The 54,582-nt window shown below is 69.8% G+C and carries 53 protein-coding genes and 3 rRNA genes (2 of these 56 running past the window's edge); 31 read left to right on the top strand and 25 right to left on the bottom strand.

From position 1 onward, the window contains the following. A protein-coding gene (locus tag N8N77_RS04900; RefSeq protein WP_261165091.1) for a glycosyltransferase family 9 protein crosses the window boundary here: on the bottom strand, window positions 1-399 show its 5' end (the start). 669 nt of this gene lie to the left of the window's left edge; only the first 399 of its 1,068 coding nucleotides appear in the window; it begins with the start codon at window positions 397-399; the stop codon falls past the left edge of the window. Beyond that, a complete protein-coding gene (locus N8N77_RS04895) occupies window positions 396-959 on the bottom strand; it encodes an HAD family hydrolase (RefSeq protein WP_261165090.1) in 564 nt (187 codons plus the stop codon). The genes N8N77_RS04900 and N8N77_RS04895 overlap by 4 nt, the downstream gene beginning before the upstream one ends. Before the next feature lie 86 nt (window positions 960-1,045). Between N8N77_RS04895 and N8N77_RS04890 the strand changes: the two genes are divergently transcribed. Further along, window positions 1,046-2,011 (top strand): glycosyltransferase family 9 protein, encoded by a 966-nt coding sequence (locus N8N77_RS04890; protein WP_261165089.1) that lies wholly within the window; start codon window positions 1,046-1,048, stop codon window positions 2,009-2,011. 10 nt (window positions 2,012-2,021) lie between these two features. Here N8N77_RS04890 and N8N77_RS04885 read toward each other — a convergent pair whose 3' ends face one another. The 3 genes from N8N77_RS04885 to N8N77_RS04875 all read right to left on the bottom strand — a co-directional run bounded on the left by N8N77_RS04885 (window position 2,022) and on the right by N8N77_RS04875 (window position 3,917). Beyond that, a complete protein-coding gene (locus N8N77_RS04885) occupies window positions 2,022-2,777 on the bottom strand; it encodes a sigma-70 family RNA polymerase sigma factor (protein ID WP_261165088.1) in 756 nt (251 codons plus the stop codon). Between the two features lie 90 nt (window positions 2,778-2,867). Further along, window positions 2,868-3,722, bottom strand: coding sequence for a glycosyltransferase family 2 protein (locus tag N8N77_RS04880; protein WP_261165087.1), 855 nt, complete (start codon window positions 3,720-3,722; stop codon window positions 2,868-2,870). Beyond that, a complete protein-coding gene (locus N8N77_RS04875; protein WP_261165086.1) occupies window positions 3,723-3,917 on the bottom strand; it encodes a DUF2795 domain-containing protein in 195 nt (64 codons plus the stop codon). Between the two features lie 553 nt (window positions 3,918-4,470). Here N8N77_RS04875 and N8N77_RS04870 point away from each other — a divergent pair. The 4 genes from N8N77_RS04870 (at window position 4,471) to N8N77_RS04855 (ending at window position 10,278) form a co-directional block, all read left to right on the top strand. Continuing rightward, window positions 4,471-5,995 (top strand): 16S ribosomal RNA (locus tag N8N77_RS04870). A 337-nt stretch (window positions 5,996-6,332) separates the two neighbouring features. After that, window positions 6,333-9,439 (top strand): 23S ribosomal RNA (locus N8N77_RS04865). Window positions 9,440-9,541: 102 nt separating this feature from the next. Further along, window positions 9,542-9,658 (top strand): 5S ribosomal RNA (rrf, locus tag N8N77_RS04860). Together the 16S, 23S and 5S rRNA genes form the textbook arrangement of a ribosomal RNA operon. Window positions 9,659-9,801: 143 nt before the next feature. Next, complete coding sequence (locus N8N77_RS04855) at window positions 9,802-10,278, top strand: YbaK/EbsC family protein (protein ID WP_261165085.1); 477 nt, start codon at window positions 9,802-9,804, stop codon at window positions 10,276-10,278. Between the two features lie 7 nt (window positions 10,279-10,285). Here the strand turns inward: N8N77_RS04855 and N8N77_RS04850 are convergent, their stop codons facing one another. Then, on the bottom strand, window positions 10,286-11,557 hold the full coding sequence (locus N8N77_RS04850; RefSeq protein WP_261165084.1) for a DUF445 domain-containing protein: 1,272 nt from the start codon (window positions 11,555-11,557) through the stop codon (window positions 10,286-10,288). A 97-nt stretch (window positions 11,558-11,654) separates the two neighbouring features. Here N8N77_RS04850 and N8N77_RS04845 point away from each other — a divergent pair, with 97 nt between their 5' ends. After that, window positions 11,655-11,927 (top strand): metal-sensitive transcriptional regulator, encoded by a 273-nt coding sequence (locus N8N77_RS04845; protein WP_261165083.1) that lies wholly within the window; start codon window positions 11,655-11,657, stop codon window positions 11,925-11,927. A 9-nt stretch (window positions 11,928-11,936) separates the two neighbouring features. Here the strand turns inward: N8N77_RS04845 and N8N77_RS04840 are convergent, their stop codons facing one another. Further along, window positions 11,937-13,115, bottom strand: coding sequence for an acyl-CoA dehydrogenase family protein (locus N8N77_RS04840; protein WP_261165082.1), 1,179 nt, complete (start codon window positions 13,113-13,115; stop codon window positions 11,937-11,939). A 57-nt stretch (window positions 13,116-13,172) separates the two neighbouring features. On the opposite strand from N8N77_RS04840, the gene N8N77_RS04835 reads away from it, so the two are divergent. After that, on the top strand, window positions 13,173-13,475 hold the full coding sequence (locus N8N77_RS04835) for a putative quinol monooxygenase (protein ID WP_261165080.1): 303 nt from the start codon (window positions 13,173-13,175) through the stop codon (window positions 13,473-13,475). Window positions 13,476-13,513: 38 nt separating this feature from the next. On the opposite strand, the gene N8N77_RS04830 is transcribed toward N8N77_RS04835, so the two are convergent. After that, window positions 13,514-14,149, bottom strand: coding sequence for an Atu4866 domain-containing protein (locus tag N8N77_RS04830; protein WP_261165079.1), 636 nt, complete (start codon window positions 14,147-14,149; stop codon window positions 13,514-13,516). 1 nt (window position 14,150) lies between these two features. Then, window positions 14,151-15,374: an MFS transporter gene (locus N8N77_RS04825; protein ID WP_261165077.1), complete on the bottom strand. Its 1,224-nt coding sequence runs from the start codon at window positions 15,372-15,374 to the stop codon at window positions 14,151-14,153. A gap of 379 nt (window positions 15,375-15,753) precedes the next feature. Between N8N77_RS04825 and nrdH the strand changes: the two genes are divergently transcribed. The 4 genes from nrdH to nrdF all read left to right on the top strand — a co-directional run bounded on the left by nrdH (window position 15,754) and on the right by nrdF (window position 19,640). Then, entirely contained in the window at window positions 15,754-15,987 is a 234-nt protein-coding gene (nrdH, locus tag N8N77_RS04820; RefSeq protein ID WP_261165076.1) for a glutaredoxin-like protein NrdH, read from the top strand. Between the two features lie 72 nt (window positions 15,988-16,059). Then, complete coding sequence (gene nrdI / locus N8N77_RS04815; protein WP_261165074.1) at window positions 16,060-16,488, top strand: class Ib ribonucleoside-diphosphate reductase assembly flavoprotein NrdI; 429 nt, start codon at window positions 16,060-16,062, stop codon at window positions 16,486-16,488. Beyond that, entirely contained in the window at window positions 16,467-18,629 is a 2,163-nt protein-coding gene (gene nrdE, locus N8N77_RS04810; protein WP_261165073.1) for a class 1b ribonucleoside-diphosphate reductase subunit alpha, read from the top strand. Before nrdI ends, nrdE begins: the two co-directional genes overlap by 22 nt. A 36-nt stretch (window positions 18,630-18,665) precedes the next feature. Then, window positions 18,666-19,640, top strand: coding sequence for a class 1b ribonucleoside-diphosphate reductase subunit beta (nrdF, locus tag N8N77_RS04805; protein ID WP_261165071.1), 975 nt, complete (start codon window positions 18,666-18,668; stop codon window positions 19,638-19,640). Between the two features lie 151 nt (window positions 19,641-19,791). On the opposite strand, the gene N8N77_RS04800 is transcribed toward nrdF, so the two are convergent. The 5 genes from N8N77_RS04800 to N8N77_RS04780 all read right to left on the bottom strand — a co-directional run bounded on the left by N8N77_RS04800 (window position 19,792) and on the right by N8N77_RS04780 (window position 23,178). Further along, the gene (locus N8N77_RS04800; RefSeq protein WP_261165070.1) at window positions 19,792-19,947 is read right to left on the bottom strand and encodes a hypothetical protein; all 156 of its coding nucleotides are present in this window, start codon (window positions 19,945-19,947) and stop codon (window positions 19,792-19,794) included. A 107-nt stretch (window positions 19,948-20,054) separates the two neighbouring features. Next, a complete protein-coding gene (locus N8N77_RS04795) occupies window positions 20,055-20,825 on the bottom strand; it encodes a MerR family transcriptional regulator (RefSeq protein WP_261165068.1) in 771 nt (256 codons plus the stop codon). Beyond that, window positions 20,773-22,011, bottom strand: a complete 1,239-nt coding sequence (locus N8N77_RS04790; RefSeq protein WP_261165067.1) for an MFS transporter — start codon at window positions 22,009-22,011, stop codon at window positions 20,773-20,775. The genes N8N77_RS04795 and N8N77_RS04790 overlap by 53 nt, the downstream gene beginning before the upstream one ends. Window positions 22,012-22,045: 34 nt before the next feature. Further along, on the bottom strand, window positions 22,046-22,555 hold the full coding sequence (locus N8N77_RS04785) for a GNAT family N-acetyltransferase (protein WP_261165066.1): 510 nt from the start codon (window positions 22,553-22,555) through the stop codon (window positions 22,046-22,048). Next, complete coding sequence (locus tag N8N77_RS04780; protein ID WP_261165064.1) at window positions 22,552-23,178, bottom strand: hypothetical protein; 627 nt, start codon at window positions 23,176-23,178, stop codon at window positions 22,552-22,554. The genes N8N77_RS04785 and N8N77_RS04780 overlap by 4 nt, the downstream gene beginning before the upstream one ends. 267 nt (window positions 23,179-23,445) lie before the next feature. On the opposite strand from N8N77_RS04780, the gene N8N77_RS04775 reads away from it, so the two are divergent. From N8N77_RS04775 to N8N77_RS04765, 3 genes are all read left to right on the top strand, one after another. Continuing rightward, entirely contained in the window at window positions 23,446-24,048 is a 603-nt protein-coding gene (locus tag N8N77_RS04775) for a GNAT family N-acetyltransferase (protein ID WP_261165063.1), read from the top strand. Between the two features lie 140 nt (window positions 24,049-24,188). Then, window positions 24,189-24,707 (top strand): GNAT family N-acetyltransferase, encoded by a 519-nt coding sequence (locus N8N77_RS04770; RefSeq protein WP_261165062.1) that lies wholly within the window; start codon window positions 24,189-24,191, stop codon window positions 24,705-24,707. A gap of 100 nt (window positions 24,708-24,807) precedes the next feature. Beyond that, a complete protein-coding gene (locus N8N77_RS04765) occupies window positions 24,808-25,164 on the top strand; it encodes a DUF488 domain-containing protein (protein ID WP_261165060.1) in 357 nt (118 codons plus the stop codon). A 31-nt stretch (window positions 25,165-25,195) separates the two neighbouring features. Here N8N77_RS04765 and N8N77_RS04760 read toward each other — a convergent pair whose 3' ends face one another. Further along, entirely contained in the window at window positions 25,196-25,420 is a 225-nt protein-coding gene (locus N8N77_RS04760) for a hypothetical protein (RefSeq protein ID WP_261165048.1), read from the bottom strand. A gap of 121 nt (window positions 25,421-25,541) precedes the next feature. Here N8N77_RS04760 and N8N77_RS04755 point away from each other — a divergent pair, with 121 nt between their 5' ends. Next, entirely contained in the window at window positions 25,542-26,042 is a 501-nt protein-coding gene (locus tag N8N77_RS04755) for a pyridoxamine 5'-phosphate oxidase family protein (RefSeq protein WP_261165047.1), read from the top strand. Between the two features lie 62 nt (window positions 26,043-26,104). Further along, entirely contained in the window at window positions 26,105-26,902 is a 798-nt protein-coding gene (locus tag N8N77_RS04750; protein WP_261165046.1) for an alpha/beta fold hydrolase, read from the top strand. A gap of 18 nt (window positions 26,903-26,920) precedes the next feature. Here N8N77_RS04750 and N8N77_RS04745 read toward each other — a convergent pair whose 3' ends face one another. Further along, window positions 26,921-28,384 carry a CitMHS family transporter gene (locus N8N77_RS04745; protein ID WP_261165045.1) on the bottom strand — a complete coding sequence of 488 codons (1,464 nt, stop codon included), beginning with the start codon at window positions 28,382-28,384 and terminating at the stop codon, window positions 26,921-26,923. A 138-nt stretch (window positions 28,385-28,522) separates the two neighbouring features. On the opposite strand from N8N77_RS04745, the gene N8N77_RS04740 reads away from it, so the two are divergent. From N8N77_RS04740 to N8N77_RS04730, 3 genes are all read left to right on the top strand, one after another. Next, window positions 28,523-30,166, top strand: a complete 1,644-nt coding sequence (locus tag N8N77_RS04740; protein ID WP_261165044.1) for an ATP-binding protein — start codon at window positions 28,523-28,525, stop codon at window positions 30,164-30,166. Beyond that, window positions 30,163-30,816 (top strand): response regulator, encoded by a 654-nt coding sequence (locus N8N77_RS04735; protein ID WP_261165042.1) that lies wholly within the window; start codon window positions 30,163-30,165, stop codon window positions 30,814-30,816. Before N8N77_RS04740 ends, N8N77_RS04735 begins: the two co-directional genes overlap by 4 nt. 89 nt (window positions 30,817-30,905) lie before the next feature. Continuing rightward, the gene (locus N8N77_RS04730) at window positions 30,906-31,211 is read left to right on the top strand and encodes a hypothetical protein (RefSeq protein WP_261165040.1); all 306 of its coding nucleotides are present in this window, start codon (window positions 30,906-30,908) and stop codon (window positions 31,209-31,211) included. Window positions 31,212-31,220: 9 nt separating this feature from the next. Here N8N77_RS04730 and bcp read toward each other — a convergent pair whose 3' ends face one another. The 3 genes from bcp to aroA are packed head-to-tail and all read right to left on the bottom strand — an operon-like array spanning window position 31,221 to window position 34,102. Next, window positions 31,221-31,691, bottom strand: coding sequence for a thioredoxin-dependent thiol peroxidase (gene bcp / locus N8N77_RS04725; RefSeq protein WP_261165038.1), 471 nt, complete (start codon window positions 31,689-31,691; stop codon window positions 31,221-31,223). Window positions 31,692-31,718: 27 nt separating this feature from the next. After that, window positions 31,719-32,765, bottom strand: coding sequence for a ribosome small subunit-dependent GTPase A (gene rsgA, locus N8N77_RS04720; RefSeq protein ID WP_261165037.1), 1,047 nt, complete (start codon window positions 32,763-32,765; stop codon window positions 31,719-31,721). Beyond that, window positions 32,762-34,102, bottom strand: a complete 1,341-nt coding sequence (gene aroA, locus N8N77_RS04715; protein ID WP_261165036.1) for a 3-phosphoshikimate 1-carboxyvinyltransferase — start codon at window positions 34,100-34,102, stop codon at window positions 32,762-32,764. The genes rsgA and aroA overlap by 4 nt, the downstream gene beginning before the upstream one ends. 80 nt (window positions 34,103-34,182) lie before the next feature. On the opposite strand from aroA, the gene N8N77_RS04710 reads away from it, so the two are divergent. Beyond that, the gene (locus N8N77_RS04710; protein WP_396652780.1) at window positions 34,183-34,875 is read left to right on the top strand and encodes a sigma-70 family RNA polymerase sigma factor; all 693 of its coding nucleotides are present in this window, start codon (window positions 34,183-34,185) and stop codon (window positions 34,873-34,875) included. Beyond that, complete coding sequence (locus N8N77_RS04705) at window positions 34,872-35,114, top strand: anti-sigma factor (RefSeq protein ID WP_261165032.1); 243 nt, start codon at window positions 34,872-34,874, stop codon at window positions 35,112-35,114. The genes N8N77_RS04710 and N8N77_RS04705 overlap by 4 nt, the downstream gene beginning before the upstream one ends. A 92-nt stretch (window positions 35,115-35,206) precedes the next feature. On the opposite strand, the gene N8N77_RS04700 is transcribed toward N8N77_RS04705, so the two are convergent. Together N8N77_RS04700 and N8N77_RS04695 are read right to left on the bottom strand one after the other, a co-directional pair. Then, complete coding sequence (locus N8N77_RS04700; RefSeq protein WP_261165031.1) at window positions 35,207-36,571, bottom strand: multidrug effflux MFS transporter; 1,365 nt, start codon at window positions 36,569-36,571, stop codon at window positions 35,207-35,209. A 27-nt stretch (window positions 36,572-36,598) separates the two neighbouring features. Then, a complete protein-coding gene (locus tag N8N77_RS04695; protein WP_261165030.1) occupies window positions 36,599-37,516 on the bottom strand; it encodes a DUF808 domain-containing protein in 918 nt (305 codons plus the stop codon). 65 nt (window positions 37,517-37,581) lie between these two features. On the opposite strand from N8N77_RS04695, the gene N8N77_RS04690 reads away from it, so the two are divergent. Continuing rightward, window positions 37,582-38,904 (top strand): GNAT family N-acetyltransferase, encoded by a 1,323-nt coding sequence (locus N8N77_RS04690; RefSeq protein WP_261165029.1) that lies wholly within the window; start codon window positions 37,582-37,584, stop codon window positions 38,902-38,904. Window positions 38,905-38,959: 55 nt separating this feature from the next. Here N8N77_RS04690 and N8N77_RS04685 read toward each other — a convergent pair whose 3' ends face one another. Continuing rightward, window positions 38,960-42,655: a multifunctional oxoglutarate decarboxylase/oxoglutarate dehydrogenase thiamine pyrophosphate-binding subunit/dihydrolipoyllysine-residue succinyltransferase subunit gene (locus N8N77_RS04685; protein ID WP_261165028.1), complete on the bottom strand. Its 3,696-nt coding sequence runs from the start codon at window positions 42,653-42,655 to the stop codon at window positions 38,960-38,962. A gap of 249 nt (window positions 42,656-42,904) precedes the next feature. Between N8N77_RS04685 and N8N77_RS04680 the strand changes: the two genes are divergently transcribed. Together N8N77_RS04680 and N8N77_RS04675 are read left to right on the top strand one after the other, a co-directional pair. Further along, entirely contained in the window at window positions 42,905-44,236 is a 1,332-nt protein-coding gene (locus N8N77_RS04680; RefSeq protein ID WP_261165027.1) for a hemolysin family protein, read from the top strand. Further along, window positions 44,233-45,294: a hemolysin family protein gene (locus N8N77_RS04675; RefSeq protein WP_261165026.1), complete on the top strand. Its 1,062-nt coding sequence runs from the start codon at window positions 44,233-44,235 to the stop codon at window positions 45,292-45,294. The genes N8N77_RS04680 and N8N77_RS04675 overlap by 4 nt, the downstream gene beginning before the upstream one ends. Before the next feature lie 26 nt (window positions 45,295-45,320). On the opposite strand, the gene N8N77_RS04670 is transcribed toward N8N77_RS04675, so the two are convergent. Next, window positions 45,321-46,421, bottom strand: a complete 1,101-nt coding sequence (locus N8N77_RS04670; protein ID WP_261165025.1) for an NADH:flavin oxidoreductase/NADH oxidase — start codon at window positions 46,419-46,421, stop codon at window positions 45,321-45,323. Between the two features lie 60 nt (window positions 46,422-46,481). Here N8N77_RS04670 and N8N77_RS04665 point away from each other — a divergent pair, with 60 nt between their 5' ends. The 4 genes from N8N77_RS04665 to N8N77_RS04650 all read left to right on the top strand — a co-directional run bounded on the left by N8N77_RS04665 (window position 46,482) and on the right by N8N77_RS04650 (window position 50,318). Further along, the gene (locus N8N77_RS04665; protein WP_261165024.1) at window positions 46,482-47,402 is read left to right on the top strand and encodes an ADP/ATP-dependent (S)-NAD(P)H-hydrate dehydratase; all 921 of its coding nucleotides are present in this window, start codon (window positions 46,482-46,484) and stop codon (window positions 47,400-47,402) included. Continuing rightward, entirely contained in the window at window positions 47,392-48,660 is a 1,269-nt protein-coding gene (locus N8N77_RS04660) for a hypothetical protein (RefSeq protein WP_261165023.1), read from the top strand. The genes N8N77_RS04665 and N8N77_RS04660 overlap by 11 nt, the downstream gene beginning before the upstream one ends. A gap of 81 nt (window positions 48,661-48,741) precedes the next feature. Further along, entirely contained in the window at window positions 48,742-49,062 is a 321-nt protein-coding gene (locus N8N77_RS04655; protein ID WP_261165022.1) for a thiamine-binding protein, read from the top strand. A 35-nt stretch (window positions 49,063-49,097) separates the two neighbouring features. Then, complete coding sequence (locus N8N77_RS04650; protein ID WP_261165021.1) at window positions 49,098-50,318, top strand: MFS transporter; 1,221 nt, start codon at window positions 49,098-49,100, stop codon at window positions 50,316-50,318. A gap of 10 nt (window positions 50,319-50,328) precedes the next feature. On the opposite strand, the gene N8N77_RS04645 is transcribed toward N8N77_RS04650, so the two are convergent. Then, on the bottom strand, window positions 50,329-51,534 hold the full coding sequence (locus tag N8N77_RS04645; RefSeq protein ID WP_261165019.1) for a homoserine O-acetyltransferase: 1,206 nt from the start codon (window positions 51,532-51,534) through the stop codon (window positions 50,329-50,331). A gap of 156 nt (window positions 51,535-51,690) precedes the next feature. Continuing rightward, window positions 51,691-53,007 carry a bifunctional o-acetylhomoserine/o-acetylserine sulfhydrylase gene (locus N8N77_RS04640; RefSeq protein WP_261165017.1) on the bottom strand — a complete coding sequence of 439 codons (1,317 nt, stop codon included), beginning with the start codon at window positions 53,005-53,007 and terminating at the stop codon, window positions 51,691-51,693. A gap of 134 nt (window positions 53,008-53,141) precedes the next feature. On the opposite strand from N8N77_RS04640, the gene N8N77_RS04635 reads away from it, so the two are divergent. The 3 genes in view from N8N77_RS04635 to N8N77_RS04625 are tightly spaced (at most 11 nt apart) and all read left to right on the top strand, a layout consistent with a single transcriptional unit that may run on beyond the window. Further along, entirely contained in the window at window positions 53,142-53,927 is a 786-nt protein-coding gene (locus N8N77_RS04635) for an SDR family oxidoreductase (RefSeq protein ID WP_261165016.1), read from the top strand. Further along, complete coding sequence (locus tag N8N77_RS04630; protein WP_261165014.1) at window positions 53,924-54,424, top strand: phosphoribosyltransferase; 501 nt, start codon at window positions 53,924-53,926, stop codon at window positions 54,422-54,424. The genes N8N77_RS04635 and N8N77_RS04630 overlap by 4 nt, the downstream gene beginning before the upstream one ends. Window positions 54,425-54,435: 11 nt before the next feature. Continuing rightward, on the top strand, window positions 54,436-54,582 hold the beginning of the coding sequence (locus tag N8N77_RS04625) for a uracil-DNA glycosylase (RefSeq protein WP_396652779.1). The gene runs 537 nt beyond the window's last position; only the first 147 of its 684 coding nucleotides appear in the window; its start codon is at window positions 54,436-54,438; its stop codon lies beyond the right edge, outside the window.

Genomic DNA, 54,582 nt, shown 5'->3' with positions numbered 1-54,582 from the left:
GGGGCGCACCCGAACGTCCAGCAGCGAGCCGGCGAAGTCGACGGAGGCGCCGATGATGCGCGCGACCCCCGACAGCCGCAACGGAACCGCCAGCGGCAACGGCGACTGGTGGAACGAGGTGAGGATGACCGCCACGTCGGGGCGCGCCTCCTCGAGCAGCGACGCGAGCTCGCCCATCCGCTCGGCCGTGACCGGCGGGGCGGACGCCGTGATCCAGGGGCAGTCCCACACGAGCACGCGGTCCACTCCCGGCAGATGACGTGCCGCCTCGGCGCCGATCGAGCTGCAGAGCATCCAGACCTCGTCGATGTCGGGCGACGCCGCGACCGCGCGCACCGCCGGCCCGCACAGCAGCACGTCACCCAGGCTGTCCAGCCGCGCCACGAGCGCCCGCGTCATGCCGTGGTCCCTCCGTCGACCGGCGCGGCCGCGGGCGCGAGGGCTTCGCGCACGGCGGTGTCGAGATCCGGTGCGACGCGCGGCGCCGCGTCGATCTCCTCCAGGCGGGTCACCGGTGTCGGCACGAGCACCGCCCGTGCCCCGGCGGCCGAGGCCGCCTCCACGTCGGCGCCGATGTCGCCGATCATCACGGCCTCCGCGGGCGCCACTCCGAGCCGCGCGCAGGCGTCGAGCACCAGCCCGGGGGCCGGCTTGCGGCACGCGCAGCGGTCCTCGGGGCCGTGCGGGCACCAGCACCAGGCGTCGAAGGGGCCCAGCAGCTCCTCGATCCGCGCGTTCACGGCCGCCACCTGCGCGGGAGTGATCAGGCCGCGCGCCACGCCCGACTGGTTCGAGACCACGCCGATCCGCACCCCGGCCCCGCGTGCCCGCGCGATCGCCGCCTCGGCGGTGGGCATCAGGCGCACGAGCGCGGGATCGCCGTTGTACGGCACGTCCTCCACGAGGGTGCCGTCGCGATCGAACAGCACCGCGCGGATGGGCAAGCGATCCGTGGCCATACCAGAGCACTTCCCACTTCTTCTCCTCGGCAAACGTCTCTTCCCGGGGCTCGTGCCCGCGGCCGCCGTCCTGCGATGCTGGGGTGATGCGCGCGCTGGGATGCCCCGACGGACGACCCGAACTGCTTGCCCTGCGGGCGCTCAAGCTCGGCGACCTGCTCGTGGCGGTGCCGGCGATCCGCGGGCTGCGGCGCGCCTTCCCCGACCACCGGCTGGTGCTCGCGGTGCCCGCGTGGCTGGAGCCCGTCGTCGAGCTCATCGGCGGCGTCGACGCGCTGCTGCCCACTCCCGGGCTCGACGAGCTCCTGCCCCTCGATCCCGGGAGGATCGATGTGGCGGTGAACCTGCACGGCAGCGGCCCCGAGAGCCGCCGGCTGGTCGATGCGCTCGCCGCGAGGGTGCGGATGGTGCACCGGGTGGACGAGATCGACGGCGACGTCGGCGACCCCGCGATGCCGGAGTGGCGCGACGACCTGCACGAGCGGCAGCGCTGGGTGCGCCTCGTCGGCGCCTACGGCGTGGCGGCCGATCCGAACGAGGTGGGGCTGCAGCCCGCGCCGGCGACGGACGGCCTGGAGGCCGCCACCGTGCTGCATGTCGGGGCGGCCTACGGATCGCGGCTCTGGCCGGTGGACCGATTCGCGGCGGTCGCCCGGGCTCTGGCCGACGACGGCCATCGCGTCGTCTTCACCGGCTCGGCCAAGGAGCGGGAGCGTGCCGTGGCCGTGGCCGAGGCGGCGGGCCTCGGCACCCGGGCCGTGCGGGCCGGCGATCTCGACCTGGCACGCTTCGCGGGCGTGATCCAGCGCGCCCGTCTCGTGGTCTCGGCCGACACGGGCGCCGCCCATCTGGCATCCGCCTACGGCACGCCGTCGGTGGTGCTGTTCGGCCCCGCCGCGCCGGAGCACTGGGGGCCGCCGCCCGGACCGCACACCGTGCTGACCGCCGCGCACCTGCGCCGCGGCGACACGTTCGCCGATGAGCCGGATCCGGCGATCCTGGGGGTCTCGGTCGATGACGTCCTGGCGGCCGCCCGGCGGGCGGCGCCCTAGGGGACGCGGATCACGCGGCCCGGCGACGAGCCGGGGGCGGGCCGTGCTGGATGTGGTCGCGCATCGCCGCCAGCGTGCGCGCGAGGATGCGTGACACCTGCATCTGGGTGACCCCCAGCTCGCCGGCGATATCGCTCTGCGTACGCTCCTCGAAGAACCGCAGCTGCACGACGCGCCGATCGCGCGGCGCGAGGGCGCTCATGGCGTCACGGACGACGGCGGCCGATTCGGCCCGCCCGATCTCGTCACGCTCGGAGGGGATGAGTTGCCCCATCGTGAGGTCGCGGTCGGCGCCGACCGGCACGTCGAGCGATGCGGGTTGCAGGTGGTCGCCGCACGCGAGGGCCTCGCGGACCTCGGCCCGCGATTCGCCGAGGTCTGTACACAGCTCCGACGCGGTCGGTTCGCGTCCGAAGCTCTGGGCGAGCCGCGGAGAGGCCTCGCTGATCCGCGCCCGCAGCTCCTGCACCCGGCGCGGCGGCCGGACGAACCAGCCGGCATCGCGCAGGTGGCGCTTGATCTCGCCCGTGATGGTCGGTGCCGCGAACGCCGCGAAGTCGTTGCCCCGTTCCGGGTCGAAGCGCCTGGCCGCCTTGACGAGCCCGATGTACGCCACCTGCACGAGGTCCTCGTCGCGCGAGGCGTTGCGCCGGAAGTACCGCCGCGCCACCGCGCGGGCGAGGTCCATGTGGGCGAGCACCAGCGCATCGGGCGTCGTCTCGGGCGCGATCCCGGCGGATTCCTCTCGGCGCTGGGGAGAAGTCATGCTTCGAGGATCGAAGCGAGTGCGCTTTGTGGAGAGGGGCTTGAATCGGGCGGAGAAGCGCATCATCATGACGCGCGACACGGCCGAATGTCAGACGTCGACGACGTCGAACGCGTCCACCGGGCGGTGCGGGATGGTCGTGGGTGCCTCCAGGTGCACCGCCCCGCTCGGCAGCAGCCCCGCGCCGCCGCGCCGCCGCATCACCCGCCACTGCGCCAGCACGTCCTCGCCGGAGTGTGCGCCGTCGAGCTCGCGCCAGAACTCGAACCCGCCCGCCTCGACGAGCGCCTCGCGGCGGAACATGACGCACCCGCCGATCCACGCCACCTTGTAGGCGAGCCAGCCGCGCTCCGGCAGGTCGACGTCGCGAGCGAGGTGGGCGGGGTTGGCCGCATTGTGCAGCCGCCACCGGTCGAAGGCCGGCGTTCCGCGCCGCACCTCCTCCGGCTGCACGGGGCCGACCCACGGCTCGAACGCCTCGCGCTCGCGCGGCCGATCGTCGTCGAGGTACGACAGGCCCTGCACCGCCATGCCGACGAAGCCGCACTGCAGCTCGACGAGCGCCTCGTGCATCCGCTGCAGCTGCCCCGGTTCGAGCCACACGTCGTCGTCGAGGAGGAGCACCGCATCCGCCGACGAGCGATCGAGCAGGAACTGCCGCTGTTCGGCCATCCCGCGACGCGGCAGGTGCCGGTGGACCTGGACCTCACGCCCCTGCGCCCGCAGCACGCGACGCATCGCCGCGACCGACGGGTGCGAGGGTGCCCCATGGTCCGACTGGTCGCTCACGATGACGCGGAAGGCCGGATCGTCCTGCGCCGCGAGCCCCGCCAGCGTCACGGCCAGCTCGGCCACGCGCCCGGCCGTCGGGATCAGGACGTCGAGAACGGGGTCGGCCGGCGCGGAGGGCGTCGCCCACGCGCCGGCCGTGCGGCGAGACGTCATTCAGCCGCCCGCCACGGCGCTGCTCACATCGGTGGGGGAGTCGAACGAGTCCTGCCCCGCCGACTCGAGCGCCGACACGAGGTCGTCGGGTGCGCCGTTGTCCCGCGCGCGGGCGACGAGATCCTCCTTGCTCACCGGATAGTCGACGCCACCGAGGTACTTCTGCAGCTCGATGGGCGTGGGGTTGTCGGCCATGATGGCTCCTTTCGTGGGGGACTGACGCGGCCATGCTAGGAACCGGGTCCGGCCCCCGGCGTGGGGGTTGACAGCGGTGCCGAAGCGGGCGGAACCGGCCGCGTCCCGCGATGCCACGCCGGGCGTGTCGCGCCGGGTCGAGGCCCGCCGAGGGGACCGCGACACGCCCGGGATGCGGCCCCGGTTTGCCCATCCCGCCACATCGGCGTAATGTTTTCATCTGTCGCCGCCAAGCGGTGAGGTTGAGCCGGAAGGTTCCCATCCCAAGTAGGCGACACAAAACAATCCCGACGAAGCACCTCGCAAGAGGTGGACCCGTCGTGGAGCGAATGCCCCGGAGGGCTGCAGGGGGACCTGCAGGGCTGGGTGCGTCCGATCCTTGAGAACTCAACAGCGTGCACTTGTCAAATGCCAAATAACCTCGTCGTCCCTTCGGGGGCGTGAGATTCCTTTGGATCAAGTAATTGGAAGTCAGTTTTGACATCCGTTTTTGGTCATGATTGAACTCGCTGCAGCGGTGACCGTTTTCCCGGTCTTGTTGTGGCATTCGTTTTTTACGGAGAGTTTGATCCTGGCTCAGGATGAACGCTGGCGGCGTGCTTAACACATGCAAGTCGAACGATGAAGCCGGGGCTTGCTCTGGTGGATTAGTGGCGAACGGGTGAGTAACACGTGAGCAACCTGCCCCTGACTCTGGGATAACAGCCGGAAACGGCTGCTAATACCGGATATGCACCATGAACGCATGTTCTGTGGTGGGAAAGATTTTTCGGTTGGGGATGGGCTCGCGGCCTATCAGCTTGTTGGTGAGGTAATGGCTCACCAAGGCGTCGACGGGTAGCCGGCCTGAGAGGGTGACCGGCCACACTGGGACTGAGACACGGCCCAGACTCCTACGGGAGGCAGCAGTGGGGAATATTGCACAATGGGCGAAAGCCTGATGCAGCAACGCCGCGTGAGGGATGACGGCCTTCGGGTTGTAAACCTCTTTTAGCAGGGAAGAAGCGAGAGTGACGGTACCTGCAGAAAAAGCGCCGGCTAACTACGTGCCAGCAGCCGCGGTAATACGTAGGGCGCAAGCGTTATCCGGAATTATTGGGCGTAAAGAGCTCGTAGGCGGTTTGTCGCGTCTGCTGTGAAAACTGGAGGCTCAACCTCCAGCCTGCAGTGGGTACGGGCAGACTAGAGTGCGGTAGGGGAGATTGGAATTCCTGGTGTAGCGGTGGAATGCGCAGATATCAGGAGGAACACCGATGGCGAAGGCAGATCTCTGGGCCGTAACTGACGCTGAGGAGCGAAAGGGTGGGGAGCGAACAGGCTTAGATACCCTGGTAGTCCACCCCGTAAACGTTGGGAACTAGTTGTGGGGACCTTTCCACGGTTTCCGTGACGCAGCTAACGCATTAAGTTCCCCGCCTGGGGAGTACGGCCGCAAGGCTAAAACTCAAAGGAATTGACGGGGACCCGCACAAGCGGCGGAGCATGCGGATTAATTCGATGCAACGCGAAGAACCTTACCAAGGCTTGACATATACGAGAACGGGCTAGAAATAGTCAACTCTTTGGACACTCGTATACAGGTGGTGCATGGTTGTCGTCAGCTCGTGTCGTGAGATGTTGGGTTAAGTCCCGCAACGAGCGCAACCCTCGTTCTCTGTTGCCAGCACGTAATGGTGGGAACTCAGGGGATACTGCCGGGGTCAACTCGGAGGAAGGTGGGGATGACGTCAAATCATCATGCCCCTTATGTCTTGGGCTTCACGCATGCTACAATGGCCGGTACAAAGGGCTGCAATACCGTGAGGTGGAGCGAATCCCAAAAAGCCGGTCCCAGTTCGGATTGAGGTCTGCAACTCGACCTCATGAAGTCGGAGTCGCTAGTAATCGCAGATCAGCAACGCTGCGGTGAATACGTTCCCGGGTCTTGTACACACCGCCCGTCAAGTCATGAAAGTCGGTAACACCTGAAGCCGGTGGCCTAACCCTTGTGGAGGGAGCCGTCGAAGGTGGGATCGGTAATTAGGACTAAGTCGTAACAAGGTAGCCGTACCGGAAGGTGCGGCTGGATCACCTCCTTTCTAAGGAGCATCTGGCACTCTCGGGTGTCCAGGCGCCAGGTCGAGACCGAATGTGTCTCGCTGGTTAGCTCATGGGTGGAACATTTGACATGCCATCAGCGCGGCTGACTGGTTCTAGTACGTCACTTCGGTGGCTGGAACGGATTGGTTGGGGAGCGGGGTGGCTGCACGCTGTTGGGTCCTGAAGGACCGGGAGCATTTCCTGGGACTTCTGGGCTCGTCCTGAGACCGGTTTCCGGTTGCGGATGAGTGCCGCCCGTACTTTGAGAACTACACAGTGGACGCGAGCATCTTAAAGAAGCGAACATAGAACATTTTTGTTTTATGGCTCATGTGATTTCAAGTCTTTAAGAGCAAACGGTGGATGCCTTGGCATCTGGAGCCGAAGAAGGACGTAGCAATCTGCGATAAGCCTCGGGGAGCTGATAAGCAAGCTTTGATCCGTGGATGTCCGAATGGGGAAACCCCGCCAGGCGTACTTGTGCGACCTGGTGACTCCCGCCTGAATATATAGGGCGGGTAGAGGGAACGTGGGGAAGTGAAACATCTCAGTACCCACAGGAAGAGAAAACAACAGTGATTCCGTGAGTAGTGGCGAGCGAAAGCGGAAGAGGCTAAACCGGGCGTGTGTGATAGCCGGCAGGCGTTGCACGTTCGGGGTTGTGGGACCTACTTGATTCTGCTGCCGCAGGGTCGACGTTACAGAAGCGTATAGACGAACGGTCTTGAATGGCCGGCCAGAGAAGGTGCCAGCCCTGTAGTCGAAATGCGTGTTCTGGCGTGGTGGGGATCCCAAGTAGCACGGGGCCCGAGAAATCCCGTGTGAATCTGTCAGGACCACCTGATAAGCCTAAATACTCCCAGATGACCGATAGCGGACAAGTACCGTGAGGGAAAGGTGAAAAGTACCCCGGGAGGGGAGTGAAATAGTACCTGAAACCGTTTGCTTACAAACCGTCGGAGCCTCCTTAGTAGGGGTGACGGCGTGCCTTTTGAAGAATGAGCCTGCGAGTTAGTGATACGTGGCGAGGTTAACCCGTGTGGGGGAGCCGTAGCGAAAGCGAGTCTGAATAGGGCGATTCAGTCGCGTGTCCTAGACCCGAAGCGAAGTGATCTATCCATGGCCAGGCTGAAGCGACGGTAAGACGTCGTGGAGGGCCGAACCCACTTAGGTTGAAAACTGAGGGGATGAGCTGTGGATAGGGGTGAAAGGCCAATCAAACTTCGTGATAGCTGGTTCTCTCCGAAATGCATTTAGGTGCAGCGTTGCGTGTTTCTTGCCGGAGGTAGAGCTACTGGATGGCCGATGGGCCCTACCAGGTTACTGACGTCAGCCAAACTCCGAATGCCGGTAAGTGAGAGCGCAGCAGTGAGACTGTGGGGGATAAGCTTCATAGTCGAGAGGGAAACAACCCAGATCGCCAACTAAGGTCCCAAAGCGTGTGCTAAGTGGGAAAGGATGTGGAGTTGCTTAGACAACCAGGAGGTTGGCTTAGAAGCAGCCACCCTTGAAAGAGTGCGTAATAGCTCACTGGTCAAGTGATTCCGCGCCGACAATGTAACGGGGCTCAAGCACACCACCGAAGTTGCGGCATTGACACTTTTGGCAGGCCTTCGTGGTCCAGCCGTGTTGATGGGTAGGAGAGCGTCGTGTGGGCGGTGAAGCGGCGGAGTGATCCAGCCGTGGAGGCCACACGAGTGAGAATGCAGGCATGAGTAGCGAATGACGTGTGAGAAACACGTCCTCCGAAAGACCAAGGGTTCCAGGGTCAAGCTAATCTTCCCTGGGTAAGTCGGGACCTAAGGCGAGGCCGACAGGCGTAGTCGATGGACAACGGGTTGATATTCCCGTACCGGCGAAGAACCGCCCCAACCAATCCAGTGGTGCTAAGCGCCCAAAGCCAGTCACTGTCACCTTCGGGTGACGCCGGCTGGTGGAGCGCGCGACCCCATGCTGGTGCGGTTAGCGTATTAACAGGTGTGACGCAGGAAGGTAGCCCAAGCCAGGCGATGGTTGTCCTGGTGCAAGTGCGTAGGCCGAGAGGTAGGCAAATCCGCCTCTCATTCAGGCTGAGACACGATGCGGATAAAAAGTGGGTGATCCTCAGCTGCCGAGAAAAGCATCGACGCGAGGTTCCAGCCGCCCGTACCCCAAACCGACTCAGGTGGTCAGGTAGAGAATACCAAGGAGATCGAGATAATCGTGGTTAAGGAACTCGGCAAAATGCCCCCGTAACTTCGGGAGAAGGGGGGCCCAGCGCGTATTAGGACTTGCTCCGAAAGCGTGTGTGGGCCGCAGAGACCAGTGGGTAGCGACTGTTTATTAAAAACACAGGTCCGTGCCAAGTCGCAAGACGATGTATACGGACTGACGCCTGCCCGGTGCCGGAAGGTTAAGAGGACGGGTTAGCCGCAAGGCGAAGCTCTGAATTTAAGCCCCGGTAAACGGCGGTGGTAACTATAACCATCCTAAGGTAGCGAAATTCCTTGTCGGGTAAGTTCCGACCTGCACGAATGGCGTAACGACTTCCCAACTGTCTCAACCACGAACTCGGCGAAATTGCATTACGAGTAAAGATGCTCGTTACGCGCAGCAGGACGGAAAGACCCCGTGACCTTTACTACAGCTTGGTATTGGTGTTCGGTGTGGCTTGTGTAGGATAGGTGGGAGACTTTGAAGCGGACACGCCAGTGTTCGTGGAGTCGTTGTTGAAATACCACTCTGGTCACTCTGGATGTCTAACTTCGAACCGTGATCCGGTTCAGGGACAGTGCCTGGTGGGTAGTTTAACTGGGGCGGTTGCCTCCCAAAGAGTAACGGAGGCGCCCAAAGGTTCCCTCAACCTGGTTGGCAATCAGGTGGCGAGTGTAAGTGCACAAGGGAGCTTGACTGTGAGACTGACAGGTCGAGCAGGGACGAAAGTCGGGACTAGTGATCCGGCAGTGGCTTGTGGAAGCGCTGTCGCTCAACGGATAAAAGGTACCTCGGGGATAACAGGCTGATCTTGCCCAAGAGTCCATATCGACGGCATGGTTTGGCACCTCGATGTCGGCTCGTCGCATCCTGGGGCTGGAGTAGGTCCCAAGGGTTGGGCTGTTCGCCCATTAAAGCGGTACGCGAGCTGGGTTTAGAACGTCGTGAGACAGTTCGGTCCCTATCCGCTGCGCGCGTAGGAAGTTTGAGAGGATCTGACCCTAGTACGAGAGGACCGGGTTGGACGAACCTCTGGTGTGACAGTTGTCCTGCCAAGGGCACCGCTGTTTGGCTACGTTCGGGATGGATAACCGCTGAAAGCATCTAAGCGGGAAGCCGGCCTCAAGATGAGACTTCCATGCCCCTTGTGGGTGAGAGGCTCCCAGCAGACTACTGGGTTGATAGGCCAGACGTGGAAGCACAGCAATGTGTGTAGCTGACTGGTACTAATAAGCCGACGACTTACAAATCACTCATTCTTTATGCGTGTTCGCGTCCACTATGTGGTTCCCGATGTACGGGCACCACACCAACACAATCTTCGTGTTGATGTGCTGAAACATCGAAAGAGTTTCGGCGGTCATAGCGAGAGGGAAACGCCCGGTCACATTCCGAACCCGGAAGCTAAGCCTCTCAGCGCCGATGGTACTGCAGGGGGGACCCTGTGGGAGAGTAGGACACCGCCGGACACCACTTCACCGGAAGGCCGCCCAACGCAGGGCGGCCTTCCGTCGTTCACACGACAATCCGAGCCCCTTCCGAGAACGCCTCGCGCGTTCCCGCGAGGGGCTCGAGTCGTCTCCGCGGCGCGTTTCTCCCTACACTCGGCGTCATGTCCGTCGACCTTCACCCCCGAAACGTGCTCGTCGCCGACCGCCTGCGCGCCGCAGGGATCCCCGGTGAGATCGTGATCCTGCCCGACGCCGCGTCGACGGCGCGGCTTGCCGCCGAGGCTCTCGGCGTTGACGTCGGAGCGATCGCCAACAGTCTCGTGTTCTGGTGCGACGATCGTCCGCTGCTCGTCATGACGAGCGGTGCCCACCGCGTCGACACGGCGGCGCTTGCGCAGCGGCTCGGGCGCGGCGTGATCCGGCGCGCCACGCCCGATCAGGTGCGAGAGGCCACCGGGCAGGTCATCGGCGGCGTCGCGCCCACCGGGCACCCGGCCCCGATCGAGACGCTCGTCGACGAGCACCTTGCGGCGTATCCGCGGCTGTGGGCGGCCGCGGGCACGGCGCACTCGGTGTTCCCGCTCACGTTCGACGAGCTGGTGCGCCTCACCGGGGGCGCGATCGTCACCGTGGACTGACGCGGCGTCAGCCGAGCAGGGCGTGCGCGATCGAGAAGATGACCAGGCCCGCCAGCGCGCCGACCACCGTGCCGTTGAGACGGATGTACTGAAGGTCGCGGCCCACCATCAGCTCGATCTTCTCGGACGTCTCCTCGGCGTCCCAGCGCTCCACCGTCTCGGTGATCAGCGAGGCGATGTCGTGGCGGTATCGGTCCACGAGGAAGACCGCCGCGTCGGTGATCCACGCGTCCACCCGCGCCTGCAGCGTCGGGTCCGACTGCAGGCGCCGCCCGACGTCGACGAGGGCGTCGCGAGCGCGGGCGCGTAGGGCGCTGTCGGGCTCCTCGAGGGAGCGCACGAGACCCGCCTTCGCGGTGCCCCATGCGGCCGCCGCGAGCTCACGCACCCGAGGGCTGTCGAAGACGGCCTCCTTGGCGTCGGCGAGCTTCCGCCGTGTCTCCGGATCGTGCTGCAGGTTCGTCGCCAGGCGCGTCAGATAGTCGTCGACGGCGCGCCGGGCGGGATGGGACGGGTCGGATCGCACCGCGTCCACGAAGGTGACCGCCTCGCGGTACAGGGTCTCGTCGACGAACCGTTGGGCGAGCGACGGGATCCACGACGGCAGTCGGCGTGAGATGAGGCCGTCGAACGTCGCGCGGTTGCCCGCGAGCCAACCGGCAACGCTGTCCGCGGCGAGGTCGACGGCGGCGCGGTGGGCGTCGGCCTCCACCAGGCGCTCCAGCCACGATCCGACGGGGGCGCCCCAGTCCGGGGCGATGAGGTGCTCGCGGGCGAGCGCCTCGATGACGTCCTGCACCTCGTCGTCGCTGAGCGCGTTGAGCACGCCCGCGGCCATAGCGGCACCCTCGGAGGCGACACGATCGGCATGCGGGGGCTCGGCGAGCCACGCCCCGAGCCGCGCCGAGAGGGGGGTGCCCTCGAGCTTGGTGCGCACGACCGGCGCCGAGAGGAAGTTCGTCTCGACGAACTCGCCGAGCGAGCGGCCGATCTCGTCCTTGCGCGTGCGCACGATGGCGGTGTGCGGGATCGGAAGGCCGAGCGGGCGGCGGAACAGCGCCGTCACGGCGAACCAGTCGGCCAGGGCGCCCACCATGCCGCCCTCGCCCGCGGCACGGACGTAGGCGAGTGCGGGAACGTCGTCCTGCCCGACGAACCCCACGACGAAGAGCGCGGCCGCGGCCAGCAGCGCGCCCAGGGCGACGGCCTTCATGCGGCGTAGCCCCCGGCGCCGCTCGCGATCGGCCGGGGACAGCAGCTCGGTCGGCGTGCGCGTCATGCGGTCATCCTGGCACGCCGGGGCGGGGGTGTCCCTTCTCGCGCTGCGTGTTACGGAATGGAGGCGACGCCCGGGCGTGGCGGGTACAGTGACCTGCGTGATCGAAGACATCCAGAAGCGCGCGCTGCACAGGACCCGGATCCTGGAGGGCCAGCTGCGCGGTCTCGGCCGGATGATCGAGAACGAGGACTACTGCATGGACATCATCACGCAGTCGCGCGCGATCCAGCGCTCGCTCGAGTCCCTCAACCGGTTGCTGCTGGAGAACCATCTGCGCACGCACGTCACGCACATGTTCGAGACGGGCGGCGACAACCGCGAGCAGGCCGTCGAGGAGCTGCTGCGCGCATTCGACTTCGACGGACGCTGACCCTTCGGCTCACGCCTCGAGCGGACCCAGCCAGTACGTCGCTGCGGTCGCGTGCGCCGATTCCGGATCGGACGGGTGGAAGGCGCCGGCGAGCACGTCGCGATAGAGCCGCGACAGCTCATTCGACGCGAAGTACGACGAGCCGCCCGCGACGAGCATCGCGTCGTCGACGATCCGTTTCGCGGTGGCTGTGGCGCGGTGCTTCACGCCCGACAGCAGGGTGAACCAGCGCGCCCCATGGTCGGCCAGCTCGTCCACGTCGCGGGCGAGGGCGGCGATCTGCGGAGGCAGCGCGTCGTAGGCGAGACCCATGTCGGCCACGCGCCAGCGAATGTCCGGATCCTGCGCGTGGGGACGCCCCGTCCTCTTGGAGCGCCGCTTGCCCGCCGTCTCGGCGGCGAGGTCGAGCGCGCGGCGCGCGATGCCCGTGTACACCGACGCGAGCAGCAGCTCGAAGACGGCGAAGATGCCGAAGACGAGCGGGTCGGGGGAGGGGCCGGGCGGCACGAGCCGGACGACGCGCTCGGCCGGAGCGGTCGCGCCGTGCAGCTCGGTGGTGCGGCTCTGCGTGCCGCGCATGCCGAGGGTGTCCCAGTCATCGCGGGTGACGACGGCCTCGGAACGAGGGACGAACGCGAACACGAGCTGAGGGGCGTCGGGGTCGGAGGCGTCCAGGCCATGCAGACCGAGCTGCGTCCAGACGGGCGCCAGCGACGTGAAGATCTTCGTGCCCGTGAACGTGTATCCGCCGTCCGGTCGCGGCTCGGCGACGGTGTCGCTGCCGAACAGCACCAAGTCGTTTCCCGCCTCGCTGATCCCGAAGGCGAACACCTCGCCGGCTGCGGCGCCGGACTGCACGAACGCGAGGTCGTCGATGCCGCGATCGCGCAGCACCTTCGCCACGCCCGTCCACACGAGGTGCATGTTGACCGCGAGCGCCGTGGCGGGCGCCGCCGTGGCGAGCCGCTGCTGCAGGATCGCTGCCTGCTCCAGTGTCAGTCCTGCGCCGCCGCGATCCGCGGGGACGAGGATCGACAGGTAGCCGGCCTCCCGCAACTCCGAGAGATCCTCGTCGGGGAAGACGTTGTCGGCGTCGACCCCTGCGGCGCGGCCGCGAATGCGCTCCAGCAGTGCGTCGGGAAGGTGGTCGGCGGGGTCGAAGCTCGTCACGTCACCGGATGCGGCCATGCCGCCAGCCTAGGACGGGGCGGGCCCACGTCGGCGGCCATCGTTAGGGTGGGGCGCATGACCTTCGCCAACGTGGGAACCCTCGGCGCTGCCGCCGGTAAGCGCGACGAGCTCGTCGCCCACCTCACTCGCCGCAGCGCTGCGCTCAACGAGGCGGGCTGCCTGGCCTACGAGGTGGGAATCAACGACGAATCGCCCGACACGGTCTACGTGGTGGAGATGTGGCAGAGCAGCGAGGCGCACCGGGCGTCGCTCGCCCTGCCCGAGGTGCGGGCCTCCATCGCCGCGGCGCGGCCGTTGCTGTCGGGGGAGTTCGGCGGCTTCCGCTTCGACGTCGTCGGGTCACCGCTGCGCGACTGACGCGCCGATCCTCGTCGGTGCGGCGGGCGCAGAGCCGGTCACCGCGGAGCGGCCGCGGCGCTGCGACGCAGCACGAAGCCCGCGTGGTGCAGGACGCCGTCGTGGTACTGCCCGAACGCCCAGAAACCCGTGTCGTCGAGGTACGTGATCCGATCCCCGTCCAGCCAGAACCGCCCCGTGTAGGCGTCCCGCCTGCCGCCGCGGGTCTCGCTGTAGCGGCCGTCGGGGGTCAGGAACTGGGTCATGTCGCGGTCAGCGTCCGTCCACGCGCCCAGTCGCGGGTCGTCCGCGTCCCGCGCGTCGGTGCCTGCCGGTCGCAGGGGCGCACCGTCTCGCACGACGAGCGCGCCCTCGACGACCACGGCGCGCAGCGCACGGGGAGGGACGACGAGCATGTGCCGGATCTGCTCGGCGCCCACCGTTCCGTCGATCACCGCGAACGTGGCCGCGTTGCCCGGAACGAGATCGAACGCCCCCGACTTGGCGGGCGACGGGGCGGCGAACACGGTCTCCACGTACAGCGGAACGGTGGAGGCGCCGCGCCCGTCGATCCGGGCGCCGCCGTCACCACCATCACTCGTCGCGATGACGCCTCCCGCCACGTGGAGATCTCCCGCGGTCGTCCGCGCTGCGGCGACGTGGATGCGGGTGTCGGTGACGACCAGTCGGCGCATCTCAGGGCATCCGGAACGAGCCGGTGACCGTCTGGATCATGCCCGTGTCGGGCTGGGGGCTCGCGTCCCGCCCCCGCAGGTCGGGGAAGCCGCGCACGCACGCCGCGGCGACGAGCACGCACAGCACCGCGAACGCCGTCGCGACCCAGAACGCCGCCGAAGGGCCGATGCCGTCGATCACGAAGCCGGCGACGGCCGACCCCAGCGCGGCGCCGATCAGCTGGCCGGTGTTCAACCACCCGTACGCCTCGGCGGTCTCGCTGAACTTCACGCTCGCCGAGACGATCGAGAAGGTGAGGGCGAAGACGGGTGCGATGCCCATGCCGGCCACGAGGACCGAGACGCCGAGCCACCACGCGTTCAGGGAGAAGAGGGTGAGCGCGATGCCGAACGCCATGATCGCCAGGCGTCGGGCGGCCGACCAGGGTCCCATCGGCAGGTGCCCGAAGCCGAGGCCGCCGATGAGGCTGCCCGCCGCGAACACGGCGAGGATGAGCCCGGACTCGAGCCCGCCCTCGCCGTAGGCGGCGACGACACCGGTCTCCAGCGACGAGATGGCCGCGAGCATGACGACGCCGACGACCGTCGACAGGATGACGGGCGCCTTGCGCAGCACGCGGCCGAGGGGATGGCGGCTGCGCGGGATGCGCACGCGACCGACCTCGGGGGAGAAGATGAACCACGCCCCGCCCGCGAGCAGGAACACGATGATGAGGAGCAGAGCGGCGACGGTGCTGATCTGGATCGCGACGAAAGTGGTGAGCACGGGGGCCACCACCCAGATGATCTCCTGCAGCGACGCGTCGAGCGAGAACAGCCGCGTCAGCCGCGAGGCGTTGACCATCTTGGGATAGATGGTGCGCACGGCGGGCTGCACCGGCGGGGTCGACAGACCGATCACGAGGCCGCACGCGATCATCACCGGCACGGGCAGCGGCGCGAGGGCGAGGAGCAGCAGCGAGGCCGCCTGCACGCCCGTGGTGAGCAGCAGCACGGGGCGCATGCCCCATGCCCCCATCCAGCGGCTCGTGAGCGGGCCGGCCACCGCCTGGCCGATCGACGTCGCCGCGAGCACCGTCCCCGCGGCGCCGTACGAGTGCGTGAGGTGCTCGATGTGCAGCAGCACGGCGAGGGACATCATGCCCCCGGGGAATCGTGCCGTCAGCTGCGCTGCGATGATGCGCGCGACGCCCCGCGTGCGCAGAAGATCCCGGTACCCCGCCACAGGTGTCAACGCTACCCCTCGCGCGCGGGGCGCGTGCCGCGCGGCCGGCCCGACGGCAACACGCCCACGACACGCCGACGTCGCCTCTCCACAGGAAATGCGGTGTCCGTGGCCGGCCGTATCGTCCCGGCTGTGGACAGCGGCGCCGGGCCCGTGTCGATTGCCCGCGGATCAGGCGATTCCGGGCCGCGATCGGACCGCGAGGCTGTGGAGGAATCGGTGTACAGACCTGTGGGGGACCGGTGGATGACGGTGGAAAATCACATGGATGTAACTACTACCCCTTGTGGTGCATCCGAATGTCGGTACCCATATGTAGTATTGAGCTCCCGGCAGAGGCAACGCCGGCACAGCAGAGATTTTGAGGGGAAACAGCATCATGGCGATCACGGTCTACACCAAGCCCTCCTGCGTCCAGTGCACGGCCACGTACCGCGCTCTCGACTCCAAGGGCATCGAGTACCAGGTCACGGACCTGTCGCAGGACCCTGACGCTCTCGAGCAGGTCAAGGCCCTCGGCTACATGCAGGCCCCCGTCGTCATCACCGACGAGGACCACTGGTCGGGCTTCCGTCCCGACAAGATCGACGAGCTCGCCGCCCGCCTCGCCTGAGGCGACGCGGCGGCCGAGCCGCGTTCGACGGCGCTCAGGAACCGTCCCTCCAAGCTGAGAACCGGGGAGATCATGGCAACGGCCACCGCGACAGAGGTGCCGCTCCTGGTGTTCTTCTCGAGCGTATCCGGGAACACCGCACGTTTCATCGAGAAGCTCGGGATGCGGGCCGTGCGGATCCCCCTGCACCGCTTCGACGAGCCCCTGCGCGTCGACGAGCCGTACGTGCTCGTCACCCCCACCTACGGCGGGGGAGACGGCAACGGCGCGGTGCCCAAGCAGGTCATCCGCTTCCTGAACGACGAACACAACCGACGCGGGATCCGCGGGGTCATCTCCGCGGGCAATACCAACTTCGGCGAGGGCTTCTGCATCGCCGGTGACATCATCAGCCGCAAGTGCGACGTGCCCCACTTGTATCGGCTCGAACTGTTCGGCACGGCCGACGACGTGGATCGCGTCAGCGAAGGATTGGAACGATGGTGGAAGCAGCAGCAGTGACCTCAGACGTGGACTTCAAGCACAACGTCAAGTTCGAGGGCATGGACTACCACGCCCTCAACGCGATGCTGAACCTGTACGACGAGAACGGGAAGATCCAGTTCGACGCCGACAAGCGCGCGGCCCGCGAGTACTTCCTGCAGCACGTCAACCAGAACACGGTCTTCTTCCACTCCCTCAAGGAGCGGCTCGATTACCTCGTCGAGAAGGAGTACTACGAGGCCGCGGTCATCGAGAAGTACCCGTTCGAGTTCGTCCAGAAGCTCAACGACTTCACCTACGCGCAGAAGTTCCGCTTCGAGACGTTCCTCGGCGCGTTCAAGTACTACACGAGCTACACGCTCAAGACCTTCGACGGAAAGCGCTACCTCGAGCGCTTCGAGGACCGCGTCGTCATGACTGCGCTCGCGCTCGCCGACGGCGACCAGGACCTCGCCATGAAGCTCGCCGCGGAGATCATCTCCGGCCGCTTCCAGCCCGCCACGCCCACGTTCCTCAACGCCGGCAAGGCGCAGCGCGGCGAGCTCGTCAGCTGCTTCCTGCTGCGCATCGAGGACAACATGGAGTCCATCGCGCGCGGCATCAACTCGGCGCTGCAGCTGTCCAAGCGCGGCGGCGGCGTGGCGCTGCTGCTGTCGAACATCCGCGAGGCGGGCGCCCCGATCAAGCAGATCGAGAACCAGTCCAGCGGCATCATCCCCGTCATGAAGCTGCTCGAGGACTCGTTCAGCTACGCCAACCAGCTCGGCGCGCGTCAGGGTGCGGGCGCGGTGTACCTCTCGGCACATCACCCCGACATCATGCGCTTCCTCGACACCAAGCGCGAGAACGCCGACGAGAAGATCCGCATCAAGACCCTCTCGCTCGGCGTCGTGATCCCCGACATCACGTTCGAGCTCGCCAAGAACGACGAGGACATGTACCTGTTCTCGCCGTACGACGTCGAGCGCGTGTACGGCGTGCCGTTCGGCGACATCTCGGTCACCGAGAAGTACCGCGAGATGGTGGACGACCCGCGCATCAAGAAGACGAAGATCAACGCGCGCAAGTTCTTCCAGACCCTCGCCGAGATCCAGTTCGAGTCGGGCTACCCGTACATCATGTTCGAGGACACGGTGAACGAGGCCAACCCGATCAAGGGCCGGATCAACATGTCCAACCTGTGCAGCGAGATCCTGCAGGTGAACACGCCGACCACGCTGAACGAGGACCTCTCGTACGACCAGATCGGCAAGGACATCTCCTGCAACCTCGGGTCGCTGAACATCGCGCTCGCGATGGACTCGCCCGACTTCGGTCAGACCGTCGAGACGGCGATCCGCGCCCTCACGGCGGTGAGCGACCAGAGCCACATCCGCTCGGTGCGCTCGATCGAGGACGGCAACGACAAGTCGCACGCCATCGGCCTCGGGCAGATGAACCTGCACGGCTACCTCGCCCGCGAGCGCGTGTTCTACGGCTCGGAGGAGGGTGTCGACTTCACGAACATCTACTTCTACACGGTGCTGTACCACGCCCTGCGGGCCTCGAACCGGCTCGCCATCGAGCGCGGCGTGACGTTCGAGGGCTTCGAGGACTCGAAGTACGCCTCGGGCGAGTTCTTCGACAAGTACATCAACCAGGTGTGGGAGCCGAAGACCGCCAAGGTCAAGGAGATGTTCCGGAACCACCGCATCCCCACGCAGGACGACTGGCGCGAGCTGAAGGCGTCGGTGCAGCAGTACGGCATCTACAACCAGAACCTGCAGGCCGTCCCGCCGACCGGGTCGATCTCGTACATCAACAACTCGACCGCGTCGATCCACCCGATCACGTCGAAGATCGAGATCCGCAAGGAAGGCAAGCTCGGTCGCGTCTACTACCCGGCGCCGTTCATGACGAACGACAACCTGGAGTACTACGAGGACGCGTACGAGATCGGCTACGAGAAGGTCATCGACACCTACGCGGCTGCGACCCAGCACGTCGACCAGGGCCTGTCGCTGACGCTGTTCTTCAAGGACACCGCCACCACGCGCGACATCAACAAGGCTCAGATCTACGCCTGGAAGAAGGGCATCAAGACGATCTACTACATCCGCCTGCGTCAGATGGCGCTGGAGGGCACCGAGGTCGAGGGCTGCGTCAGCTGCACGCTCTGAGCGGCTGACACGAGGATTCCGAGAGAAGAAAGAACGATGACGGAGACGCTCAAGCTCCTGGATCAGGTCCAGGCGATCAACTGGAACCGCATCCAGGACGACAAGGACGTGGAGGTGTGGAACCGCCTCACGGGCAACTTCTGGCTGCCGGAGAAGATCCCGCTCTCCAACGACATCCAGTCGTGGAACACCCTCACGCCCGAGGAGCAGCAGCTCACGATGCGGGTGTTCACGGGCCTCACCCTGCTCGACACGGTGCAGGCGACGGTCGGCGCGGTGTCGCTGATCCCCGACGCCCTCACGCCGCACGAGGAGGCCGTCTACACGAACATCGCGTTCATGGAGTCGGTGCACGCCAAGAGCTACTCGTCGATCTTTTCGACGCTGTGCTCGACGCAGGAGATCGACGAGGCCTTCCGCTGGTCGGTCGAGAACCCCAACCTGCAGCGCAAGGCGCAGATCGTCATGGAGTACTACCGGGGCGACGAGCCGCTCAAGCGCAAGGTCGCCTCGACCCTGCTCGAGAGCTTCCTGTTCTACTCGGGCTTCTACCTGCCGATGCACTGGTCGAGCCGCGCCAAGCTCACCAACACGGCCGACCTCATCCGCCTCATCATCCGTGACGAGGCCGTGCACGGCTACTACATCGGCTACAAGTTCCAGCGCGGGCTCGAGACGGTCGACCAGGCCAAGCGCGACGAGATCAAGGACTACACGTTCTCGCTGCTGTACGAGCTCTACGACAACGAGGTGCAGTACACGCAGGACCTCTACGACCAGGTGGGCCTCACCGAGGACGTCAAGAAGTTCCTGCACTACAACGCCAACAAGGCCCTCATGAACCTGGGCTACGAGGGGATGTTCCCCTCGAGCGTCACCGACGTGAACCCGGCGATCCTCTCGGCCCTGTCGCCGAACGCCGACGAGAACCACGACTTCTTCAGCGGGTCGGGCTCGTCGTACGTCATCGGCAAGGCCGTCGCCACCGAGGACGACGACTGGGACTTCTGACCGGGCCCCTCACACCGTGATGTGACCGCGAAGGCCCCGACCCGCCACCTCCCTCGCGAGGCGGTAGGTCGGGGCCTTCGCCGTGCTGCGGAGACTCCTGCGCGGAGGATGGCGCTTCAGGCGCGCGCCGGTGCCTCTCGTGGAGGGGGGGCTAGACGCGAACGTCGCGCCCGTCCAGGCCGAACCTGGCCTCGTCGCGCTGCTGCGACTCCATGCGGGTGAGGATCGCGAGGATGGCGTCCAGGCGCTCGCAGATCGCTCGCGTATCCGTGCTGTGCGACTGAGTGAAGTTCTCTCGATCTGTCATGCGAAAGCAGCGTACGCCGGCCGCCGCGGGGAGTCGAGGGTGCGGGCCTGCGCATTCGCTCCGCGAACCGTGGGCGGTCCCTGGGCGCGAGGCGCCGGCCGTGTCGCTCAGGCGAAGCGGGCGCTGACCGCTTCGACGATGCGGCGCTGCGCCCGGGGCAGGCTGGCGACGTGGTCGGCGATGAGAAGCTGCCCCAGCGGATCCGGTGGCTGCGGCGCGCCTGCGCCTCGGCCCGAGGCCTGCAGATGGGCGCGAAACAGCTCCGAGAAGGCGTCGACCAGTTCCTCCGCTTCGGCCGCGTCGTCGTCGCCGACGGCATCGAAGCGCCGCCACAGCTCGAGAAGCCGCTCCGCCTGCGAGGGGTCCTCGAAGTCGGCGAAGAACAGTCCCATCGTCCACGTGGGCGTCCCTCGTTCGCCGATCGCCTCCGCCAGCAGGATGGCGTCACGTTCCGCCGCGATGGCCGCGTCGTCGAAGCCGGCGCCGCGCAGGGTCGCCGCCAGGCCGCGAAGCGCCGGCGGCAGACGCGGGTCCGTGCCGCGGATCCTCGCGATGCGCGCCTGTCGCGCGCGCAGGCGCCGCACCTGCGACTCCAGCTCCCGCTCGAGCTCGCCGAGCATGTCCTCCACCACTTGCGTCTCCGCGTCGAGAAGCTCCTCGATCCGCGCGAGGGGGATGCCGACATCGGCAAGGGCGCGAATGCGCAGCAGCCGCACGACGTCGCGCGAGCGATAGCGCCGGTACCCCGATTCGTCCCGCTCCGGCTCCGGCATCAGGCCGAGCTGGTGATAGTGGCGGACCGTCCGCACCGAGACGCCGGCGATGTCAGCCAGCTGGCCGATGGTGAGCATCTGCGGGTTCCATCTCCTTCGCGTCATCGAGGTTCTTCATGCCGGGCACCAGCACACCGTACGCGGCCACGAGGACCCACACGCCCGCGACCCCGAGGAACGCCGTCGCGGGGCCGACCTCGGTCAGCAGGGCCGCACCGCCGATCGCGACGGGGTGGACGATCATCACCAGGGCGTTCTGGATGCCGAACACCCTGCCACGGAGGGAGTCCGGCACCTGGTGCGCCACGACGACCGGCACGATGGGCGCGAGCAGGCCCGACCCGAAACCGCACACGAACATCGCCGCCATCAGCACGACAGGGCTGTGCAGCGTGGACAGCATCAGCATCCCGACGGTGATGACCGCCAGACAGATGAGGTACGCGCCGCGGCGGCTGAGCCTCGCTGCCGCCGCTCCGTATGCGAGCGAGCCGCAGATCGTGCCCAGCGCGAGCGCGCTGAGCGTGAGGCCCAGGAAGCCGGGGGCGTCCGCCGCGGAGAACCACATCGGCAGCAGCAGCGCCTGCAGCGGCCCGACGACGGCGATCGACCCGCAGCTCAGCACGGTGAGCGCGAGCACCGTCCGGTTCCGCCGGAGGACCTGCAGCCCGCCGAGCAGCTGGGCGGCGAGGGTCTCCCGCGGCCCCGAGCGCTCACCGCGCGCGCCCACGCCCCGCGGAATGAGCAGAGTGGCCCCCGCTGCCACGGCACTCGTCGTGGCCGTGACGAGCAGCACGATCGATTCCCCCCAGAGGGTGAGGGCCAGACCCGCGAGCGCGGGACCGGCGAGGGTGGCGACTCCGAGCAGGCTCTCCCGGATGCCCGACAACCGATCGAGGGGGATCCCGCCCGCTCGGCCAACATCGGGCAGAAGCGACTCGCGCGCCGTCATGCCCGGCACGTCGAACAGCGCGCCCAGCACACCGAGCGTCACGAACCAGCCGAGCGTGAGACCGACGGTCGCATCCACGAACGGGATCGCCGCAACGGCCGCCGCGCTGCCCAGGTCGCTCAGGATGCTCATCCGACGCCGGCCGACGCGGTCGACGAGCCAGCCGCCGACGAAGGCCGCCAGCGCGGCGGGGGCGGCCGTGCTCGCGGCGACGATGCCCGCGGACGCCGGGTCGCCCGTGCGCTCGAGCACGAACCAGGGCAGCGCGATCGCGATGAACGAGTTGCCGAGAACGCTCGTGAAGTCGGCGAGGAGGAACAACGGCACGGCGCGACTCATGGCGGCATTGTGGAGGCCTGACGTTACGTCAAGGTCAACTCCGCGCGTCGGGGAGGGTGCGCTCCATGAAGTAGCGCGAGAGGTGCACCGCGCCTCGGCTGACGGATTCCGCGTGCACCACCGAGAAGCCCGCCTTCTCGAAGACGGGCCGGGCCACCTCGCTTGCGTGCGTGGTCAGGCGGCTCAGACCCTCGCTCTCCGCAACCCGGTGCACCTGTCGCAGGAGGGCGCCGCCCACGCCCTGCCGGGTCGCGGCCGGGTGCACGAAGAGGCGGTCGACGTATCCATCGGTGTTTACATCCGCGAAGCCCACCACCACGCCGCCTCGTTCGGCGACGAAGGTTCGGGTGTTCATCCGATCATGGTTCCACTGCGGTGCGCGCGGGGCCTCGCCCAGCCAGGCCTGCCTCTGGTCCAGGGAGTAGGCGCTCGCGGCGCCCTGCAGGATCGCCCGAATGAAAATCTCCAAGGTAGCGGCCGCGTCATCGGGGCGATAGGCGCGCACTGCGAGATCGTCCGGCGGTGAGGTGTCGGTCACGGTCACGGTGCTCCTGTGGTCGGGGTTGCGGGGCGGTCGTATGAGAGGAGATCATCCACGGAGCTCGCCTGGCCGGCGAGGACGGCTTTGTAGATGGCGAGCGATCCTGGGTAGTCCGGCGCGTCGTGAAGTGCCGACTTGATCGCGAGAATGAGCGAGCGCTGATTCGGCGTGAGCGAGCCCTGCAACTTCTCATGCCAGTCGCGCACGTTCGCGTGGACATCATGCAGGAACAGCGACACGTCGAGGGTCCACCCGACGCCTCGGTGCGACGCGGCCGCGACGAGGTGGAAGCGCTCGTCGTGTTCATCACCCGGTGACGCCTCGCCGCGCTCATCCGTGATGGTCAGGGCCTGCAACGGCACCACGCCGTCGAGCGACTCGGCCACCCGGAGCGCGCGCGCCAGGGTGAATGCGGCGCCGACGTGCACGGCGATGTCGATCTCGGGATGCGTCATGAGGTCGGAGACGAAACTGCCCATCACCGCCACATCGCCGTAGCGTCGCAGCACCGCAAGGAGGTCCGTCTCCGCCAACATCTCGGCGGCCTGCGAGCGCAGTTCCTGCGCGTGGTCCTCGAGCAACGCGTCGCGCGCGGTTCTCGGCGCCGCTTTCCGGCTCTCCTCCATCGACAGGGCTCCTTCGTTCCGGCGGTCCGGGAGTGAGGCGGAGGACACTCTCCGTGCGTCGCGTTCGCATGATGGCGAGGACGCCGGAGTGAACCGCGCTCGACCGCGCGCCCCCAGGATGCCATGTCGTCGCGTGGGCTTCGACGGCCGCGGTCGGTCGGCATCGCTTGGAAGCGCGGTCGTCGGTGCGTCGTCGTATCCGGTAGGTTTTTCGTCTGCGCGGCATGCTCTGTACGTTGCCGTCGCGGTCCCGACGGAGGGGGAACGATGAACGAGCACGGCGTCGCGGCACCGGAGCGCCCGCCAAGCGGGGAGCGCGCGAATGACGGATGGCGGCCGCGCCTGCCCCTCCGAACGCCCCGCCTGCTGCTGCGGGCGCACCGGACGGACGATCTGCGAGATCTCGTCGTCTTTCATTCCGACAGCCACACCACCCGGTACTTACCGTGGCCGGTCCGCGACGTCGACGAGACGGCAGCCGCGCTGGCTACGAAGGTGCGGCAGCATGAGGCGCCCCGGGAGGGGGACTGGCTGGTCCTGGCGATCGAGGAGGTCGCCTCGGGGACGGTCATCGGCGAGGTCGACCTGCGCCACGCCTCTGCGACCCACGGCGAGCTCGGATACGTCATCCGGCGCGACCGGGAGGGCCAGGGGCTCGCCTCCGAAGCCGTCGCGGCGATGCTGCAGTATGCGTTCGATCAGCTCGGGCTCGACCGTGTCGACGCGTTCATCAGCCCGGGCAACGCGGCGTCCGAGCACCTCGCCGTGCGCCACGGGTTCCACCGTGAACCCTCACGCGACAGCCTCACCGGGCCGAACCCGACCCTTACCTACACGGTCACTCGGGACACGCACGACGCATCCGCGTGACCCGGCTCGCCGCTCATCGCGACGGAGCTGGCGCCGCCAGGGCGTGCCTTGCGGCCAGCGGGCGCCCGGATCGAGGTGTCTTCGGCCAGCGAGCGACTCGTGCCACCACGATCATCCACCACCGCATCGATTGGACCACCATGCCGACCATCCGCCTCGTTCGAGCGACACCGCAGCTCCTCGCGGCCGCCGAACGCTCCCATGCCGAACTCGCTACGCTGTTGGATGCCCGCATCCCCGACGGATGGCCGGAGTTCCCCGAGGCGATCCCACACACCCGCGCGGCCATCCACGACGATCCGGCGAACGCCGAATGGTGGATGTACTTCTTTGTGGACGAGCGCAGCGGCGATCTCGTCGGCTCCGGCGGCTTCGCCGGTCCGCCCACCGACGGCGTCGCGGAGGTCGGCTACGAGATCGCACCGCGTTTCCGACGCCAGGGGTACGCGAGCGCGGCGCTCGCAGAACTCATCGCTCTGGCGGAGTCTTCACCGCGCGTGAATCGGCTCGCCGCGCACACGCTGCTGTCCGACGAGCGATCGCCGGGAGTCCTTCAGGCCAACGGATTCCGGCGAACGGGTATCGTGCACGCCGACGGGCAGGACGTCGCGGCGTGGGCGCGAGATGTGCCCCCGCCCACGACGCGCGTGGGCGCTTGAGGCCGGCACTCCCACCCAAGAGGTGACGAGCACGCTTCCGCACGGCGGCGGGGCGCGGTACGTTCCCAGGGACCGAACCATCGATGACGGAGCGACCGGTATGGCCGGCGGACTGCTGATCAAGCGCGTGTACGAGCCGGCCGCGCCCGGGGACGGCTTTCGTCTGCTCGTCGACCGGCTGTGGCCGCGTGGAGTCACGCGAGAGGCCGCGGACCTCGACGGATGGATGAAGGACGTCGCCCCGAGCCCGCAGCTGCGCACCTGGTGGAGGCACGACCCGGGCCAGTGGTCGGAGTTCATTGTCCGTTATCGGGACGAGCTCGACCACAACCCGGCCGTCGCGGAGCTTCAGGAGCTGCGAGCGCGCCACGACGTCGTCACGCTTCTCTTTGGCGCCCGCGATCCCCAGCTCAACCACGCGGTGGTCCTGCGCGACTATCTCCTCGATCACGGATGACCGCGCCGGTCACCGGGGAAGGACGACCCGATCAGAGGTTGAGGGCGTCGCCGAGCCGCACGCCGGTGAGCTTCACGATCCCGAGGCCCAGCACCGCGAGGGCGGCGGTCGCCGCGAGAACGATCCAGGCCGGCTCGGTGCCCTCGACGAGCAGCCACACGGCCGCGACGGCGAAGAGCAGGGACATGCCGGCGCCGCCCGCGAAGAGCATCGCGCCGATGGCGGCCAGGATCCGGCGGCGCTTCGAGGTCGGCATCGTTCGATGCTAGCCGTGCCACCTCCCTTCCGCGGTGTCAACCGCATGGGCTCCCGCCGCGGCGTTCCGTAGCCTCCTCGTGACGCCGCCGCACGGGCGGCGCGACGGCAAGGGAGAGACGATGACGCACGAGATCGCTGACGCCACCGAAGACGACCTCGAGACCATCCGGAAGATCGTGAAGGCCGCGAAGATCGCCCTGCTCACGACGGTGAGCGCGGACGGGGCCCTCCACAGCCGCCCCCTTGCGGCGCAGGACGTCGAGTTCGACGGCGACCTGTGGTTCTTCACGCAGGACCCGAGCGAGAAGGTCTCCGACATCGCGGCGAACCCGTCGGTGAACGCGGCGTTCGAGTCGAACAAGGGCTATCTGTCCATCGCCGGTCACGCCGAGATCGTGCATGACCCGCAGAAGGTCGAGGAGTACTGGACGCCCGCCGTGCAGGCCTGGTTCCCCGAGGGGCGCGAGGACCCGACCATCGCCCTCATCCGGGTGCGGGCCGAATCGGCCGAGTACTGGGCATCGGACGAGCCGGGGATCGTGTCGGCCTTCAAGATCGCCAAGGCCGCGGTCACGCGCACCCAGCCCGACGTGGGAGAGAACCGCACGGTCGAGCTGTGATGCCGCCACGGCCGCCCGCCGCCGTGCACGGCGGCGGGCACCCGTCGCGGGAGAATGGGCCCATGACCGCTCCGCTGATCACCGACCTGCCCGATCCGCGCTTCGTGATGAGCGAGGAGGGCTTCCGGATCGCCACCTACACGTGGGGCTGGGACGACGAGAACGCGCCGGTCGTGCTGTGCGTGCACGGCTTCGCGTCGAGCTGTCGTGACAACTGGGTGGCCACGGGCTGGGTCCGTGAGCTGCTGCGTGCGGGCTTCCGGGTGCTCGGAATCGATCAGCGTGGTCACGGGGCCAGCGACAAGCCGCACGAACCGACGGACTACACCATGGACGCGCTCGTCTCCGACGTGCGGGTGGCGCTCGACACGCACCTCATCGACACGGTCCGCTACGCCGGCTACTCGCTGGGCGCCCGTGTCGGCTGGCACGCGGCCGTGGCGATGCCCGATCGCATCGAGCGCGCGGTTCTCGGGGGCATCCCCGACGGCCGTCCGCTCGGGCGGCTCGACCTCGCGCAGGCGCGTGCCTTCGCCGAGCACGGCACCGAGGTGACCGATCCGGTCACGCGCAACTACGTCACGCTCGCCGAGCGCGTGGCGGGCAACGACCTGCGCGCGCTGGTCGCGCTCGCCGGCGGCATGCGGTTCGGGGACGCCGACCCCGACCTCGGTGATCCGCCGCCGCAGCCCATCCTCTTCGCGACGGGATCGGAGGACGCGATTCTGGAGGACTCCAAGCGTCTCGCCGCGGCGGTGCCGCGCGGGCGCTTCCTCGAGGTGCCCGGCCGCCATCATTTCAACGCGCCGGGATCGCGGGATTTCCGCGGCGCCGGCGTCGCGTTCCTCGCCGAGGCGTGAGCGCGGCGAGGAACGCGCTCAGCCGAGCGGGATCGTCCCGACGAGCACGCCCACGACGAGCATCACGAGCGAGACGAGCAGCGCCCGCCACAGCACCTTGCGGTGGTGATCGCCGAGGTTGACGTTCGCGAGCGAGACGAGCAGCAGGATCGCCGGAACGAGCGGGCTCTGCAGGTGCACCGGCTGGCCGACGATCGACGCGCGTGCCATCTCCACGGGCGCGATGCCGTAGGCCGCGGCGCTCTCGGCGAGCACGGGCAGGATGCCGTAGTAGAACGCGTCGTTCGACATGAAGAACGTCATCGGGATCGACAGCAGCCCGGTGATGACGGCGAAGAAGGGGCCGAGCGAGGCAGGCACCACGTCGACCACCCAGTCGGCCATCGCCGTGACCATTCCCGTGCCGTCCAGCACGCCCACGAGCACGCCCGCGGCCAGGACCATCGACACGACGCCGACGATGCTCGGCGCGTGCGCCACGATGGCGTGGGTCTGATCCTTCAGGCGCGGGAAGTTGATGAGCATCGCGACACCGGTGCCGATCATGAACACGTATGGCAGCGGCAGCACGTCGATGACGAGCAGCACCATCACCGCCAGCGTGAGGGCGAGGTTGACCCAGATGAGGCGGGGGCGGAGGGTCGCGCGGTTCGGATTGAGCACCGTGTCGGCCATGGCCGCGTCGCGCTCGTCCTCGGCCACCCGCACGGGGGAGGTGGCGCCGGCGCCCTTGACGGTGACGACGTTGCGCGTGGCGAGCGCGGCGCGCGCCCCCGGGAGGGCGCCCACACCCTCGACAGCCCGCGGGAAGCGCAGTCCCGGGCGGGCGCCCGCACCGCCGTCTCCGCGCGGCGCGTCGAGATCGATCCGGCCGATGCGACGGCGCTCCGCCAGCCCGAGGAACCACGCCAGTCCGAACGCCACGAGGAGCCCGGCGCCGAGCGAGGGCAGCATCGGTACGAACACGTCGCCCGCGTCGACGCCGAGCGCCGTGGCGGCCCGCACGGTGGGCCCGCCCCACGGGACGATGTTCATCGTGCCGTTCACGAGACCGGCCACACACGTGAGCACCACGGGGCTCATGCCCAGGCGCAGGTAGACGGGCAGCAGGGCCGAGGTGGTGATGATGAACGTCGTCGACCCGTCGCCGTCGAGCGACACCGCCCCCGCCAGCAGGGCCGTGCCCAGCACGACCTTCGCGGGATCGTCGCCGACGAGCCGGGTGATCAGCCGGATGAGCGGATCGAACAGCCCCACGTCGATCATGAGGCCGAAGTACATGATCGCGAACATCAGCAGCGCCGCCGTCGGCGCCATGTCGGCGATCGCATCGAGCACCATGTCGCCCATGCCGAGCCCCGCGCCGGCGAACAGGCCGAAGATGGTGGGCACGAGGATGAGCGCGACCATGGGCGTGAGCCGCTTGGTCATGATCAGGGCCATGAACGTGAGGATCATGGCGAATCCGAGTACGACGAGCATCTGACGTCCTTGTCTTCGCGATGGGGGACCTTCCCCGCAGGAACGCTAAGAGCCCGCGCCCCCGCGGGAGGCAATAGCGCGCATTGCGACACTTCTGCGCGTTATGCGCACATGCTGCGAGGGCGCATACTGGCCGGTATGCGGTTCGCGACCCGGGTGCTTCTGATGCAGCTCGGGGCGGCGGTCGCGATCGTGGTCGTGTGCCTCGCGGCCTTCGTCGCCTTCGCCGTGGGTCAGTTGCGTGCCGAGGCCGAGTCGACGGCGCTGGGGATCGCCCGCTCCGTCGCGAGCGACGACGAGGTGACCGCGGCGGTGCTCCGCTACGCCCACGGTGCTCCCCTCGACGCGGGCGAGCTCGCCTCCGGTCCGCTGCAGCGGCAGGCCGCCGAGATCGCAGCGCGCACGGGTGCCCTCTTCGTCGTGATCGCCAACGACGCCGGCATGCGCCTCGCGCACCCGGAGCCGGGCGAGCTCGGCCGCGAGTTGAGCACCGACTATGCCGCCGTGCTGCGCGGCGAGGAGACGGTGCAATGGCAGCAGGGCACGCTCGGCGAATCGGCCCGCGCCAAGGTGCCCATCGTCGACGAGACCTCGGGCGCGGTCGTCGGCCTCGTGAGCGTGGGCTTCGCCCGCTCCCGCGTGTACGACGACGTGCCGTCCGTGCTCCTGGTCGTCGGCGGGGTGGCAGCCGTCGCGGCGGCAACGGCCGTCGCCGTCGCGCTGCTCATCCGTCGCCGTCTCGAGACGATGACCCGCGGCGTGCAGCCGGACGAACTGGACGCGCTGCTGCAGAGCCGCGCGGCCGTGCTCGACGGGGTGCACGACGGCGTGGTGGCGGTGTCGCCGGACGGCATCGTGCGCGCCTGCAACCCGGCGGCCGTGCGCACGTTCGGGGGCTCGGATCGCACCGGCCGTCCCGTCGCCGACGCCGAACTGCCACGCCGGCTCGTGCGTGCGATCGAGCGCGTGCTCGCGGGGGAGGACCGCGTGGAGGGCGAGCTGGTGCGCGCAGACCGCGTGGCGTACTTCGACGTGCGCCGCGCCACGAACGACGGGGACGACCTGGGAGCCGTGGCCGTGCTGCGCGACCGCACGGACGTGCTCGCGCTGGTCGGCCGGCTGGAGGCGGTGCGTTCGGCCACCAACGCCTTGCGGGTGCAGCGCCACGAGTTCGCCAACCGCATGCACGTCGCCGCGGGCATGCTCGCAGCCGGCCGCGGCGTGGAGGCAGAACGCATGATCGCGGAGTTCGCCCATCGCGGCGCCATCCCCGAGGAGTCGGAGCTCGGGCTCACCGAACCGTTCCTGGCCTCCTTCCTGACTGCCAAGGCGACGGAAGCGCGCGAGCGCGGCGTCGAGCTGCGCCTCTCAGACGACACGCTGCTGCTGGGTGTGGTGGCCGAAGCCGAGGACGTCGCGGCGGTGCTGGGCAACCTCGTCGACAACGCCGTCGCGGCCGCCGTGGCGGGGGAGGAGCCGCGCTGGGTGTCGGTCTCTCTCCTCGACGACGCCGACACGCTGGCGATCACCGTGACCGACTCCGGGCGTGGCGTCGACGATCCCGAGCGCGTGTTCGAGAACGCGCGGCGTCGTGAGGACGACGCGCCCGCCGACGCGATCCACGGTCGGGGGATCGGGTTGCCGCTGGCCCGTCGCTTCGCCCGACGCCGCGGCGGCGCGGTGTGGCTGGTGGAGCCGAGGGGTGAGGGGCATGGCGCGGTCTTCGCCGCCCGGTTACCGGGTGCCATGGCGGCGCGAAGCGGAGCGGGGGCAGCAGGATGACGGACGGCGCCACGCGCGTGCTGATCGTGGACGACGACTTCCGCGTGAGCGGCATTCATCGAGAGCTCGTCGATGCGCATCCCGGCTATCGCGCGCTGCCGCCGGCGAGGGACGCGGCCACGGCACGGCGGGTCATCGCCGAGGCGGCACCGCAGCTGCTGCTGATCGACGTATACCTTCCGGATGGTGACGGCATCGAGCTGGGACGCGAGGCGGGCATCGACCGGTTCATCCTCAGCGCGGCGAACGACGCGGCCACGGTGCGACGGGCGATCGCCTCGGGCGCGCTCCAGTTCATCGTGAAGCCCTTCCCGCCCAGCGCGCTGCACGACCGGCTCAGCGCCCACGCGCGTTTCCGCAACCTGCTCGCGCGGGACGACGCGACGCTGGCTCAGGCCGACATCGACCGCGCGCTCGCGGCCGCGCGGGGCGGCGGGGAGTCGGTCTCGGCGCGGGACGAGACCCGGAGGCTGCTGCTCGCGGCGCTGTCCGGCGGCGAGGCGTCCGCGGCCGAGGCGGCGGAGCGGGCCGGCGTCTCGCGCGCCACGGCCCAGCGCCACCTGGCGGCTCTCGCCTCGCAGGGGGCCGTGGCCGTCTCGCTTCGGTACGGCAGTGCCGGTCGCCCCGAGCACCGCTATCGGGCGACCTGACAAGGCGCCCGCCCGACGAGCCCATCGGGACCTCGTGTCCCCCGAACGACCGGTTGTCCCGGCCGCGAACCCTTCCTAACGTGGGCCGCATGGGCCTGTTCATCTATGACAACGTCGACCCGCCGATCCACATCGAGGACCGCACGCTCTGGCACCTCAAGACGGTGATCCTCACCAAGCTGCGCCGCGGCGAGAGCTTCAGCGTGTCGTGGGTGCACCCCGACGACGAGGGCTACACGACCGTCTGGCTGCACCCGACGATCCCTCTGCGCTTCGTGTTCGACAGCGCAAAGCAGCCGGAGCTGAACCGCCAGTGGCTGATGGAGCTCAACGGCTCGACCGTGGAGCACGGCGGCATCGTGCTCACGCCGGAGCAGCTGCTGCCCGTGGACTGATCTCGGGCGTCAGTCGATGCCGAGCTCGCGGCGCAACCGTGCGACGTGGCCGGTGGCCTTGACGTTGTACATCGCCGTGCGGACGATGCCGTCCTCGTCGAGGACGAACGTGGATCGGATGACCCCCATGAAGACCTTGCCGTAGTTCTTCTTCTCGCCCCATGTGCCGTATGCCTCGTGCACGGCCGTGTCCGCGTCGCTCAGCAGCGGGAAGGTCAGACCGTCGCGCTCGGCGAACTGCTTCAGCTTCGCCGGCTCGTCGGGCGAGACGCCCAGCACGGTGTAGCCCGCCCCGGCCAGCGACGCGATGGAGTCGCGGAAGTCGCATGCCTGCGTGGTGCATCCCGGGGTCATCGCCGCGGGGTAGAAGTACAGCACCACCTTCTGTCCCCGCAGGTCGCGCAGCGAGACGGGCGAGCCGTCCTGGTCGGGAAGCGTGAAGTCGGGGGCGGGGGTTCCGGGTTCGAGGCGCGTGGTCATCGCCCCCAGCCTAATCGGCGCCCGCGATCACCAGTCCTGCTTGTCCTTGAAGGTCGCCAGCAGCCGCTGCAGCGAGTCGACGCGGCCCGCGGGCAGGCTGCCGGCCGTGACCGCCTCGTTGAGCGCGCAGTCGGGCGCGTCGGGCAGGTGAGTGCAGCCGCGCGGGCAGTCCTCGGCGACGGCGAGCAGGTCGGGGTAGGCCCGGAGGATGTTCTCGGGGTCGACGTGCCCGAGGCCGAAGGAGCGCACGCCGGGCGTGTCGATGACCCAGCCCGAACCGCCCTCGCCCTCGTACCGGAGCGATACCGTCGACGACGACGTGTGCCGTCCACGTCCCGTCACCTCGTTCACGTGACCGGTCGCTCGACCCGCCGAGGGCACGAGGGCGTTGACGAGCGTCGACTTGCCCACACCGGAGTGGCCGACGAAAACGGTGGTGTGCCCGACGAGCGCCTCTCCGATCTCCGCAAGCGGCGCGACGTCGCGCGACGAGCGGAACACGCGCAGCTCCTCGAGCCCCGCGAAGTGCTCGAGGAACGGGTCCGGATCAGCCAGGTCGGTCTTGGTGACGACCATGAGCGGGCGGATGCCCGCGTCGAGGGCCGCGACGAGGTACCGGTCCACGAGGCGCGGGCGGGGTTCGGGATCGGCCGCGGCGACCACGACGAGCATCTGATCGGCGTTGGCCACGATGACCCGCTCGACCTGATCCGTGTCGTCGGCGCTGCGACGCAGCAGCGAGGTGCGCTCCTCGATGCCGACGATCCGCCCGAGCGTGCCCTCGTGACCGGAGGTGTCGCCCACCACACGCGCGCGATCGCCCGTGACGATCGGCGTCTTGCGCAGCTCGCGTGCGCGGACCGCGCTCACCTCGCGCTCGCCGGGCAGTCCCTCGTCCACGAGCACGGTGTAGCGGCCGCGATCGACGCCCAGCACGCGCGCCACGGTGGCGTCTTCGTGTGCGGGGCGGCGCTTGGTACGGGGACGGTTCGCCTTGGGATTGGGGCGCACGCGCACGTCGGTCTCGTCGAACTCGGGCTCCTCGTCGACATCGACGTCGTCCAGCCAGCTCACCGCCGCGTGCCTCCCGAGAGCAGCCGGTCCCACAGGTCCACGAACTGGGGCAGCGTCTTCGCCGTGGTGACGATGTCGTCGACGACGACGCCCGGCACCGCGAGCCCGACGAGCGCGCCGGTCGTCGCGATCCGGTGGTCATGGAAGGCCCGCCAGACGCCGCCGCGCAGCGGGCGCGGCTCGATGCGGATGCCGTCGGGCAGCTCCTCGGCGAACCCGCCGAGCGCCTGCACATTCTGCGCCAGCGCGGCGATGCGATCCGTCTCGTGCCCCCGGATGTGGCCGATGCCGCGGAACGTGGAGGGGCCGTCGCCGAACAGCGCGAGCCCGACGAACGTCGGGGTCAGCTCGCTCACCGCCGACAGGTCCACGTCGATGCCGTGGATCCCACGACCGGCCGCGACCGTGAGGGCGCCGCCCCGCCGCGAGACCTTGGCGCCCATGAGCGCGAGCAGCTCGCTGAGCCGGGCGCCGGGCTGCGTGGAGTGCGGCGGCCAGTCCGTGACGGTCACGCTGCCGCCGGCGAGCATCGCGGCGGCGAGGAAGGGGGCGGCGTTGGACAGGTCGGGCTCGACGTGCACGTCCTTGGCGCGCAGCGGCGCCGGAGGGACGATCCACTCGTTCGCGCTGGGCCGCTCCACCTGCACGCCCCGGCGTGCGAGGGCCTCGATGGTCATCTCGATGTGCGGCAGGCTCGGCAGGCGCGCGCCCGTGTGCCGCAGGTGCAGTCCGACGTCGAAGCGCGGCGCGGCCAACAGCATCCCCGAGACGAACTGGCTCGATGCGGAGGCGTCGATCGCCACCTCGCCGCCGCGAACGTGCCCGCGACCGTGCACCCGGAACGGCAGCGACCAGCGGCCGTCGTCCTCCACGTCGACGCCGAGGTCGCGCAGCCCGCGGATCATCTCGCCCATCGGGCGGTGCAGGGCGCTCTCGTGGGCGGTCAGCAGCACCTCGCCGTCGGCGAGCCCCGCGAGCGGCGCCACGAACCGCATCACGGTGCCGGCCTGACCGCAGTCGACCGTGCCGCCCTTGAGGGCGCCGGGGGTGACGATGAAGTCTGGCCCGTACTCGCTGTCGCCGTCGACGCGCTCGACGCCGGCGCCGAGCGCCGCGAGGGCCTCCACCATGCGGGCGGAGTCGTCCGAGTGCAGCGGAGCGACGATGCGGCTCGGTCCCTCCGCGATCGCCGCGAGCACGAGCTCCCTGTTTGTGATCGACTTCGACCCCGGGATCGTCAGCGTCGCGCTCAGCTCCCCGTCCGCGGTGGGCGCGGCATACTCTCCGCGCCTCGCGGCGAGGCCCGGATCGGCGGGGGAATACCAGTCCGCACTCATCGGTTTCCACCTTAGGACACGCCGAGCCGAAGGACCCGTCCCGCCAGGCCGGGTCTCGGCAACGGACAGGAGAGGAACGGATGACGATCGCGCTCGATGCTCCGCGCATCCAGCTCGGGGGAAACCTGAAACTGCGGAGCCTAGACTGGCCCGCAATGGACGATCAGGATGCCACCGCCCCCGACGCCGCCGCGTCGGAGGACCCGCGCGCGCAGTTCGAGGAGCAGGCTCTCCCCTTCATGGACCAGCTCTACGGTGCCGCCATGCGCATGACGCGCAACCCCGCCGACGCGGCCGACCTCGTGCAGGAGACCTTCGTGAAGGCCTTCGCCTCGTGGTCGTCGTTCACGCAGGGCACGAACCTGAAGGCCTGGCTGTACCGGATCCTCACCAACACCTACATCAACACGTATCGCAAGAAGCAGCGCGAGCCGTACCAGGGCACGATCGACGAGCTCGAGGACTGGCAGCTCGGCGGTGCCGAGTCCACCACCGCCACGCGTGGCCGCTCGGCCGAAGCCGAGGCCATCGACCGGATGCCCGCGTCGGTGGTGAAGGACGCGCTGCAGTCGATTCCCGACGACTTCCGCATGGCCGTGTACCTTGCGGACGTCGAGGGATTCGCGTATCAGGAGATTGCCGACATCATGAAGACCCCCATCGGCACGGTCATGAGCCGCCTGCACCGCGGCCGGCGGCTGCTGCGTGACCTGCTGCGGGACTATGCGGCCGAACGGGGCATCCAGGCCGCCACGACGGGAGCACCGAAATGACCGATTGCGGCTGCGAGAAGGCGCGAGCCGACCTCGAGGAGTACCTGCGCAACGAGATCTGCAGGACGGAGTACGCCGACATCCGCGAGCACCTCGAGAGTTGCCCGGACTGCCGCGACGAGGCGCACGTGTCGCGCACGCTCACCGAGGCCGTGCAGCGCGCGTGCCGCGAGGCGGCGCCGGAGCAGGTGCGCCTGCAGGTGATCGCGCGGCTGCGCGAGGTCCAGGCCACGCACTGACGGGCCCGGCGGGGCACCGCGTCGGCTGAGGCGCGGTGCCCACCGGGGTCGGTGCAGCCCGAGGCCGGGCCGGTCGCCGTGCGCCCCGGGCCTCAGTCGGACAGCAGCCCCAGCGTCCGCGGCCGCACGACGAGCCACAGCGACGCGATCGCGAGCGCCGAGCACGCGATCATGATCGACGCCATCGTGAGCGGGGTGATCCCCGTCGCCGACGACAGCACGCCGACGATCGGCGAGACGAGACCGGCGACGAGGTTGTTGGACGCGCCCAGCACCGACGCCGCGGTCCCGGCCGCCTCCGGGTGACGGTCCAGCGCCAGCACCTGCGCACACGGGAACGTGAACCCGCAGCCGCTCATGAAGACGAACAGCGGCACGATCAGCCCCCACACGTTCGGCACGAGGCTGGAGGAGATGGGGATCGCGATCGCGGCGATCAGGATGCCGGCGGTGGAGCCGGCGAGCACCCACTGCGGCCCGAAGCGTGCCGCGAGGCGGGCCGCGATCTGGTTGCCCAGCACGAGGCCCACGGAATTCGCCGCGAACACCATGCCGTACTGCACCGCCGTGAGCCCGTAGGACTGCTGGAACAGGAACGACGAGGACGACAGGTACGAGAACAGGCCCGCGAACGTCAGCGCGCCGATCGCCAACACGCCCACGTACACGCGGTCGCTGAAGACGACGCGGTACCGGTGGCGGACCGAGACCGTGTCGGCCGTGATGCGATCGCTCGCGGGGCGGGTCTCCGGCAGGGCGAACAGCGCGCACGCGAGCATGACGGCCCCGTAGCAGGCGAGCACGACGAAGATGCCGCGCCAGGGCATGACGCCCAGCAGCATCGAGCCGATCAGCGGCGCGACCACCGGGGCCACGCCCGTCACGAGCGCGAGACGCGACAGCATGATCACCAGCCGTCGGCCGCTGAACAGGTCGCGCACCATCGCCATGGCCACGACGCTGCCGCCGGCCGCACCGATCCCCATGAACACGCGCGCGACGCCGAGCAGCTCGAGGTTGGGGGCGAGCACCGAACCGATGCTCGCCACGATGTGCAGTCCCGTGGCGATGAGCAGCGGCACCCGGCGGCCGAATCGGTCGCTGAGCGGGCCGATGACGAGCTGGCCGAGCGCGAAGCCCAGCATCGTGCCCGTGAGGGTCAGCTGCACCGCCGCGGCGGTGGCGGAGAAGTCGCGCTCCAGCACGGGGAACGCCGGCAGGTAGAGATCGACCGTGAACGGGCCCAGCGCCGTCAGCGCGCCCAGCAGCAGCACGTAGACGAAGCGGCGCGTGGGCGAGAGCCGGTCGCCCGGGTGGACGTGCGCCGTCTCACCGGCCGCATCCTGCAGCTGAACGGGGATCGAGCGGGTGCCGACCGGGACGGGGATCATTCCCGTCGAGGTGGGGATGAGGCCCGAATCGGTGTGGCGGTGTTCGTGGCGGGCGTCGTCAGGCATCTGACGATTCTCCCACCCGCGGGGGAATCAGTGGTGCGCGGCGGCGGGCGTCTCGCCGCCCTCGGTGAAGGTGGGCCGCCGCCCGAAGGCCTTGCCGAGCAGGAGCACGACGCCGACCACCACGAGCCCGACGATGAGGCCGGCGATCGCCGACACGAGCGTGTCGCCCAGCCACACCACGAGGCCGCCGGCGGGCTCGAGCGCGTGCTCCACGGCGTGCAGCAGGTCGGTCGTCAGCGTCAGGCCCACCGCGCCCAGGTTGGCCAGCACGAGGTGGCCGCCCACCCACAGCATCGCGACGGTTCCGACCACGCTGATGACCCGGAAGACCGCGGGCATCGACAGCACGATCCGCGTGCCGAGGTGACGCACCCGGCGGGTGTCGTCCTTGGCCATCCGCAGCCCGATGTCGTCGATCTTCACCAGCAGCGCGACCGCTCCGTACACGAGACCCGTCATGAGCAGCGCGATCACGGCCAGCGCGCCGAGCGTCATCCAGAATCCCATGGCCGGGTCGAGGTTGGACAGCGAGATGAGCATGATCTCGGTCGACAGGATGAGGTCGGTGCGGATGGCGCCCCACACGAGCTTGTTCTCGTCGCGTGCGCCCTCGTCGACGTGCGCGTGGTGCAGGCCGAACCACTCCAGGACCTTCTCGGCGCCCTCGAAGCACAGATACGTGCCACCGATGATCAGCAGATAGGGAAGCACCCAGGGCGCCCAGGTGGTCAGCGCGAGCGCCACGGGGATGATGATGATGAACTTGTTCGCGATCGAGCCGAGCGCGATCTTCCCGACGACCGGCAGTTCCCGGGCCGGCGTCAGCCCGTGCACGTACTGCGGGGTGACGGCCGCGTCGTCGATGACGACGCCCGCCGCCTTCGAGGACGCCTTCACCGCCGCGCTGAGGATGTCGTCGACGACCGCGAGCAGACCAACTGACATGCGTCCTCCTCCAGGATGTCCCTGACGAATCTAGCGCGTCGGCAGCCCGCCCTACGCTGGGAGGCATGACCTCGATCGATGCGCGGGACGTGCCCGCGGACGAGACCTCGCAGGAGCGGCTCGCGGGACGCGGCCTCGACTACCGGGCGGTGGCGGCGGACGGGGATGACTTCCTGCCGTTCTACCGCGCCGTCTCGCGCGGCTTCCTCGACGGTGAGCCGAACGAGGAGCGGGAGGGCAGCGCGCCGCGGTCGTACGCCGAGCGCGCCGCGCGCATGATCGGCGTCTACGAGCGCGACGCGGCTCCGGGCGCCTGGCCGGTCGGAACCGTGACCTCGTGGGTGTCGCGACTCACCCTGCCGGGGCCGGCGGGGGCGGAGGCGCCGCTGCCGGACATCGACATGTGGGCGATCAGCGGGGTCACCGTCGCTGCGACGCACCGGCGCCGCGGGATCGCGCGGGCCATGCTCGAGGGCGAGCTGCGGTCCGCGGCCGCCGCCGGCCTCGCGGTCGCCGGGCTCACGGTCACCGAGTCGACCATCTACGGCCGCTACGGCTTCGGCATGGCCGTGCCCGTCGAGCGATTGCGGGTGGAGACCAAGCGCGCGGGATGGATCGGCCCGGACGCCGACGTGCGACTGGAGTTCGTGGAGCGGGCGCGCCTGGCCGAGACGATCGGCGAGCTCCACGAGCGGGTGCGGCGCCACCGCGCCGGCAACGTGTCGGGCTTCTCGCTGAGGTGGGCGCGGATCGCCGGCACCGACCCGGGCAACGACGCCGGCACCCGCACGCGCGGCGTCATCGCGCGCGACGCGGCCGGAGCGGTCCGAGGCGCCCTCGCCTTCACCATCTCGGACGGCGACGACCACACCAAGCACAGCCTCGCGATCCATCACCTCGTGGCCGAGACGCCCGAGGTCAGGGCGGCGCTGTGGCGCTTCGCGCTCGAGTACGACCTCGTCGGCACCGTGACGGCCGATCTGCAGCCCGTGGACGACCCCCTGCCGTGGCTCGTGGCCGACCCGCGCGCGGTCGCCCGCACGGTCTTCGACCACGGATGGCTGCGGATCCTCGACGTGGCACGGGTGCTCACGGCTCGAGGCTACGCGGCCGACGCCGACGTCGTGGTGCGCGTGCGGGACGACCTGGGGATCGCGGACGGCGCCTGGCGCCTGGGGATCGCGGGCGGGGTGGCCGAGGTGACGCCCGCGTCGGGGGAGGCCGGCATCGAGCTGGGGGTCTCGGAGCTCTCGTCGGTCATCGTCGGCGGCGTGCCCCTGAGGGCGCTCGCCGCGGCCGGTCGGGTCACGGGCGAGGCGAACGCGATCGCCGCGCTCGACGTCGCCCTGCGCGCGGACCGGGCGCCGCACCTCAGCCTCTGGTACTGACGCGAAGGCGCCCGGCCTCCCCAGGGGAGCGCCGGGCGCCTTCGCGTGTCGCGGATCAGGCGAGCGCGCGGGCCATGAGGTCGGCGTGCTCCACCGCGTGGACCTTGCTGGAGCCGGTCGCGGGCGATGCCGCCGCGGACCGGCACACGACGCGGATCTCACGGCCGAGGTGCTTGGCCACCTCGAGCGCCATGAAGGGCCACGCGCCCTGGTTCTCGGGCTCTTCCTGCACCCACACCAGCTCGGCGTTGGGGTACTGCGAGAGCACCGACGTCAGTTCCTCGATGGGCGTCGGGTAGAACTGCTCGACGCGGACGAGGGCGATCTGCGGGTTCGGCTTCTTGTCGAGCTCGCCGCGCAGATCCCAGTGGATCTTGCCCGAGTGCAGCAGCACCTTGGTCACGGCCGACTTGTCGGTGCCGCGGTCGTCGTCGAGCACCTTCTCGAAGCGGCCCGAGGTGAAGTCCGCGACCTCGCTCGTGGCGCCGCGCAGACGCAGCATGGCCTTCGGCGTGAACACGACCAGCGGCTTGCGCGGACGGGCGTAGGCCTGGCGGCGCAGCAGGTGGAAGTACGACGCGGGCGTGGAGGGCCGCGCCACGGTCATGTTGTCCTGTGCGCACAGCTGCAGGAAGCGCTCGATGCGCGCCGAGGAGTGGTCGGGACCCTGACCCTCGTAGCCGTGGGGGAGCGCCAGCACCACGCTGGACTGCTGGCCCCACTTCTGGTCCGCCGAGGAGATGAACTCGTCGATGACCGACTGAGCGCCGTTGACGAAGTCGCCGAACTGCGCCTCCCACATCACGAGGGCGTTCGGGTTCTCCACCGAGTAGCCGTACTCGAAGGCGAGCGCCGCGTACTCGCTCAGCAGCGAGTCGTACACCCAGAAGCGGGCCTGGTTGTCCGACAGGTTCGACAGGGGCAGCCATTCCTTGCCGTTGACGCGGTCGTGGAAGACCGCGTGGCGCTGCGCGAACGTGCCGCGGCGGGAGTCCTGGCCGGCCAGGCGCACCGGGGTGCCCTCGAGCAGCAGCGAGCCGAAGGCGAGCAGCTCGCCGAAGCCCCAGTCGATCTTGCCCTCACGGCTCATCTGCACGCGCTTGTCCAGCAGCTGCTGCAGCTTGCTGTGCACGGTGAAGCCGGCCGGCTTGTTCGCGTGCGCGTCGCCGACCTGCTCGATGACCGCGGCGGCCACGCCGGTCACGTCGGGCTCGCCGACCGTCTCCTCGACGCCGTTGCCCGTGACCACCGGGTTCGACCCGGTCTCGGCGGCGTGTGTCTCGGCGAAGGCCACCTCGAGGCGGTTCTGGAAGTCGGCCTTGGCCTGCTCGTACTCCTCCTCGGTGATGTCACCGCGGCCGACGAGGGCCTCGGTGTACAGGCGGCGCGTGGAGCGCTTGGCCTCGATGAGGTTCGTCATGAGCGGCTGGGTCATCGACGGGTCGTCGCCCTCGTTGTGACCACGACGGCGGTAGCAGACGAGGTCGATCACGATGTCGCGGTGGAACCGCTCGCGGTACTCGAACGCCAGCTCGGCGGCGCGCACCACCGCCTCGGGGTCGTCGCCGTTCACGTGCAGCACGGGGGCCTGGATCGTCTTGGCCGGGTCGGTCGCGTACGTGGACGAGCGCGAGTCGACCGGCAGCGTCGTGAAGCCCACCTGGTTGTTCACCACGACGTGGATCGTGCCGCCGGTGCGGTATCCGCGCAGCTGCGACATCTGCAGCGTCTCCATGACGACGCCCTGGCCCGCGAACGCCGCATCACCGTGGACGAGGATCGGGAGCCAGCTGTAGGTGCCGGGGGCGGAGCGGTCCTGCTTGGCCCGCACGATGCCCTCGAGCACGCCGTCCACGGTCTCGAGGTGCGACGGGTTCGCGGCGAGGTAGACCGGCAGTTCCTCGCCCTTCTCGCCGACGAACGTGCCCCGGGTGCCGAGGTGGTACTTCACGTCACCCGAACCGCGCTTGTTGCCCGGCAGGGCGCCCTCGAACTCCTGGAAGACCTGGCCGTACGTCTTGCCCGCGATGTTGGTGAGCACGTTCAGGCGGCCGCGGTGCGCCATGGCGATCGCGGCGCCCTCGAGCTGCTTCGACGCCGCGCCCGAGAGGATGCGGTCCAGCAGCGGGATGAGCGACTCGCCGCCCTCCAGCGAGAAGCGCTTCTGCCCGACGTACTTCGTCTGCAGGAACGTCTCGAACGCCTCGGCCTCGTTCAGCTTGCGGAGGATGCGGAGCTGATCGTCGTGGTCGGCCTTCGCATAGGGCTTCTCGATACGGTCCTGGAACCAGTCGCGCTGCTCGTGGTCGGAGATGTGCATGTACTCGTAGCCGGTGGTGCGGCAGTACGAGTCGCGCAGCACGCCGAGGATGTCGCGCAGCTTGGCCTGGCGGCGACCGCCGAAGCCGTTGGTGACGAACTCTCGCTCCAGATCCCAGAACGTCAGCCCGTGCGACTCGATCTCAAGATCGTGGTGCTCGCGCTGCCGGTACTCGAGCGGGTCGGTGTCGGCCATGAGGTGGCCGCGCACGCGGTAGGCGTTGATGAGCTCCTGCACGCGGGCGGTCTTGTCGACGCGCTCCGACAGGTCCACCGAGACGTCGGCGTTCCAGCGGATCGGGGCGTACGGGATGCGCAGCGCCGCGAAGATCCCCTCGTAGAACTCGTTCTTGCCGATCAGCAGCTCGTGCACGATCTTGAGGAACTCGCCCGAGCCGGCACCCTGGATGACGCGGTGGTCGTAGGTGCTCGTCAGCGTGATCGTCTTGCCGATCGCGAGCTCGTTGAGCGTCTTGGCGCTGGAGCCGGCGAACTCGGCGGGGTAGTCCAGCGCGCCGGCGCCGATGATGCAGCCCTGGCCCTTCATGAGGCGCGGGACCGAGTGCACCGTGCCGATGCCGCCCGGGTTGGTGAGCGAGACGGTGGTGCCGGCGAAGTCGGCGGCCGTGAGCTTGTTGGCGCGGGCGCGCTTGACGAGATCCTCGTACGCCGCGAGGTACTCGGTGAACGACAGCGACTCGGCGTTCTTGATGCTCGGCACCATGAGGGCTCGCGTGCCGTCGGGCTTGGGGAGGTCGATCGCGATGCCCAGGTTGATGTGGGCGGGCGCGACGACGCTGGGCTTGCCGTCGATCTCGGCGTAGAAGACGTTCTGGCTCGGGAAGATCTTGAGGGCCTGGATCAGCGCCCAGCCGATGATGTGCGTGAAGCTGACCTTGCCGCCCCGCGTGCGTGCCATGTGGTTGTTCATGACGATGCGGTTGTCGATCATCAGCTTCGCCGGGACCGTGCGCACGCTCGTCGCGGTCGGGACGGTCAGCGACTCGTCCATGTTCTTCGCGAGCGTCTTGGTCATGCCCTTGAGGACGGTGACCCGGTCCTCGCTCGGCTCGGCCGACTCGGTCTGCGCCGTCTGCGGCTTCTCGGGCGCCTCGGCGGGGATCGGGGCAGGGGAGGCCGGCTTGCTCGTCGTGCGGGCGACGGGCTGCTGGCCGACCACGGGCACCGGTGCCGTGGGCGGGTTGGAGGGCGCGGGCTGCGCGGCGGGCTCCTGCGCCTTCGTGGTGGCGGGGGCCGCGTCGCCCCCTGCTGCGGAAGCGGCGGAGGCCGCGTAGGCCTCGAGCACCGGCCACCACTCCTTGTCGACCGCGTTCCGGTCCGACTTGAACTGCTGGTAGAGCTCATCGACGAGCCACTGGTTGGCTCCGAACTCCCCCTCGCCAGTACCGACTCCCGTCGTCTGGTTCGTCACGGCTGGATCGCCCACTTTCATCGCTCATCCGTCGATGCGCGGTCCGTCCCGGCGCACCCGGCTCCCCAGCGTAGTCCACTCCGGGGCCGCCGAGGGCCCCCGCGAACCGTCGCGCGGCCGGTTCACAGGCACCCCGCGCGGCGGCCGTTCAGCCGTTCCCCGTATGATTGGGCGCACGATGGACGACCCTCCCAGTAGACACAGGCCCCACCGACCCTTCCTCGCGCTCGCACGCGGAGGCGATCCGGCATGACCGACTGGATCCTGATGGGGGTGGGGCTCCTCCTGACGGTGGGCACCGGCCTCTTCGTGGCCAGCGAGTTCGCGCTCGTGAACCTCGACCGGGCCGATCTCGAGGCCCGGCAGCAGCGCGGTGAGCCGAAGCTCGTCATGACCATCCGCGCGTTGCGGCACACCTCCACGCACCTCTCGAGCGCGCAGCTGGGCATCACGCTCACGACGCTGCTGACGGGCTACACGCTCGAGCCGGCGTTCTCGCGCCTCATGGCGCCGTTGTTCGACGCGTTCGGTGTGCCGCGAGAGGTGAGCGCGCCGATCGCGACGGTCGTGGCGATGGCGATCGCGACGATCCTCTCGATGATCCTCGGCGAGCTCGTGCCGAAGAATTTCGCGCTCGCGCTGCCGCTGGCCACCGCGAAGGTGGTCGCGCCGTTCCAGCTGGCCTTCACCGCCGTGTTCCGGCCGGGCGTGGCGCTGCTCAACGGCAGCGCCAACGCGGTGCTGCGCGGCGTGGGCATCGAGCCGAAGGAGGAGCTGTCGGGCGCGCGCACGGCGGAGGAGCTGTCGAGCCTCGTGCGCCGCTCCGCCACGGCCGGCGTGCTCGAGAAGGACACCGCCAGCCTGCTCGACCGCAGCCTGCGGTTCTCCCGCCTGAGCGCGTCGGACGTGATGACCCCTCGCCCTCGCATGCACGCCGTGGCGGCGTCCGACTCCGCCGAGGATGTCGTCCAGCTCGCCCGGCAGACCGGCCACAGCCGCTTCCCCGTCTTCGGCGAGTCGCTCGACGACATCGTGGGCATCGTGCACCTGAAGGCGGCCGTGGGCGTGCCGCGCCACAAGCGGGCGGAGGTGCCCGCGGGCGCGCTGGCGACCGAGCCGCTGCGCACGCCGGAGACGGTGCATCTGGACGCGCTCATCGCCGAGCTGCGGGCGCGCGGCTACCAGATGGCGGTGGTCGTGGACGAGTACGGCGGGACCGCCGGCGTCGTCACGCTCGAGGACCTCGTGGAGGAGATCGTCGGCGAGGTGGCGGACGAGCACGACCGACGCCTGGCCGGCGTGGTGCGCCACCGCGATTCGCTCACCTTCCCCGGCCAGCTGCGTCCGGACGAGCTGCGCGACCGTGCCGCGGTCGAGGTGCCGGAGGACGACGCCTACGACACCGTGGGCGGCTACATCATGAGCGTGCTCGAGCGCGTGCCCGCCGTGGGCGACAGCGTGCGCATCGAGGACGGCACGTTGACCGTGGAGCGGATGGACGGGCGCCGCGTGGATCGTGTGCGCTTCACGCCCGATCCGCTCCCGGAGGGCGCGGAGATCGAGGGAGGTGACGAGCGATGAGCGACTGGATCGGACTCGTCTGGCTGGTCGTGCTGCTGCTGGCCAACGCCTTCTTCGTCGGCGCCGAGTTCGCCGTCATCTCCGCGCGCCGTTCGCAGATCGAGCCGCTCGCCGAGAAGGGCAACCGCGCGGCGCGCACCGCCCTGTACGCCATGGAGCACGCCACGCTCATGCTTGCGACCTCGCAGCTGGGCATCACGATCTGCTCGCTGCTGATCCTGAACGTCTCCGAGCCGGCGATCCACCACCTCCTGGCCGTGCCGCTCGGTCTCACGGAGCTGCCCGAGGCGGCGGTCGACACGGTGGCGTTCGTCATCGCGCTCGTGTTCGTGTCGTACCTGCACGTGGTGTTCGGCGAGATGGTGGCCAAGAACATCGCGTTCTCGGTGCCCGACCGCGCCGTGCTCGTCCTCGCGACGCCGCTCGTGTGGGTGTCGAAGGTGTTCCACCCTGTGATCTTCGTGCTCAACTGGGTCGCCAACGCGGTGCTGCGCCTGTTCCGCGTGGAGCCGAAGGACGAGGCGAACTCCACCTTCACGCTGGACGAGGTGGCGACGATCGTGAGCCAGTCGCGCCGCGAGGGCGTGCTCGACGACGCCACGGGCACCGTGGCGGCCGTCGTGGAGTTCACCGACAAGGACGCCGTGGATGTGGCGGTGCCGCTGGACCGGATCGTCACGCTCCCCGAGCACACGACGCCCGCCGAGATCGAGGCGGCGGTGGCCAAACACGGCTACTCCCGCTATGTGATCGTCGACGAGTCCGGCGAGCCCGTGGGGTACGTGCACCTCAAGGACATCCTGCGCGCCGCGGAGGGGGAGGACGCCGACCGCGCGGTGAACGCCCCGATCCCGGCCAAGCGCATCCACCACATGGTCCCGGTGCAGGAGACGACCGACCTCGAGGACGCCCTGGCGATCATGCGCCGCGCGGGACGTCACCTGGCCCGCGTGCGCAACGCCACCGGCGAGACGACGGGTGTGCTCTTCCTCGAGGACATCCTCGAGGAGCTGGTGGGCGAGGTCCACGACGCGACGGAGCGCGCCCGGCGCCGCTGACGCGGCCGGGCGCGCCCCGGCGCGACTCAGTGCTTGGGGGCCCGGTACGCGCGCAGGTACTGTGCGGGCCACAGGCCGTCGGGGCGCTCGCCGAGCTCCGCGGCGGCGCGCAGGCCGAAGTGGGGGTCGCGCAGCCACTCGCGCGCGGCCAAGACGACATCCGCCGAGCCCTCGGCCAGCACCTTCTCCGCCTGCTCGCCCGACGTGATGATGCCCACCGCGCCGGTCGGCATGCCGGTGACCTCTCGCACGCGCGCGGCGAACGGCACCTGGTAGCCCGGGCGCACATCGATGCGCTGGTGCGCCACGAGGCCGCCCGAGGAGATGTCGAAGAAGTCGGCGCCCGCCTCCGCGGCCCACCGGGCCACCTGCGCGACGTCGTCGACGACCAGGCCGCCGGGCGCGGAATCCTCGGCCGAGAAGCGCACGAGCACCGGCACCCCGTCACCCACCTCGGCCCGCACCGCGCGCACGACGTCGAGGACGAGACGCGCCCGGTTCTCGAGCGATCCGCCGTGCGCGTCCTCCCGCCCGTTCGACAGGGGCGAGAGGAACTCGTGCAGCAGGTAGCCGTGTGCGGCGTGCACCTCGACGGCGTCGAAGCCGGCCTCCATGGCGCGGCGCGCGGCCGCGGCGAAGGCCGCCACGATCTGCGTGATCCGCTCCGCCGACATCGCCTCGGGCAGGGCGTAGCCCTCGTACGCGATCGCCGAGGGAGCCTCGGCGATCCAGCCGCCGCGATCCAGCGGCACGGAACCGCGGTGCTGCGTGCCGCCGCTCTCCGCGGCGAACGGCCACCACGTCGATCCCTTGCGCCCCGCGTGCGCGAGCTGCACCGCCGCCTTGGCCCCGCGCGCGTGGATGGCCTCGACGACGGGACGCCACGCGTCGCGCTGGGCGTCGTTCCAGATGCCGGCGTCGCGCGGCGAGATGCGCCCCTCGGGCACCACGGCCGTCGCCTCGGCAATCACGAGGCCCGCCCCGCCCGAGGCGAACTGGGCAAGGTGCACGTGGTGCCAGTCGTTCACCACGCCGTCCTCGGCGCTGTACATGCACATGGGGGCAACCCAGAGGCGGTTGCGGAACTCGACGTCGCGAAGCGTGATCGGCGCGAACAGCAGGGACATGGGGATCCTTCCGATGGGGGAGGCGGGTGTCCTCCGGGCGGCACGACGTAATCTGGCGGCATGCCAGGGGGATACGCCAGGCCGAGCGATGAGACCTTCGAGTGGACGGCGGCCGACGCCGCGGCGCACCTGCGGGTGCCAACCGCCGCCGACCACAAGTATTCCCGCGGCGTGGTGCTGCTCGAGACCGGCTCGCCCGCGTATCCGGGCGCGGCGGCGCTCACGGTGGAGGGTGCGTGGCGCGCGGGAGCCGGGATGGTGCGTTGGCGCGGCGACGCCGATGTCGCGCGCCTCGTGCTGCAGCGTCGGCCTGAGACCGTCGTCAACACGGGGGAGCGTTTCGACGCCGCCGTCATCGGATCGGGCGTCTCGGCCCGCGACCGCGAGGACGAGGTGACCGCCCGCTTTCGCGCGCTGCTGCGCTCCGAGGCGCCGACCGTCGTCGACGCCGGCGGCCTCGACCTCGTCACCGACCTGCGCGGCCCCGTCGTCGTCACGCCCCACGAGCGCGAGCTGGGCGAGGTGCGGATCCCGCTCGGGCTCGGCATCGACGATCTCGACGGCGACCCGCTGCCACGACGCCTGCGCGCGGGATTCGCGGAGAGGCTGCTCGCGGTGCGCGAGACGGCGGTGGCTCTGGGCGGCGCCGTGCTGCTGAAGGGCGCCGAGACGATCGTCGCGACACCGGGCGGATGGTGGACCGTGGTGCGGGCGGGGACGCCGTGGCTCGCGACCGCCGGCACGGGCGACGTGCTCGCCGGCGCGATCGGCGCGGTGATCGCGGGCGCCTGGCAGGCGACGGAGGGCGCCCTCGACGCCGAGGACCTGGGCCCGCTCGCGGCGACCGCCGCCTGGCTGCACGGCATGGCCGGCCGCCTCGCCGCGGGCGCAGACGCCGCCGCGCCCGGACGGCCCGTCACGGCGCTGGACGTGGCGCACCACCTGCCCGACGCCTTCGCGGCGGCGCTCCGTGCGCTCTGACCTCGCCGCCGCCCGCCCCAGGCGCGCAGCGCTGTGGGCGGCGTTCGTCACGGTGCACGCCGTCGTCGCCGTGCTCGGCTGGTTGCTGCCCAATCAGCCGATGGGCGATGTCCACCTCGTCTACGAGCCGTGGTCGGAAGCGGCGCTCCAGGGCGACCGGATCGTGGGCGTCACGGAGCCGTGGGTGTACCCCATCCTCGCGCTTGCGCCGATGCTGGCCACCCAGGCGCTGGGTTTCCTCGGCCCCTACGAGGTGGGATGGGCCCTTCTCGTCACGGCATGCGATGCGCTCGCGTTCGCGCTGCTCGTGGGCGGCGGCCGCTCGCGCGGGCGCGTGGCGGCCGCGTGGTTCTGGCTGGCGTTCGCCCTGGCGCTCGGTCCCGTCGGCATGTACCGGCTCGACGCCGTCACCGCGCCGCTCGGGGTGGCCGGGGTGCTGTGGCTCGCCGGCCGGCCCGCGGTCGCCGGCGCGCTTCTGGCGGCCGCGACCTGGATCAAGGTGTGGCCGGCGGCGCTGCTGGCCGTGTCCGTCGCCGCGCTCTGGGGCCCGGCTCGTGCCCGCGCCACCGGCCTCGCGGTCGGGGCGGCCGTGCTCAGCGCCGTGGTGATCGGGGTCGTGGCCCTCGCCGGGGGGCTGCCGCACCTGCTGGGCTTCGTCGCGACGCAGCAGGGGCGCGGCCTGCAGATCGAGGCGCCGGCCGCCACGCCGTTCGTGTGGGGTGCCGTGGCCGGCCGGGAGGGCTGGTTCCTCTTCTACGACCGGGCGATTCTCACCTTCCAGGTGGCGGGCCCGGGCGCCGACGTGGTCGCCGCGGCGACGACCCCGGCCCTCGCGCTCGCCGCCATCGCGATCGCCGCCCTCGCGGCCGCGAAGACCTCGCGCGGCGCCGCGGTCTCCCGGGTGCTGCCGCCGGCCGCGCTCGCCCTCGTGCTCGCCCTCATCGTCGCCAACCGCGTGGGCTCCCCGCAGTTCCACGCGTGGCTCATCGCGCCGCTCGTGCTGTGGCTCGTGTGGGACCGGCGACGCGCGTGGCCGCTGGCGGGCCTCGCGCTGGTGTGCGCGGGTCTGACCCAGCTCGTCTACCCGATCGCGTACTGGTCGCTCCTGCGTGCCGAGCCGCTCGGCGCGGCCCTGTTGACGGCGCGCAACCTCGCCCTCGTGGCACTGCTGGCGTGGAGCGTCGTGCGTCTCGTGCGGGTCCCGTCGGCACACGCGCGCGCGCTCGCCGCCTCCGACACCCGCGCCGAGCGGGCCTGAGCGCGCCGGCCGGCGCGCCGCGCGGGGAGGGCTGTCACGCCCGGGCTGGATCGCGCGCCGTCCGAGCCATAGCCTCGGAGCATGCTCATCGCGTTCTCCGTCGCCCCGAGCGGCGCGCCCGCCGGCGCCCCCGCGAACCCGGACGGCTCCGTGCACGACGCCGTCGCCGCCGCCGTCCGCGTCGTGCGCGAATCGGGCCTGCCGCACCGCACCACCTCGATGTTCACCGAGGTGGAGGGGGAGTGGGACGAGGTGATGGACGTCGTGCGCCGAGCCACCGAGGCCGTCATGCCGTTCGGGTCCCGCGTGTCGCTCGTCCTCAAGGCCGACATCCGCCCGGGTCGCACGAGCGAGATCGACGGCAAGATCGAGCGCCTCGAGCGCGCCCTCGGCCAGGAGTGAGCGCGGGTCGCGAGACGCGGCCCTAGACTCGTGTGGTGACCTCCTCGACCCCCGTGTCGAGGGGTGCGGCGACGTTGGCGCTCCTCTCGCTCGCCATCGGCGCCTTCGGCATCGGCATGACCGAGTTCGTCTCGATGGGCCTGTTGCCCGGCATCGCGGACGACCTGCTTCCGGCGCTCTACGCCACGCGCACGGAGGACGCCATCGCGCGCGCCGGCCTGCTCATCAGCCTCTACGCCCTGGGCGTGGTGATCGGCGCGCCGACGATCGCCGGCTTCGCCTCGCGCTTCCCGCGCCGCCGCGTGGTGCTCGCGTTGGTGGCGGCGCTGCTGCTCTTCAACGCCCTCACCGTGGTCGCCCCGACCTTCGAGCTGGTGGCCGTGGCCCGCTTCCTCTCCGGGGTGCCGCACGGGGCGTTCTTCGGCATGGGCGCGCTCGTGGCGAGCGAGCTGCTCGGGCCCGAGCGGCGGGGCCACGCGGTCGCCCTGATGATGACGGGCCTGACCGTGGCGAACGTGGTGGGCGTGCCCGCCGGGACGTTCCTCGGGCAGGCGGTGGGCTGGCGTGCGGCCTATGTCGTCGTCGCGCTCGTCTTCGCGCTCGCGCTCGTCATGTGCGCGCGGTTCCTGCCCGCGCAGGCGGGCGACCCCAACCGGACCTTCCGGCACGAGCTGCGCGTCTTCCTCATCCCTCAGGTGTGGTTCGCGATCGGGATCGGAGCGATCGGCTTCGGCGCGTTCTTCGCCGTCTACAGCTACGTCGCCACGCTCGTGACCGAGGCTGCCGGCGCGCCGGAGTGGCTCGTGCCGTTCGCGCTCATGGCGCTCGGCCTCGGCATGGTCGTCGGCAATCTCTTCGGAGGGCGTCTGGCCGACATCAGCGTGACCCGCACGCTCGTGGCGGGGCTCGTCGGCATGTCGGCGGCGTCCGTCGTCGTCGCGATCCTGTCGAGCTGGGCCGTCGCGCTCGTCGTGGCCCTTTTCGTCTTCGGGTTCATCGCCCAGCTCATCAACCCCGCCATCCAGCTGCGCCTGTTCGACGTGGCGCACGAGCATCAGGCGCTCGCCGGGGCGCTCAACCACTCCGCGCTGAACATCGGCAACAGCGTGGGTGCCGCCGTGGGCGGCGCCGTCATCGCGGCCGGGCTGGGTTACGTCGCGCCGGCGTGGGCCGGGGCGGTGCTGGCGTGTGCGGGCGCCGCGATCGCGCTGGCCTCGTTCGTCGTCGACCGGCGTTCCGCGCGCGTCGCGGCCTGATCGCCGCCCCTCACTCGTCGAGGAGGCGCCGCAGGTGGTGCCCGACGGCGGCCGTCTCGATGAGGAAGCCGTCGTGGCCGAAGTCGCTCGAGATCACGACCGCCCGATCGCCGTCGAGCGTGCGCGGGATGGCGCGGGCGATCCGGTGCTGCCCCCCGATGGGGAAGAGGCGGTCCGAGTCGATCCCCAGCACGAGCGTGCGGGCGGTGACGCGCGAGAGCGCCTCCTCGACGCCTCCACGCTCGCGGCCCACATCGTGCGAGTCCATCGCCTCGACGAGGCGCACATAGCTGTTGGCGTCGAAGCGGCGCGTGAACCGGTTGCCGTGGAAGTCGAGATACGACTCCACGGCGAAGCGGCCGCCGTGGCCGAGCGGGCTCACGCCCGACTGCCATGATCGCTGGAAGCGCTGATTCAGCTCGGTCGGGCTGCGGTAGTTCAACAGCGCCATGCGCCGCGCCAGGGCGAGGCCACGGTGCGGCCCCTCGCCGTCGGGGGCGTCGTAGTACTCGCCGCCGCGGAAGCGCGGGTCCATCTCGATCGCCTGCAGCTGCACGGAGTTCAGCGCGATCTGGTCGGCGGTGTTCAGCGGGGGTGCCGAGATCACCGCCAGACGCTCCACGCGTTCGGGCAGGGTCGCGGCCCACTCCAGTGCGTGCATCCCGCCCATCGAGCCGCCGATCACGGCCGCCCACACCTCGACGCCGAGCGCGTCGGCGAGCCCCTCCTGCGCCTCGACCTGATCGCGGATCGTCAGGTAGGGGAAGCGCGAGGCCCACGGATCCCCGTCCGGATGCACGCTGGCCGGCCCCGTCGAGCCCTGGCATCCCCCGAGCATGTTCGGCGCCACGACGAACCAGCGGTCCGTGTCGATCGGCTTGCCCGGTCCCACGATGTCGTCCCACCAGCCGGCGGTGGGATGGCCGGGACCGGCGGGCCCCGCCACATGGCTGTCACCGGTGAAGGCGTGCGCGATGAGCACGGCGTTGTCGCGCGCGGGGTTCAGCTCGCCCCACGTCTCGTAGGCGATGCGGAACGACGGCAGCGCGCGCCCGCTCTCGGTGCGCAGCTCGCCGAAACTCGCGAAGCGGCGCTCGCCGACGGGATCGCCCTCGCGCCACGCGCCGGTCGCGGGGGGACGGCCGACCATCGACCGCGCGTCCTGCTCGGTGATGAGCGCGGACGGGACGGTGTCCTCGGAGATCTGCCAGTCCATCCGCTTCATTCTGCCGTGCCGGGGCGTCGCGCCGCCGGAGTATTACAAACGCGTGCGGCCCCGAGACGGCGAACCGCCCGAGCCGAGGTGGGTCCCCCGCATCCTGAACGGACCGCGGGCGACGCCTCGGCTCGGGCGTCTCGTCTCGTGGCGGCGTCAGGCGCGCGCGGCGAGGGCGCCGGCGCGCGCCGCCTCGAGCGCCTGGGCGAGGTCGGCCGTGAGGTCGTCGACGTTCTCCAGGCCCACCGAGAGCCGCACGAGGCCGGGCGTGACACCGGCGGTGAGCTGCTGCTCGGGGGTCAGCTGCGAGTGCGTCGTCGACGCCGGGTGGATGACGAGCGAGCGCACGTCGCCGATGTTGGCGAGGTGGCTGAAGAGCTTCAGCGAGTTCACGAACGCGCGGCCGGCGTCGACGCCGCCCTTCAGCTCGAACGACAGCACGGCGCCCACGCCGTGGGGCGCGTAGCGGTTGGCCGCCTCGTACCAGGGCGAGCTGGGCAGCCCCGAGTAGCTGACCGAGGCGACATCGTCGCGGGCCTCCAGCCACTCGGCGACCGCCTGCGCGTTCTGCACGTGCCGCTCGATACGCAGCGAGAGGGTCTCGAGGCCCTGGATGAGCTGCCACGCGTTGTTGGGCGCGATCGCCGCTCCGAGATCGCGAAGCAGCTGCACACGTGCCTTCGTGATGTAGGCGACGCCGTCGCCGAGCACTCCCGTGTAGCTGACACCGTGGTACGAGGGGTCGGGCTCGGTGAGGCCGGGGAAACGGTCGGCGTGCTGCGACCACGGGAATCGTCCGCCGTCGACGATGGCACCCGCGATCACGGTGCCGTGGCCGGCGAGGAACTTCGTCGCCGAGTGCACGACGATGTCGGCGCCGTGCTCGAACGGGCGGATGAGGTACGGGGTGGCGATCGTGTTGTCGACGATCAGCGGCAGCCCGTTCTCGTGGGCGATGTCGGCGACGGCTTGGATGTCGAGCACGTTCGCCTGCGGGTTGCCCACCGTCTCGGCGAAGAAGAGCTTCGTGTGGGGTCGCACCGCGGCGCGCCACGCCTCGGGATCGTCCTGGTTCTCGACGAAGGTCGTCTCGATGCCGAGCTTGGCCAGCGTGTACTTGAAGAGGTTGTACGTGCCGCCGTAGATGGCGCTCGATGCGACGATGTGGTCGCCCGCCTGTGCGATGTTCAGCACGGCGAAGGTCTCGGCCGCCTGACCGCTGGCCACCAGCAGCGCGCCCGTGCCGCCCTCCAGCGCCGCGATGCGCTGCTCGGCGACGTCCTGCGTCGGGTTCATGATGCGCGTGTAGATGTTGCCGGTCTCGGCGAGGGCGAACAGGTTCGCCGCGTGGTCGGCGTCCCGGAACACGTACGCCGTGGTCTGGTACAGCGGCGTCGCGCGCGCCCCGGTCGTCGGGTCGGGCTGCGCGCCGGCGTGGATCTGCTTGGTCTCGAAGCGCCAGTTCTCGCTCATGATGCGTCCTCGTATCTCTCGTGCGCGGCCTTCCTCCGGTCGCACAGGCGACGCTACGGTGTCGGCGAGCGGGCGGCAACGGGCGGGAAACGCGACGTCACAATCCCCGTCCCGCGCCGCGATACCGTGGAGTCATGGCGAACAGACGCGCGGTCGTGACCGGGGCGAGCTCGGGGATCGGCGCGGCGACCGTGAGGGCGCTGCGCCGCGACGGATGGGACGTCGTCGCCGTCGCGCGACGGGCCGACCGCCTCGACGCGCTCGCCGCCGAGACCGGGGCGGAGCCGTTCGCCGCCGATCTGACGTCGCAGGCCGACGTCGACGCTCTCGCGGCGCACCTGGCGACGGGCCCCCTCCACGCGATCGCGCACGTCGCCGGAGGGGCGAAGGGCACCGACCGTGTGGAGGACGGTGCGGCCGCCGACTGGCTGTGGATGTACGAGGTGAACGCCCTCTCGGCGCAGCGACTCGTGCAGGCGCTGCTGCCGCAGCTGCGCCGCACCGCCGCGGACGGCGCCACGCACGCCGACCTGTTGTTCGTGACCTCCACCGCCGCGCAGGCGGCGTACCCGGGCGGCGGCGGCTACAACGCCGCCAAGGCCGCTGAGAGCATGCTCGTGCACGCGCTGCGGCAGGAGCTGAACGGCGAGCCACTGCGGGTGGTCGAGATCGCCCCCGGCATGGTGCACACCGAGGAGTTCACCCTCAATCGCACCGGCGATCCGGGCGCCGTGGAGGCGCTGTACGCCGACGTGGACGGTCCGCTGCGAGCCGAGGACGTCGCCGACGTCATCGCCTACGCCCTCGGAGCCCCCGGCCACGTCAACCTCGACCTCGTGACGATGCGTCCGGTCGCGCAGGCGGCGCAGCACATGCTGCACCGCGGTCCGCTCGCGCCGCGGCGGGGGTCGCGCGCATGACGGCGCAGCGCGAGACGCTCACCTGGCAGGGCTTCGGCGACGCCACGCGCGAGCTGTCGCGCCGCATCGTGGCCGACGGCTTCCTCCCCGAGGTGGTGGTGGCGATCGCGCGGGGCGGCCTGTTACCCGCCGGCGCTCTGGCATACGGTCTCGGCGTGAAGAACTGCGGCGCGATCAACATGGAGTTCTACACGGGCATCGGCACGGTGCGCGACGCGCCGGAGGTGCTGCCCCCGGAGCTCGACATGGACTACCTCGACGGTCGCCGCGTGCTGCTCGTCGACGACGTCGCCGACTCGGGGCGCACGCTCCGCATGGCGGTGGACCTGCTGGCGGAGAAGGGGGCCGTCGTGCGTTCGGCGACGATCTACACGAAGCCGTCCACCATCATCCAGCCCGACTACGCGTGGCGCGACACGGACCTCTGGATCGACTTCCCCTGGTCGGTCTCGGGCTCCGTGATCGAGGAGGACGCCGGCCTCGCCCCGACGGCGTGAACATGCCGGGGATGACCCTGCCGCAGCTGGCGGAGGCGGGCCTGATCGACAGCGGCTGGGCCGACGCACTCTCGCCGGTCGGCGGCGACATCGCCGCTCTCGGCGACCGCCTGCGTGCGGAGGCCGCAGCGGGGCGGCCGTACCTGCCGGCGGGGGAG

The organism is Microbacterium sp. Marseille-Q6965, from assembly GCF_946151065.1.
Taxonomy (GTDB): Bacteria; Actinomycetota; Actinomycetes; order Actinomycetales; family Microbacteriaceae; genus Microbacterium.
The sequence above is the reverse complement of the archived record's forward strand: the minus strand, read 5'-3'. Positions and strand labels throughout refer to the sequence as shown.

Excerpts from the sequence above, each read along its gene's own strand:
- N8N77_RS04895 (WP_261165090.1), bottom strand. The coding sequence starts at position 959 with ATGGCCACGGATCGCTTGCCCATCCGCGCGGTGCTGTTCGATCGCGAC.
- N8N77_RS04890 (WP_261165089.1), top strand. The coding sequence starts at position 1,046 with ATGCGCGCGCTGGGATGCCCCGACGGACGACCCGAACTGCTTGCCCTG.
- N8N77_RS04885 (WP_261165088.1), bottom strand. The coding sequence starts at position 2,777 with ATGACTTCTCCCCAGCGCCGAGAGGAATCCGCCGGGATCGCGCCCGAG.
- N8N77_RS04880 (WP_261165087.1), bottom strand. The coding sequence starts at position 3,722 with ATGACGTCTCGCCGCACGGCCGGCGCGTGGGCGACGCCCTCCGCGCCG.
- N8N77_RS04875 (WP_261165086.1), bottom strand. The coding sequence starts at position 3,917 with ATGGCCGACAACCCCACGCCCATCGAGCTGCAGAAGTACCTCGGTGGC.
- N8N77_RS04855 (WP_261165085.1), top strand. The coding sequence starts at position 9,802 with ATGTCCGTCGACCTTCACCCCCGAAACGTGCTCGTCGCCGACCGCCTG.
- N8N77_RS04850 (WP_261165084.1), bottom strand. The coding sequence starts at position 11,557 with ATGACGCGCACGCCGACCGAGCTGCTGTCCCCGGCCGATCGCGAGCGG.
- N8N77_RS04840 (WP_261165082.1), bottom strand. The coding sequence starts at position 13,115 with ATGGCCGCATCCGGTGACGTGACGAGCTTCGACCCCGCCGACCACCTT.
- N8N77_RS04835 (WP_261165080.1), top strand. The coding sequence starts at position 13,173 with ATGACCTTCGCCAACGTGGGAACCCTCGGCGCTGCCGCCGGTAAGCGC.
- N8N77_RS04830 (WP_261165079.1), bottom strand. The coding sequence starts at position 14,149 with ATGCGCCGACTGGTCGTCACCGACACCCGCATCCACGTCGCCGCAGCG.
- nrdH (WP_261165076.1), top strand. The coding sequence starts at position 15,754 with ATGGCGATCACGGTCTACACCAAGCCCTCCTGCGTCCAGTGCACGGCC.
- nrdI (WP_261165074.1), top strand. The coding sequence starts at position 16,060 with ATGGCAACGGCCACCGCGACAGAGGTGCCGCTCCTGGTGTTCTTCTCG.
- nrdE (WP_261165073.1), top strand. The coding sequence starts at position 16,467 with ATGGTGGAAGCAGCAGCAGTGACCTCAGACGTGGACTTCAAGCACAAC.
- nrdF (WP_261165071.1), top strand. The coding sequence starts at position 18,666 with ATGACGGAGACGCTCAAGCTCCTGGATCAGGTCCAGGCGATCAACTGG.
- N8N77_RS04800 (WP_261165070.1), bottom strand. The coding sequence starts at position 19,947 with ATGACAGATCGAGAGAACTTCACTCAGTCGCACAGCACGGATACGCGA.
- N8N77_RS04795 (WP_261165068.1), bottom strand. The coding sequence starts at position 20,825 with ATGACGCGAAGGAGATGGAACCCGCAGATGCTCACCATCGGCCAGCTG.
- N8N77_RS04790 (WP_261165067.1), bottom strand. The coding sequence starts at position 22,011 with ATGAGTCGCGCCGTGCCGTTGTTCCTCCTCGCCGACTTCACGAGCGTT.
- N8N77_RS04780 (WP_261165064.1), bottom strand. The coding sequence starts at position 23,178 with ATGGAGGAGAGCCGGAAAGCGGCGCCGAGAACCGCGCGCGACGCGTTG.
- N8N77_RS04775 (WP_261165063.1), top strand. The coding sequence starts at position 23,446 with ATGAACGAGCACGGCGTCGCGGCACCGGAGCGCCCGCCAAGCGGGGAG.
- N8N77_RS04770 (WP_261165062.1), top strand. The coding sequence starts at position 24,189 with ATGCCGACCATCCGCCTCGTTCGAGCGACACCGCAGCTCCTCGCGGCC.
- N8N77_RS04765 (WP_261165060.1), top strand. The coding sequence starts at position 24,808 with ATGGCCGGCGGACTGCTGATCAAGCGCGTGTACGAGCCGGCCGCGCCC.
- N8N77_RS04760 (WP_261165048.1), bottom strand. The coding sequence starts at position 25,420 with ATGCCGACCTCGAAGCGCCGCCGGATCCTGGCCGCCATCGGCGCGATG.
- N8N77_RS04755 (WP_261165047.1), top strand. The coding sequence starts at position 25,542 with ATGACGCACGAGATCGCTGACGCCACCGAAGACGACCTCGAGACCATC.
- N8N77_RS04750 (WP_261165046.1), top strand. The coding sequence starts at position 26,105 with ATGACCGCTCCGCTGATCACCGACCTGCCCGATCCGCGCTTCGTGATG.
- N8N77_RS04745 (WP_261165045.1), bottom strand. The coding sequence starts at position 28,384 with ATGCTCGTCGTACTCGGATTCGCCATGATCCTCACGTTCATGGCCCTG.
- N8N77_RS04740 (WP_261165044.1), top strand. The coding sequence starts at position 28,523 with ATGCGGTTCGCGACCCGGGTGCTTCTGATGCAGCTCGGGGCGGCGGTC.
- N8N77_RS04735 (WP_261165042.1), top strand. The coding sequence starts at position 30,163 with ATGACGGACGGCGCCACGCGCGTGCTGATCGTGGACGACGACTTCCGC.
- N8N77_RS04730 (WP_261165040.1), top strand. The coding sequence starts at position 30,906 with ATGGGCCTGTTCATCTATGACAACGTCGACCCGCCGATCCACATCGAG.
- bcp (WP_261165038.1), bottom strand. The coding sequence starts at position 31,691 with ATGACCACGCGCCTCGAACCCGGAACCCCCGCCCCCGACTTCACGCTT.
- aroA (WP_261165036.1), bottom strand. The coding sequence starts at position 34,102 with ATGAGTGCGGACTGGTATTCCCCCGCCGATCCGGGCCTCGCCGCGAGG.
- N8N77_RS04710 (WP_396652780.1), top strand. The coding sequence starts at position 34,183 with ATGACGATCGCGCTCGATGCTCCGCGCATCCAGCTCGGGGGAAACCTG.
- N8N77_RS04705 (WP_261165032.1), top strand. The coding sequence starts at position 34,872 with ATGACCGATTGCGGCTGCGAGAAGGCGCGAGCCGACCTCGAGGAGTAC.
- N8N77_RS04700 (WP_261165031.1), bottom strand. The coding sequence starts at position 36,571 with ATGCCTGACGACGCCCGCCACGAACACCGCCACACCGATTCGGGCCTC.
- N8N77_RS04695 (WP_261165030.1), bottom strand. The coding sequence starts at position 37,516 with ATGTCAGTTGGTCTGCTCGCGGTCGTCGACGACATCCTCAGCGCGGCG.
- N8N77_RS04690 (WP_261165029.1), top strand. The coding sequence starts at position 37,582 with ATGACCTCGATCGATGCGCGGGACGTGCCCGCGGACGAGACCTCGCAG.
- N8N77_RS04680 (WP_261165027.1), top strand. The coding sequence starts at position 42,905 with ATGACCGACTGGATCCTGATGGGGGTGGGGCTCCTCCTGACGGTGGGC.
- N8N77_RS04675 (WP_261165026.1), top strand. The coding sequence starts at position 44,233 with ATGAGCGACTGGATCGGACTCGTCTGGCTGGTCGTGCTGCTGCTGGCC.
- N8N77_RS04670 (WP_261165025.1), bottom strand. The coding sequence starts at position 46,421 with ATGTCCCTGCTGTTCGCGCCGATCACGCTTCGCGACGTCGAGTTCCGC.
- N8N77_RS04665 (WP_261165024.1), top strand. The coding sequence starts at position 46,482 with ATGCCAGGGGGATACGCCAGGCCGAGCGATGAGACCTTCGAGTGGACG.
- N8N77_RS04655 (WP_261165022.1), top strand. The coding sequence starts at position 48,742 with ATGCTCATCGCGTTCTCCGTCGCCCCGAGCGGCGCGCCCGCCGGCGCC.
- N8N77_RS04645 (WP_261165019.1), bottom strand. The coding sequence starts at position 51,534 with ATGGACTGGCAGATCTCCGAGGACACCGTCCCGTCCGCGCTCATCACC.
- N8N77_RS04640 (WP_261165017.1), bottom strand. The coding sequence starts at position 53,007 with ATGAGCGAGAACTGGCGCTTCGAGACCAAGCAGATCCACGCCGGCGCG.
- N8N77_RS04635 (WP_261165016.1), top strand. The coding sequence starts at position 53,142 with ATGGCGAACAGACGCGCGGTCGTGACCGGGGCGAGCTCGGGGATCGGC.
- N8N77_RS04630 (WP_261165014.1), top strand. The coding sequence starts at position 53,924 with ATGACGGCGCAGCGCGAGACGCTCACCTGGCAGGGCTTCGGCGACGCC.